Source organism: Neisseria sp. 20925_1_37 (assembly GCF_041433255.1).
Lineage (GTDB): Bacteria > Pseudomonadota > Gammaproteobacteria > Burkholderiales > Neisseriaceae > Neisseria > Neisseria flavescens_D.
In genome coordinates this window covers 229,108-286,778 of sequence record NZ_JAPWBC010000001.1, presented here as the reverse complement: position 1 = coordinate 286,778, position 57,671 = coordinate 229,108, and the positions used below count along the sequence as shown (strand labels likewise).

The window sequence follows — 57,671 nt, the reverse complement described above, 5'->3', positions numbered from 1 at the left end:
GCCGCAGGCTTTGAGGTCGTTTGAAAGTGCGGCGGCAAGGGCCGGCCAGTCGAACGCGGTATCCAAAAGCTGGGCGCTGATGAGTTCGTCCAGCAGAATCGGGTATTTACTCAGATACGTCGCCACCCATGAGCTTTGGCTCATGATTTGTGCCAAATGCGCCAAGGTTTGCGGATGTTCGTTGAGGAAGGCGAGATAGGCGGAGCGGCGGCTGATGTTTTCGAGGAAGTCAAACAGCCGCATTAATGTGTCGGTCGGGTTGGGTTGCGCTGCCGCCGCCTGTACCAACAACGGCACAATGGCGTCGAAACGCGGCTGAGCGTGTGCGGAAAGGTGGCGGTATTTATGACCGTTGCGGATTTGGTCGAGCCTTGCGGCGATGGTTTCGGCATCAAACCCGTGTTCTTTCAGACGGCCTTGCCGCTCTTCTTCGTCGGGCTTGTTTTGCCATACCCATTGCCATTTGCTGTTGTCTAGGGTTTGCTCTTCGGGTTCGCTCAAAATTTCGTTGAACAACTGATTGACTTTGTTCCGATGAACGTTGAGGTCGTCTAAAAAGGCAGCATAGTTGTCGAAACCCATGCTTTCGGCGAGCAGTTGCTGCTGTTCGGGCGAGGTGGGCAGGGTTTGGGTTTGCTGGTCGTCCCAGTATTGCAGGCGGTGTTCGACGTCGCGCAGGAAGCGGTAGGCGGCCAGCAGGGTTTCGACGTTTTCAGACGGCATGATGCCCAATTCGGCAAGTTTTTTCAGCGTTTCCTGCGTGCCTTTCAGTTGCAGCGCGCGCATTTGTCCGCCGCGTATCATTTGGAAAATCTGAGCGATAAATTCGACTTCGCGGATGCCGCCCGCGCCGAGTTTGATGTTGTCCGCCATGCCTTTTTTGCTAACTTCGCTGCGGATTTGGCGGTGCAGGTTGCGCATTGCTTCATATGCGCTGTAATCCAGATATTTGCGGAATACGAAGGGGCGCACCAGCGCTTTGATGTCGTTCGGATACGGCGTGACCACGCGGCCTTTACACCACGCGTAGCGTTCCCATTCGCGCCCCTGCGTAATCAAATATTGCTCCAGCGCGGTTTCACTCAACACCAGCGCGCCCGAATCGCCGTCCGGACGCAGCCGCATATCGACGCGGAACACCTGCCCGTCGGCGGTAATGTCGTTCAGCAGCGCAATCAGTTTCTGCCCGACTTTGGTGAAAAACTCCTGATTGCCGCGTTCGCGCCTGCCGTCGGTGTCGCCCGATTCGGGATAGACGAAAATCAAATCGATATCGGAAGACACGTTCAACTCATAGCCGCCCGCCTTGCCCATCGCCACCACGCTCAAATGCTGCGGCGATTTCGTATAACGCCCGATCGGCGTACCGTACATGTCCCGATAATAGGCGTAGGCGAAATCCAGCGCGGTATTGACGGCAAAATCGGCAAACAGCGTAATCGTGCGGGTCACTTCGTTCAAATCGCTGATGCGGTTTATATCGCGCACGATAATCTGCGACACGACATAACGGCGTAATTCGCGCAACTGCCGCGCCAATTCTTCCTCATTTTCTTCCGCGCGAACTTTGTCCCAGTCGGCAAAGGCTTGAAAATCAGCTTCGGTCAAAACCTTATCCAGCATGGGCAGGAAAATTTCGGGCTTGAGTTTGCCGGAATCAAGATTACGGGCGAGAAAAAGGGAATAACGGCGGGCAGTATCGAGGCGGTTCATAATCTTTGCCTGAATAAACAGAAAAGACCATCATAGCAAGGTTTCAGGCCGTCTGAAACCCACGCTTTCCCCTATCCGTGCAATCGGCTAAAATACCAACCTTTGCAACCCCCACATAAGGAAACCGCCATGACCCGTATGGTTCACTGTGTCAAACTCGGCAAAGAAGCCGAAGGCATGAAATTTCCGCCGCTGCCCAACGAATTGGGCAAACGCATTTTTGAAAACGTTTCCCAAGAAGCATGGATGGCTTGGACCCGTCACCAAACCATGCTGATCAACGAAAACCGCCTCAGCCTTGCCGACCCTCGCGCGCGCGAATACCTCGCCCAGCAAATGGAACAATACTTCTTCGGCGACGGCGCAGATGCCGTACAAGGCTATGTTCCGCAAGAGCCTAAATAAGCATTGAAAAGCCAAGGCCGTCTGAAACCCGATTTTCAGACGGCCTTTAAAATTCCCGATTGCCCCGCATATTAGGCAAATAGAACAGATAAATCATACAAACCCATGATTCTCTGTTAGAATCCAAATTTCATTTATTTCAATCCACACTGGAGCAAACGCCATGCAAAACGACGTTTACGACTATACCTCGCAAGGCTCGGTTGCCAAAAATACCGTCCTGCAAAAAACTTACCGCCTGCTCGGCCTGTCTTTCATTCCTGCCGTTGCCGGCGCATTCTTTTCCGCCAAAACAGGCTTTAACATTTTCTCCATGTTCGGTTCATCTTGGATTGCCCTGGCTGCCTTCTTCGGCTTCTTCTACGGCATGACCTTCCTGATCGAGAAAAACCGTTACAGCAACGTCGGCGTAGCCCTGTTGATGATCTTCACTTTCGGCATGGGCCTTGCCATCAGCCCTATGTTGCAATACGCCCTGGCTATCAACAACGGCGCGCAAATCGTCGGTACGGCCGCCGCCATGACCGCCGGTGTATTCTTCACCATGTCCGCCATGGCACGCCGCACCACAATGAACATGAACAAACTCGGCAGCTTCCTCGGTGCCGGTGCGATAGTGCTCATGATTGCCGTTGTGGCCAACATCTTCCTCAACATCCCTGCCCTGAGCCTGACCATCGCGGCCGGTTTCGTTGTCTTCAGTTCCCTGATGATTATGTGGCAGGTGCGTACCGTTATCGACGGCGGTGAAGACAGCCACATCAGCGCGGCGCTGACCATCTTCATCTCCATCTACAACATTTTCAGCAGCCTCTTGAGAATCCTCATCTCTATTAGTGGTGACGACTGATAAAGCCGCAAAGGCCGTCTGAAATTTCAGACGGCCTTTTTGATTTTTGACATCATCGGCAAACTCCCCTATCCTGAACGCCACACAAACCCCATTCCCAACCCAAAATGACCACGACCACTCCGCGCCGTGCCGTGTACGCAGGCAGCTTCGACCCTCCCACCCTCGGCCACCTGTGGATGATACAGGAAGCCCAATCCCTCTTTGACGAACTCATCGTCGCCATCGGCACCAATCCCGAAAAGCGCAGCACCTACACCATAGAAGAACGCCGCGCCATGCTCGATGCCATTACCCACCCCTTCCCAAACGTCCGCATCAGCGTGTTTGAAAACCGCTTTTTGGTCGATTACGCCCGCGAAGCCAAAGCCAATTTTATCGTCCGCGGCATCCGTTCCGCCGCCGACTACGAATACGAACGCTCGATGCGCTACATCAACAGCGACATCGCCCCCGAAATCTCCACCGTCTTCCTGATGCCGCCGCGCGAAATAGCCGAAGTGTCCTCCACCATGGTCAAAGGCTTGGTCGGCCCACAAGGCTGGCGCGACATGATAGGCCGCTACCTCCCCGACCCCGTCTATCAAAAAATCCTGCAAGACCACGAAACAAACGCATAAAACAAAGGCCGTCTGAAATGTTCAGACGGCCTTCCAATTTCCATTAATTATTGACGGGCAGACATCAACGCCTGCAGGTTTTGATTCAACGTTTCCATGTCCAACCAACCGGCGGCAATAAACAACATCAGAATCACCGTACCCACACACAGCACCCCGATACCATACAACACATAGCCCACCAAAACACGGCCTACCGTCGCATTCCCCATCCACATCAAACCGCGTACCTGCACTACAAACACCCAAGCCTGCCACAACAGCGCAAACACAGCCAACGCCGGCACATACAACACCAGCAACAGCGGCAGCAGCAACGCCTCAGACACCAAAATAAAGCCCCACAAAGGCAGCCGGGGCGCACCGTAATAATGCAGCACCTTGCGCATCGAGCGGCTCAACACCAACCATTTCACAATCACCAAAATCACCGACAGGCACACCGCCGCCGCGCCACTGCCAAACAAAGGCGACATACTGGCCGCGTTCACCACACCCAACAGCAGCAACACCGCCGCCATCACCAAAGGCGAATACAAATACGTCTCCGGCGAACGATAGCGCAAACGCAAAACATCCCACATATCACGAACAAACACATACAGCATGGCATAAATCCAAAGCAAAAAAGCCGATTGTATCTTAGGCCGTCTGAAAATCAAACCGGCAAACCTAAAAACCACCAATTAAAACGAAAAATAATTCAATACAAAACAAAATCTTAATTTACCGCATCAAAAATAAAGCCTACAAACGCTTGCACAAGGCAACGAAATTTGGTTTAATTCACATCTCGCAACGAAACACGCGAAGGCCAGATAGCTCAGTTGGTAGAGCAACGGATTGAAAATCCGTGTGTCGGCGGTTCGATTCCGCCTCTGGCCACCACCAACCGCCTTGAAGCGGTTATTTTTTTGTCTAAAATTTATTCAAAACTAACCATACACCAAAATATTCTATCCATCTGTTGTTGGTATCTATAATTTCCCCACTCCATCACATTATTCTTGCAAATACGCCGATGCCTGCCAAATCAGCATAGACAGCCTCAAACAAACCGATATTTAAAGCCCCTCATGATTACCCTGCATTCTCTCGACCAATCCCGCGCCCTGCGCATTGTTTGGCTGCTTGAAATCCTCGGTACGCCCTACCGCCTGCAAACCTACCGCCGTCATCCCGACACTTTGCTCGCCCCTGACGAACTCAAAACCATCCATCCCTTGGGCAAATCGCCCTTGTTGGATGATGATGGCTTTATTTTGGCGGAAAGCGGCGCGATTACCGACTACCTGATTCAAACCTACGGCAACGGCCATCTGATGCCCGAACGCGGCAGCCGCGAATACTGGCAATATCAACGCTGGCTGCATTATGCCGAAGGTTCGCTGATGCCGTTATTGCTGCTCGGACTGGTGTTCCGCCGGATTGAAAGCGCGCCCATGCCGTTTTTCGTCAAACCGATTGCCCGCAAAATCAGCGGCAGCGTCAAAAGCAGCTTTATCCATCCGCAAGCCGCGCTGCATCTTTCCCACATCGACAGCGAGTTGGAAAACCGCGAATGGTTGGTCGGCAACAGCCTCAGCGGTGCCGACATCATGATGAGCTATCCGCTGCAAGCCGCAGCCGACCGCTTCGATTTTGCCGATTACCCCAATATCCGCGCCTATTTGCAGCGCATCGAAACGCATGAAGCCTACCGCCGCGCCGTTGAAAAAGCAGGTTCGCCTTTATTGAAACTCGACAAATAAAACAAGGCCGTCTGAAACGTTTTCAGACGGCCTGAAACCTTGGTTCACTTATCGAATAGCTTTGCGGCAAACGGCGTTTTTACCAACGCGCCGCCCGAGTGCTTTGTTCCTCTTTGCTACTTACACAGCTTATTAAACTTTCTCACTCAAACTTAAAAACCATTTGTATTATGGTGCAATTTCTGCTATAATACCAAGAATTTTTAAGGGTTTTTTGGTCAATAGGCAACATTGAGGTTAGTAAAATAAATCTGATTTATACAGAAGAAGGATTAAGCTTCGTTTTATTATTTTCAGTATCCATCATCATGGGGAAATTTATCGAAAATAGCTTATTAGCAACTCCAATATCGAGTAGAAAGGAGGATAACAATATGGATAAACTCTTTATAGCAGCCATATTTAACTACGCACATACAGTCGGATTGGGTATTCTACTGACCAAAAAATCTTTAAAATAAGAAAAAGGTCGTCTGAAAATATAATATTTCAGACGACCTTTTTTCCACTACCACCATAGCGCCCGAACATAACACGGACAAACACCATGCCAACCGACAACCGCCCAACTCTTGCCATCGACACCAGCACATCCTTTCTGTCCATCGCATTGGAACATCAAGGCGAAGTCCGCCTGTTTCACGAAAACGTCGGCACCAAGCAATCCGAACAAATCCTGCCGCAAATCGAGCTTCTCTTCAAAGAAGCGGGCATCACGGCCGCCGATTTGGGCTACATCGTTTATGCACAAGGCCCCGGCGCATTTACCGGCCTGCGTATCGGCGCGGCGGTTGCACAAGGTTTGGCCACACCGTTTGACACGCCCATGATCGGTATTCCCTGCCTCGATGCCGCCGCTTCATTGCTGCCGCCATCAAGCTGCGTACTGGCGGCCACCGATGCGCGTATGGGCGAAGTGTTCTACGCATGGTTTGATACGCAAAACCACGTCCGCTTGAGCGATTACACAGTTTGCAAAGCCTCCGCCATTGCCGCGCCCGAAGGCAAAACGCCTACCGGCGGTATCGGCAATGCCTTTGCCCTCGCCGACAAACCGCCTTTTGACGGTCAAGCCGATATACCGACCGCCGCCGACTATCTCAAACTTGCCCGCAGCGGCCGCTATCTTGCTACTGACGCGGCGCACGCCGAGCTACTCTACGTCCGCAACAAAATTGCCCTGACCGCGCAAGAGCAAGCCCAACAAAAGGCCAAACCGTGAACCTGCGCCCAGCCGTACTTGCCGACTGCCCCGCCCTTGCCGCCATCGACGCACAAGGCAATCCCTCGTCGTGGACGGCGCAACAGTTTGAGTCGGCGGTTCAACACCATCCCGACAGCGTTTGGCTCAGCCAGACCGACCACCAAATTACCGGCTTTATCGTGTGGCAAACCGTATTTGACGAATCCGAGCTACACCTGATTGCCGTCGCGCCCGAATACCGCCGCCAAGGCATTGCGTCCGCCCTGCTACAACACTGGCAAAACGCAGTGCAACAGCAAGGCGCAACCCGATTGCTGCTCGAAGTCCGCGCAAGCAATGAAACCGCGCAACAGCTCTACCGCAAACACGGCTTCCAAACCTGCGGCCGCCGCAAAAACTACTACGCCCTGCCCGACGGTGGCAGCGAAGATGCCGTATTGATGGAGAAATCATGTTAAGCAGCCGCTACCTGCACCTGCACGAAGCCTTGGGCTTGGGCCCGATGTGGCTGAACCAAAACGCCAAAATCATCCATGCCGCGCCTCAAGCCGCACCATCAGCCGCGCCCGTCCGCCCCAAAACCATTGCTGCCGATACCGCGCAAGCCGTGCGCACTTTATCCGCAGGTGCCCATCAGGCGCGCACGGCCGCCATTGCCATTGCGCAAACGGCCAAACCTGCTGTCCGCGCTCCCGAAGCGGCACCCAAAGCCATCGCCGAAACACCGGCAAAAACAGAAAAAGCCGCGCATTCAGACAATCTGCCCCGTCTTGACGTAACCATCAGGCCGTCTGAAATCATGGTGGTCAGCATTTGTCCGTCCACCGAAGACAGCCTGCACGGTACGCTGTTTAGCGGCGACGTCGGCACGCTTCTCGACAACATCCTCGCCGCCATCGGCCTCAAACCCGAGCAGGCGCACAAAACCGCGTGGGTCAAAACCGCGCCTGTATTTACCGCCCTGCCCGATGCCGAACACATCCGTTCCGAGCTTGCCGAAATGCAAAACGAGCTGACCGCTTCGCAAGCGCGCGCAGTCTTGTTCCTCGGCAAAATCTTTGATAGCCCAGACATGATCGGGCTGATGAATGAATTGTGCGCAGAGCGGCCGCATTTCGTCATCCCCCATCCCGCCCGCCTGCTGATGCAGCCGCAACTCAAAGCGCAGGCATGGCAAATCTTAAAGCCATTGAAACAGCTTTTGGCCAAGGCCGTCTGAACATTCTGTTCAACCTGACATCAGGTTTTTCACCAACAAAAAGGGCGTGTTCGACACGCCCTAATATTTTTCAATATTCCGCCGAATGCCAGAAAGGCTGACCCACCGTCGGCGTGCTGGCGCGCGCTTTCTCACGCGCCTCCACAGGTTCCGCCTCATAAGCCAGACGGCCCGACTCGACCGCAAGCGCAAAAGCGCGTGCCATATTGACCGGATCGCCGCTACGGGAAACGGCAGTGTTCAGCAACACGCCGTCAAAACCCCATTCCATCACTTGTGCCGCCTGCGAAGGCAAACCCAAACCGGCATCAATAATCAACGGCGTGTCGGGCAGACGTTCGCGCAGGACTTTCAACGCATAAGCATGAACCGCGCCCAAACCCGTGCCAATCGGCGCCGCCCACGGCATCACCGCCTGACAGCCTGCGTCAAGCAGTCGGCGGCAGGCAATCAAATCTTCAGTGCAATAAGGCAGCACCTTGAAGCCATCTTTAATCAGGATTTCCGCCGCTTCAACAAGCTGAAACACATCGGGCTGCAACGTGTCATCATCGCCGATAAGTTCGAGCTTGATCCAATCAGTATCAAACACTTCGCGTGCCATTTGCGCAGTGGTCACGGCTTCCTGAACACTTTGACAGCCTGCGGTATTGGGCAACACAGGTACGCCCATTTCTTCCAACAACGACCAAAACCCTTGCCCGTGCGCCTCGCCGCCGCTTCCCGCGCGGCGCAACGAAACGGTAATCATCGCCGGTTGCGCGATTTGGACAGACTGCTTGAGGATTTCCGGCGTCGGATAAGCAGCCGTACCGAGCAGCAGCCGTGAAGGGAAAGTTTCTCCGTATAGGGTAAACATGATGGATTCCTTTGTAATATTATTTTTGAGGCAATAGCCTTCTAAAAAATCGGTTCAGATAGTTTCCAAATAGTTTTCAAGTCCTTCGGCGACCTTAGTCGGAATAAACTCGGTAATCGTGTATTTCGCTACGCCTTCTCGGTGAAACGGGTCTTCTGCAATTAACTTTTCCACCTGTTCCCTGCCTGATGCTTTCATCAGGATAACGCCGCCTGTCCGCGGCTGTTTGCGTCCAGACATCACAAATACACCTGCTTGATAATACCGTTCGAGATACGCGATATGCTCGGCCAGGTAGGTTTCAACCGCAGCCAATTCTTTCATATATTCCAACGATACGATAAACATCTCTTTTCCTTTTCTCAGCATTAAACCAATAGCGCAGCTATACGCGCAGTAAAACCGCTTATCCGCCGACTACCGGGCGCACAATGTCCACTTTATCGTTTTCGTTCAAAACCGTTTCCGCATACGTGCCTTTGGCGACAAACTGGGTATTGACGGCAACGGCAAACGGTTTTGGCGGCGAAGTTTGGGCGATAAGGTCGGCAACGGTTGTGCCGTTTAATGTGATGGTTTCATTGTTCAATATAATCTTCATGATGTTTGCTCCTCTTGTCAGACTTCTTATTTTCAGACGGCCTTATTCATCCCACAAAGCCTGAAACGCTTTAACCACCGCTTCGGGATTTTCCGCTTCGGTCACGGCGCGGACGACGGCAAGTGAGGAAACGCCGGTGGCAAGCACATCTTCGGCGTTGTTCAAATCGATGCCGCCGATGGCGACGACGGGCGTGCCGCGTGCCTGTCTGACGTATTCGCGCAGTTTGTCCAAACCTTGCGGGGCGGTCGGCATTTGCTTGGTCGTGGTCGGGAAAATCGCACCGCTGGCGACGTAGCTAGGTTGTACGGACAAGGCGCGATCGAGTTCGGCAACAGAGTGCGTACTCAAGCCCAAGCGCAAACCGGCAGCTTCAATCGCGGCTAGGTCGGCAGTGTCCATGTCTTCCTGCCCGAGATGCACGCCGTATGCACCTGCGGCAATCGCTTCGCGCCAGTGGTCGTTGATGAAAAGCTGGGTTGCACTGTTTTGACAGGCTACGACGCAACGTTCGATTTCGCGTTTCAACTCGTCGCCATGCAGGATTTTACAGCGCAGTTGCACCGTGTCGGCACCTGCTTTGACCATGCGCTCGACCCAGTCAGCAGTGGGAACAACGGCGTAAAATTTCAGGGGAGATTTGAGTGGCGGGAAGGTCATAACGGCTCCGAAAGGAATAATTCGTTGTTATATTATCAGAAAAGGCCGTCTGAATAATATTTGTTTTCAGACGGCCTGATTGAAAAAATGAATATTGCCCTATTCGGCTTTGGCTTTATAAAAATATGAACATACTGATGGGTTATCAAAATGAGTGCCATATTGGCGCCCCACATTCGGAGACCCAACCCATGAAAAAAATTTCTCTTGTTAGCCGCCCTTCCCTTACTGTTTACCACTTATTCAAATGCCGCCACGCCTAAAGCGGAAGCTTCAAAACCAGCTTCGGCACACAAACAAACCAAGCAGCGTTTTTCCGGCAAAATCACCGGCTATCAAACCGCCGAGCATTTGTTCTCCGTACGCAAGGGCGACCGCCTGCGCATCAGTAAAACCGGCAGCCCTAACGCCTATTTCAACGTATGGGCACCCAAAGACGATGAAGCCGTATTTAACGGTTCGGCACAAGGCGATAAATTTGACGGTATCGCTACCCAATCGGGCAAATATAAAGTGCAGGTCTATATGATGCGCGCCCAAGCCCGCCGTAACACTACTGCCCATTACGCCGTAAACGTCATCAAAAACTAAGGGGCTGACGTAGATTAGCCCTAAATTCCACACCAATCTCGCAGGATTTTAAGCTGTTGAGACGGTGTGCCGAAGTTAAATCGAAATTCGCATTCTTTCAAGAACAGCGGGAAAGATTTGCGATCGATTCCGTTGTATTTTCGCAAGAAACGTTTTGCCTGATTCCAAAAATTCTCAATGCCGTTAATGTGGTTCTGACGGTCGACAAATTCCTTGGAATGGTTGATGCGGTAATGGATAAAACCGCTCACGTCCAACTTATCATAGCTGCTCAGGCTATCCGTGTAAACAATGCTGTCCGGCATGATTTTCTTTTTGATGACAGGGAATAACGTTTCAGACTTGGCATTATCCACCACAACGGTATAGACCCGTCCGTTGCGTTTCAGAATGCCGAAGACAACCACTTTTCCTGCCGCACCTCGACCACGTCTGCCTTTACGCTGTCCGCCGAAATAGCTTTCGTCCAGCTCGACAGAGCCCTCGAAAACCTCATCGGCAGCCAAGGCCAAATGATAGTTGATAACCGTGCGGATTTTGCGGTAGAATAGAGTTATTTATCCTGCGACTAGGTAGAAGGCGCGGAAAGTCCGGCAGAACTGGTCAGCCTGATTGAAAGCGGCGACTACGAAGCCCTGCTTGCCGAAGATTCGGACGAACATGGCCAAGGCCACGAACATCATTGCGGCTGCGGCTGTTCCCTCGGCTGAGTCAGCCTGCCCATATTATCTACCGCCTCGATTTTCATATTAAAAGGAGACTTACCAGCATGATAAGCAAAGCAAAATTCAATACCGTTGTCGGCAGCATAGGAGCGGCAATAGGTATTTTCGTATTTGTCGCCTATATCCCCCAAATTATCGCCAATATGCAAGGGGCAAAGGCGCAGCCGTGGCAACCCCTGTTTGCAGCAGTATCCTGTCTGATTTGGGTTTTGTACGGTTGGAGCAAAGAACCCCGGAAAGACTGGATTCTGATTATACCCAACGCAGTCGGCGTGATATTGGGATTTCTGACTTTTCTGACTTCGCTTTAAACAAGGGGCTAATCTACGTCAGCCCCAAAACTAAACGCCCTCATGATGTAAAGCTTTAAAAAACAGCAAAGGCCGTCTGAAAATTGAAATTTCAGACGGCCTTTTAAACGGTTTGAAAAGGACGTATCGAACACGTCTTTTTTTTCCTATTACAACAGGAACATGGTTGCTAATCCCAAGAAAATCAGGAAGCCGCCGGAGTCGGTAACCGCGGTAATCAGCACCGAGCTGCCCAATGCCGGGTCGCGTCCGGCTTTGTCCATCATGACGGGAATGAGGACGCCGACGGTCGCGGCCAGCAAAAGGTTCAAGGTCATCGCGGCCACCATGACCAAACCGATGCCGATGTTGCCGTAGAGCAGCCATGAAATCACACCCATCACGGTGCCCCAAATAATGCCGTTGACGAGGGCGACGCCGACTTCTTTTTTCAGCAGGCGGCCTGCCTGTGTGCTGGTCATTTGTCCCATTGCCATGGCGCGGACGATCATGGTGATGGTTTGGTTGCCGGAGTTGCCGCCGATGCCGGCGACGATGGGCATCAGCGCAGCCAGTGCGACGATTTTCTCGATACTGCCTTCAAATGCGCCAATCACGCGGCTGGCGATAAAGGCGGTACACAGGTTGATGGCAAGCCACATCCAGCGGTTTTTCACCGAGTCTAAAATCGGGGCGAACAAGTCCTCTTCTTCTTGCAAACCGGCCATGTTAAACATGTCGGCTTCGGATTCTTCACGGATCACGTCCACCATTTCGTCAATGGTGATCCTGCCGATCAGCTTTTTGTTTTCATCGACAACCGGCGCGGTTACCAAGTCATAACGTTCAAACGCCTGCGCTGCTTCTTCCACGTCGTCTTCGGGACGGAAGCGCACGACATCGGTGGCCATCACGTCCGCCACCATGTCTTCGGGGTCGGCGACCAAGAGTTTGCGGATGGGCAGCACGCCTTGCAACACGTCGTTTTCATCAACCACGAAAATCTTGTCGGTATGGTCGGGCAGGCTGTCGAAACGGCGCAAGTAGCGCAATACGACTTCACACGCCACATCGGCGCGGATGCTGACCAATTCAAAGTCCATAATCGCGCCGACTTGGTTGTCTTCGTAAGACATCGCCGCTTTGACCTGCTCGCGCTCTTCTTCATCACGTGTTTGCAGCGCTTCGTACACCACTTGGTGCGGCAAGTCGTCTGCCAGTTCTGCCAATTCGTCTGCATCCAAATCATCGACGGCGGCCAACAGCTCGTCTTTGTCCATGGACTCGATCAGCGTTTCGCGTACGGCGTCGGATACTTCCAGCAAGACTTCGCCGTCGTCTTCAGGGGCGACCAAAAGCCAAACGATGTTACGCTCGCGCGGCGGCAGGGATTCCAAGACGGCGGCCACGTCGGCAGGGTGCAACTCGGCCAAGAGGACGGTCAGCTCAGTAAACTTGTCGCGCAGGCTTTCGTCTTCAATCGGCACGCCTGCTTCGATTTGTTCAAAGGATGGCTCGAGGATTTCGCATAAGGCGTGGATGCGGTCGATATCGTCAGAGATGCGATCGTCAGAAATGCGGTCTTCTACCACATCATTGTCGGGGGTATTGTCAAGATTCGGAGGGGTTTGTTCGATGCTCATAAATGCTCCGCCCGCCGGACGCGGGGAGGCATTTCGGCGGGATGATTATTGTTGTTGTGTGTCTGATGGGAAGTTCAAAGGCGAACTGGGAAGGTCCATAATTCGAGCCTGCTGAGAGGCGCAGAGTTGTAAACGGTACATATTCTACTCTTTTTTAGGCCGTTTTACCATTTTTAACGAGGAAGGCCGTCTGAAATCGGGTGATATCGATCCCTTTTTTCAGACGGCCTGATGATTTAATTTTATTTGTTTCGCCTGCCGAACGCTTCCCTGACTACGTCCAACCAAGCCCTTAAGGCCGGCGTCGGGCGTTGGTGTTTCTTCCATGCCATGGTGAGCTGCCAGCGGATTTCGGGTTCGACCAAAGGAATGGCGGCAAAGACATCGGGATTGATTTTTCGGGCATAGTATTCGGGTAACAAGGCAATGCCCATATTGTGCGCCACCATGTCGGCGACCAAATTCCATTGTCCGGTACGGCAGACAACGTTGGGCGTAAAACCTTGATTGCGGCAGGCCGTCTGAATGGTTTCGTTGAGGGAAAAGCCTGCACCAAAAAGGATGAAGGGCTCGTGTTGCAGGCTTTTGAGCGTCAGCGCATCGTGTCTCGCCCGATTTTTCGGCATCAAGACCACCAGCGGATAGTCACACAACGTGATGCTGTCGAAGTCTTCGTGAACCGGCGCGAGCAGCTGTCCGGCATCGAGTTCGTTGTTGCGCAATGATTGCTCGATGGCGAGCGAGCCTTGTTCCAAAAACGACAATTCGATGTCCGGCCATTTTTGGTGGAAATCAAACAGCGCATGACTGAGCAAATCGCTGCCAAACAAAGCCAAGCCCAAACGCAGCGTCCCGCTTTTGACATGGCGGTAATCGTCAATGCGGGCCAGCAGCAAATCGCGTTCGTGTAAAAGGTTTAACGCGTGGCGATAGACTTCTTCGCCGATTGCGGTCGGCTGCACCTGCCGCTTTTTGCGTCCGTTTTCTTTGCACAAAAGCGGCACGCCTAATTCTTCTTCCAAAGCCTGAATGATTTTGCTGACCGTCGGCTGCGTCAAATTCAACGCGGAAGCCGTGGCCGAAAAACTTTGCAGGCGGATGAGTTCGGCAAAACAATACAGGCTTTTGAAGTCCATTATTCCTCTAAGGCATGATTATTCGTTTAATAATTCATATTATGCAGAAACCAGGTTTCTATAATCAAGCCTTTCATTCAACACACACCCATATCATGGATTCCCTCACCAGATTTTTTCAGACGGCCTTGCAGCTTGCCATCATCGGCGCAGTATGGGGCGTCTCCGACCTTATCGTCCGCTTCACGCATCTGCCTATTTCTTCAGGCGTATTGGGCTTGTTCCTCATGCTCGCCCTTTTGGGGCTCGGCATCATCCGCCCGGGCATGGTTGACCGCGGCGCAAAATGGGCATTGGGCGAACTCGTCTTTTTCTTCATCCCTATTATGGTTTCCGTCTTGCAATATCAAGACCTGCTGATGTCCGAAGGTTGGCAGCTGATTTTGACCATCGCCGTCGGCACCGCGCTCGTGATGATCAGCACCGCCCTGACCCTCGATTTCTGCTACCGCTGGAAACGCCGCCTCTACAAAAAACTCCACTCCTAAAAATAGAGAATAAAAATGGACTACACCGCCCTCGCCTGCTTCATCTGGACTTGCTTTGCCTATGTCGTTGCCAAAAAAATCCACCGCAAAAAACCCTTAATGATTTTCTCTCCCGTCGTTACCGTCTCCGTCAGCACCATCCTCCTGCTGCTGGCATTCGGCGTCAATTACGACACCTACCACAAATATACCCAAGGCATCGTCTTCCTGCTCACTCCGGTTACCGTTGCCTTTGCCGTCCCCATTTATGAAAACCGCGAAGTCATCCGCCGCCAGCTGCCCATCCTCTCCATCGCCATTATGGTGGGCATGTTTGTCGGCGTAGTCAGCGCATTCCTCATGAGCCATATGTTCCACTTCAACAACGAAGTAACCAACAGCCTGATGGCGCGTTCCATCTCCACGCCGTTTGCCGTCGTCCTCGCCAGCGAAATCCACGGCTCCGCCTCGCTCGTTTCCCTGTTCACCATCATCACCGGCTTTGTCGGCATGATATTCGGCGACCTGTTTTTAGCCTTCACCCGCATCCGTTTCCACACCGCCAACGGCGTAGCATTCGGCAATGCCGCCCACGGCTTCGGCACATCGCGTGCCGGACAACGCCACGAAACCGAAGGCGTAATGGCCAGCCTGACCATGATTTTGGCCGGACTGTTTATGGTATTGTTTGGCCCGACCATGGTGCATTTGGTAATTTGGATGATGAGTTAGGCTTCGTCCTGATGACCATACACAAAAAGGCCGTCTGAAACACATATCGGTTCCAGACGGCCTTTTATATTATGGAACAATTACAGTTTGAAAATAGAAGCCTCTGCTAAATCATGAATGGTATCCAACGCAGATGAACCTGTACCATTGCTTGAATAGGTCGCATTGTCTGAGGAAAGACCGGCAGAAGAATCAAGAGGATCAGCCTCACCAAACGCACGGCTCAAAAGTTCATCGCCATCGAAAGCTTTGGATTCCAATATCGGCTTCGCGGCCGGCTGCGCAGGCTCGAAACCTTCCCACTCACGCGGATCAAGGCGAATGATATGATCATCGTCATAGCCGTCATTAGGCCCTTTGCCTTCTCCTGAAAAAGTACCGTCCCACTCGCGCGGATCAAGGCGGATGGTATGGTCATCGTCATAGCCATCATTAGGACCTTTGCCTTCTCCTGAAAAAGTACCGTCCCATTCGCGCGGATCGAGGCGGATAACAAAATCTTCAGAATCACTTTCTTTACTTGGTTGATGTACTTTAGCCATGAAATTCTCCTTAACAAATAAACGGATACTGTACCTAATGCCTCATAAAAGGCATTGCGGACTCTATTCTAGAAAAAAGAAAACAGCGGACAAAGATTGAAGAGAACAACGGTTTATTAACACGATAATTGGATTTAAATCTTTTTAAAACAAATAGATATAATTTATACATCATACCCGGTCATCCATAATTAAAAATCTTGCCCGTGCCGTCCACCAAGATGATTTCCCCTCTTCCGTCCCCTTGCCATGTGGCAAAAAGGCCGTCTGAAAAATGACTTTCAGACGGCCCTTTCATTTGCTCAAGCCTTATTCTTTAGGCAGGCGCAGGACGGAGACAATGAATCCGCCCCAAATGACGATCAATGCGACAAGCATCATAATAATGGCTGAAGTACTCATTATTCGTCTCCTTCACGTTCGTGTTCATGTTCGTCTTTGACGTTGAAGCCCTGACCGTGTTTCCACGGCAAGAATGACAGCAAGACCGACAATACGAGGATTGCGCCCACCATGCCCCAGCCGAAGATATTGAGGAAGCTGTCGGGATAACCGCTGTAATTCTCTTTTAAGAGGCCGGCAGTATCCTGATAAAGCATATAGCCGAGCATAGCGACGGTAACCACCACGCTGGCGGTCCACACTTTGCCGACACGGATGGAAGACAGCGCGTTCAAGTGGTTACGCAGTTCCGGCAGCTTGTTCAACAAGACAATTGCCAAAACGTAAACAAAACCGGAAGCCACAATGCCATAAGTATTGATGAATTTGTCCAATACGTCCAACACAGGCAGGCCGGTGGTCGTACCGAACAGCAAGGTAGAAATAATCGCCATGGGAACGCCAGCAATCAGCGTTGCGCTGACACGGCCGATGTTCATTTTGTCTTGAATTGCGGCCACAATCACTTCAACGATGGAAATCATGGAAGTCACACCGGCAAACACCAGCGAGCCGAAGAACAACACGCCGATCAACGCGCCCATCGGCGCTTGGTTGATGATGGTCGGGAACGCGATAAACGCCAAACCGATACCGTTGGATGCCACTTCGCTGACTTCTTTGCCTGCGGCTTGAGCCATAAAGCCCAATGCTGCGAATACGCCGATACCGGCGAGCAACTCGAAGCTGCTGTTGGCAAAGCCGACAACCAAGCCTGTGCCGCCCAAGTCGGTTTTTTTCTTCAGGTAAGAAGAATAAGTAATCATGATGCCGAAGCAGATGGAGAGCGAGAAGAAGATCTGGCCATATGCGGCTACCCAGACTTTCGGATCCGCCAAGCGGCTCCAGTCAGGCGTAAACAAAGCGTCCAAACCTTTTGCCGCACCCGGCAGGGTCAGGGCGATGCCCACCATGATGACAAACATCACTACCAACAAAGGCATGAAGAATGTGGACGCACCGGCTACGCCTTTTTGTACGCCCAAAGCCATAATCGCCAGCGTAAACACCCACACGGCAATCAGCGGACCGGCAACTTTACCGACAAAATCCAAGCCCAAGTCTTTGGCATCGGCCATTTGCAGGAAGTCTTTGAAGAAGAATGCCTGCGGATCCGCACCCCATGCCGAAGTCAAAGAATAGTAGGCATAGCTTGCTGCCCAGCCGACAATCACGGCGTAGTAGATACAGATGATGACGTTGGTCAGGAAGTTCCACCAACCCACCGGCTCAAACCAACGGCCGAGGCGGCGGAAAGCCAAAGGTGGCGAGCCGCGGTAACGGTGGCCGATGGCGTAGTCGAGCAGCAACAGCGGAATACCTGCCGTCAACAGCGCAACCAAGTAAGGGAGGACGAAAGCACCGCCGCCGTTGTCGAAAGCGATGTAAGGGAAACGCCAAATGTTGCCTAAGCCCACGGCCGAGCCGATGGCGGCAAACATAAAGGCACGGCGACTGCTAAACGTCGCGCGTTCGCTGGATTGAGAATTTGACACAATGAACCTCTTAAAAATCGAGTGTCGTCAAGGCCTTCCGGCCTTGCGCGTATATATTTAGAAATCAGGTCGGACAAACCGGCCGGTTAAAATAGATATTCGGACAAGGATAATATCCGGTATTTAAAGAATGCACCGCTTATGGCCATGCAAACATAATCTGACCTTATCGTAAAAAAATTTAACACTGTTGGCAAGTCAGTATTGCATTAAAATCGCAAGGAAAATCTTCATGCACTACGACTAAAATCTTCATACACTTCTTTATATACAAGCCAAACGCAACACCCAAGCCCCGTTTTTCCCTCCACTTCCCACTGACAACCGCCCTCGCCGCAAACCGCCTTTCCCTTATCCCGTAAGGAAAAGCGGCAACCCAACGCATTCAAATCCACCGTCATCAAAATGTTTCAGACGGCCTGTTTTCCTTCCGTCCAATCCGGGCCGTCTAAAAATTTCACTGTTGCATGTTGTAATCAAGAAACCGTCCCAAAATTCCGTTTAATATAAACAAAAACAATCCGCCTTTTCCCGTTTTCTTCATTACCATGATTTAAAACAGACATAAAACACCAAAAAATGGAATTAATAAAAATAAAATTTCAGAAAATATTAAATAACATTAAATTTAAACCTGCATTTCTACTCTAATCATCTACAATCAAAAATAATCAAACCAAAAAATTTCAATAAAACATTAATTACACACCACTACATTTTTGCTATAATTGCCGCCATTCAATCCACAACCCAAACCCAAAAGAAGAGGAAAAGCCATGGGTATCAAAGTTGCCATCAACGGTTACGGCCGCATCGGCCGCCAAGTAGTGCGCGCTATTTTTGACTACAAACTGCAAGACCAACTCGATATCGTTGCCATCAACGCCAGCGGCAGCATCGAGACCAATGCTCACCTGACCAAATTCGACACTGTTCACGGCCGCTTCAACTCTGAAGTTTCCCACGATGAGAAACACCTCATCATCGACGGTAAAAAAATCCCTTACTTCTCTACCCGCAACCCAGCCGAATTGCCATGGGGCGAATTGGGCGTTGACCTGGTAATGGAATGTACCGGCGCGTTTACCAGCAAAGAGAAAGCCAAAATCCACTTGGAAAGCGGCGCGAAAAAAGTGCTGATTTCCGCTCCCGGCGGCGATGACGTTGACGCAACCGTAGTTTACGGCGTAAACGACGACGTGATTACCGACGACATGACCGTTATCTCCAACGCGTCTTGTACCACCAACTGCCTGGCGCCTGTTGCCAAAGTGTTGAACGAAAACATTGGTATCGTAAACGGCGTGATGACCACCATCCACGCGCTGACCAACGACCAAACCGTCACCGACGTACGCCACAAAGACCTGCGCCGTGCGCGTAGCGGCGTGGAAAACATGATTCCGACCAAAACCGGTGCTGCAAAAGCCGTCGGTTTGGTATTGCCGGACCTGAAAGGCAAGCTCGACGGCCTCGCCATCCGCGTACCGACCGTCAACGTTTCCCTGGTTGACCTGAGCTTCCAAGCAGGCCGCGACACTTCTGCCGAAGAAATCAACGCGCTGATGAAAGCCGCTTCCGAAGAAGGCCGTCTGAAAGGCGTATTGGCCTACAATACCCTGCCGCTGGTTTCCATGGACTTCAACCACACTACCCAAGCCAGCACATTTGACTCTACGCTGACCAAAGTTACCGCAGGCAAAATGGTTAAAGTGTTCGCATGGTACGACAACGAGTGGGGCTTCAGCTGCCAAATGCTGAACACCGCGCGCCGTATGTTCGGTTTGGAAGTACGTCCGTTCTAATCGGCTTCCAACACAAAGGCCGTCTGAAATATCTTTTCAGACGGCCTTTTGTATTTCCTTTAAAATATCGCATTCCCATTTATTTTCAGACGGCCTCTTCATGTTTTCCAACGAATCCGCCCCCAACCTCCTGCAAGGCTTAAACCCCGAACAACTCTCCGCCGTAACCTGGCCGCCGCAATCCGCCCTCGTTTTGGCAGGCGCAGGCAGCGGCAAAACGCGCGTACTGACCACGCGTATCGCATGGCTTTTGCAAAGCGGGCAAGCCAGCGTGCACAGCATTATGGCGGTAACGTTTACCAACAAAGCCGCCAAAGAAATGCAGACCCGTTTGGGCGCGATGATTCCCGTCAACGTCCGCGCCATGTGGCTCGGCACGTTCCATGGCTTGTGCCACCGCTTTTTGCGCCTGCACCACCGCGACGCAGGCCTGCCCTCCTCCTTCCAAATCCTCGACAGCGGCGACCAGCTTTCCCTGATCAAACGCCTGCTCAAAAGCCTCAATATCGCCGAAGAAATCATCGCGCCGCGTTCGCTGCAAGGCTTTATCAACGTGCAAAAAGAATCCGGCTTGCGCGCTTCCGTCTTGAGCGCGCCCGATCCGCACACCCGCCGCATGATTGAGTGCTACGCCGAATACGACAAAATCTGCCAACGCGAAGGCGTGGTCGATTTTGCCGAACTCATGCTCCGCAGCTACGAAATGCTGCAAAACAACGAAATCCTGCGCCAACACTACCAAAACCGCTTCAACCATATTCTGGTCGACGAGTTCCAAGACACCAACAAGCTGCAATACGCATGGCTGAAACTGATTGCCGGTAACAATGCCGCCGTCTTTGCCGTCGGCGACGACGACCAAAGTATCTACCGTTTCCGCGGCGCAAACGTCGGCAACATGACCGCGCTGATGAAAGAATTCCACATCGACGCGCCCGTCAAACTCGAACAAAACTACCGCTCTGTCGGCAACATCCTCGCCGCCGCCAACGCCGTCATCGAAAACAACGACGAACGCCTCGGCAAAAACCTGCGCACCGACGCCGAAGCAGGCGACAAAATCCGCTACTACTCCGCCTTTACCGACCTCGAAGAAGCCCAATTCATCGTGGATGAAACCAAAGCCCTCGAACGCGAAGGCTGGGATTTGGAAGAAATCGCCGTCCTCTACCGCAGCAACGCCCAATCCCGCGTCATCGAACAAAGCCTGTTCCGCAACGGCATCCCCTACAAAATCTACGGCGGCCTGCGCTTTTACGAACGCCAAGAAATCAAACACGCCCTTGCCTATCTACGCCTCGCCGTTAATCCCGACGACGACAACGCCCTCTTGCGCGTGATTAACTTCCCACCGCGCGGCATCGGCGCACGCACCATCGAAAACCTTCAGACGGCCTCAAACGAACAAGGCATCACCCTCTGGCAGGCAGCCTGCAATGCCGGCGCAAAAGCCACTAAAATCGCCGCCTTCGTCCGCCTGATTGAAGCCCTGCGCAACCAAGTCGGACAAATACCCCTGTCCGAAATCATCGTCGGCATCCTCAAAGACAGCGGCCTGACCGAACACTACCGCACCCAAAAAGGCGACAACCAAGACCGCCTCGACAACTTAGACGAACTCGTCAACGCCGCCATCGAGTTCAAACCCGAAGACAGCAACTTTGAAACCCTGCCCGAAAACATTTCAGACGACCCCGCCTTCCCCATCCTCGCCTTTCTCAGCAACGCCGCCCTCGAATCCGGCGAAAACCAAGCAGGCGCAGGCGAAAAAGCCGTCCAACTCATGACCGTCCACGCCTCCAAAGGCTTGGAATTTAACGCCGTCTTCCTCACCGGCATGGAAGAAGGCCGCTTCCCCAGCGAAATGAGCCTTGCCGAACGTGGCGGCCTCGAAGAAGAACGCCGCCTCATGTACGTCGCCATCACCCGCGCCCGCAAACGCCTCTACATCACCATGGCGCAACAACGCATGCTGCACGGACAAACCCAATTCGGCATCGTCTCCCGCTTCGTCGAAGAAATCCCGCCCGAAGTATTGCACTACCTGTCCGTAAAAAAACCCGCCTACGACAGCTACAGCAATACGCGCCAAACCACCGTACAACGGGACAAAATCATAGACGACTTCAAACAGCCGCAAACCTACGCAGGCTTCCGCATCGGACAAAACGTCCGCCATGCTAAATTCGGCACCGGCGTCATTATCGATGCCGTGGACAAAGGCGAATCCGCCCGACTGACCATCAACTTCGGCAAACAGGGCGTAAAAGAGCTGGATACCAAGTTTGCAAAATTGGAAGAGATGTAAAAGGGAGATGGCATAGGTCGTCTGAAACTCGTAGCCTGGGCTTTGCCCACGAATCAAACTCAAAATTTCAGACGACCTCTTTAAATCATTATCTTGGGCAAAGCCCACGCTACGATGTACACCGATGAGGCAAATAGTCGTCTGAAAACGGGGGCAACGAGCTTTGCCGAAACCGCTGCCGTCATTCTTATTTTTGTAGAAATGAAAGTAGTGAAAAATTGGCATAATTAACCTTATAGGATAATCATGCTAAATATTATTTCTTTTCATTAAGACGGATAGGTATAATTGTAAGAGAAATTAATCATGAAAAAGTATATCTTTTATATTAGATAATTAATTCTTAATCAAAAAATACTCTTTGGGAAATGTATTATGACTACATCAAACAAACCATCTTTGTATCAACAATTAAAAGAATCTCCTCTACAGACTGATATTGGAGAATTTTCTTTTTTAAGTGAACAACTAGGTAATGGAGGGAATTCTACAGTTTTCTTATTTGAAAGAAATGGAAAAAAATATGCTATTAAATTCTTCACTGTTAATGGGGATGCGCGAAAATTAAAAAGGTTTATAGATGAGTATTTTACGTTTGCTCAATGTCCGTCTCATGAAAACATCTTGCATCAGTATCATTTTGATAAGGTAAAAATAAATGATGATTTTTACTATATCATTATTTCTAAAAAATTTGATTGCTCCCTAAAAAAATTTAAGGAAAGTGTTTTATCTGATATTGAAGATAAACAAGAGAAAATTAAGAATATTGAATTGATATTTAAATTGCTTTGTAAAGGCATTCATCACTTACATAGTAACTCAATAATACATAGGGATTTGAAGCCTGAAAATATTTATATCAATATAAAGGAAAATAAAATTGAAGATTTAGTTATAGGGGATTTTGGAATTGCTCATTTTGATCCTGAATTATACGATAGATTGTCTGAGACAAGAGGTGGGGAAAGGTTAGCTAATTATAAATTTAGTGCTCCTGAACAATCAGTCCCTGGAGGAGAAGCAACTTTCGCTAGTGATATTTTTGCATTAGGTCAAATCATGCAATGGTTAATAACAGGGGATACACATGAAGGTAGTAGAAGAACGAAGGCTTTACCTAATCATCCATTTTTTGATGCAATCATTGATAAATGTTTAGCCAGTAGGCAGGAGGATAGATTCCAATCTATCGATGAAATCAATGAAAAAATTATAAATTTAAATAGTAATAGAGAAAAACTGTTACGAGAGCAAAATCTTGAAAAGAGAGTTTGGGATGCTATCTATGATTTAGACGAGATTATCAGAAAAACATGTACTACTATACGAAGAATAGAAACTTTAGAGAATCCACAATTAATTGAAGAATTTTTAACTAATTTCAATAGAATTAATACAAGAGAAAATTTTTGGTGTATGAATCAAGATGGGGGCGATAATTATGCCGAAAATTGGAATAAAAAAGATGATTTATGGATAATGGGGAATTTTAAAGATGGTTTTGGAGTAGAGTGTAAAATTGATAAGATACATGTTTATAGAGGAAATACTCCGTATAAAAACTTTTTCATTATACAAACAGCCCCAATTCCCAAATTTGAATATTTGGATATTCATGGTAATCCTATTCAAAGAAGTGAGCCTGGGCATTATAAAGATCGTGCCTATTTTTTTGAAGGTAAGTGTATTGATCCTAGAGAAGCCGACAACGGATATTATCGCGATAGTACAGGAGCATCCATAGAGTTAACGAAAGAAAATCATTATGAATTGGAAAGAATTTTAACTAAATATGGATTTATGGTAGCTCCTATTGAAACTCCAATAAACAAAATACATCCGTATACAATAGCAAGTGATTTCATAAAAGCTGTTATTGAAAATGATGGTTTAACTGAAGAATTGGTTGATTCATTTGAGGAAAAAACTCGCAGTGATTATGGTTGGGCAATTAAAGGGAGTTTATAAATTTATAAGTTTTTATTTTTGAATAAGGATCGTTTAAAAACCTAAATCGTTTTTTCAGTAAGTGTAGGTTGGCTTGAGACCCAACACAAGCTGTTGTATCTTCTGCGATGTTGGGTTTCCAACCCAATCTACCCGAAAGGTCGTCTGAAAGCCTAAATCTGTCTTTCAGACGACCTTTTTCCGTCCCATTTGCCGTGTAATAAAAATAAACATATACCCCTTTAATGAATATTCTCTGCTAGGATTCCGGCAAGCCTTCAACGGTGAGATTTTTATTTATTCTTACAACGGAGATTCCCTAATGAAAATGAAACTATTGTTTTCAGCTTTAGCCTTGTCCGCGTTTATGATGGATGCTCAGGCACACGTGACTATTCGCAATTACGCCAACGGTGTGGACAGTATTGCAGGAAAATCAGACCATTTCCGCCTGAATGTGCCTACCAATCGCGGCAAAGCGGTGACTAAAGTGAAAATGGTTGTTGCTGAAGGCGTTAAATTGTTGTTCGTCCATCCTATGCCGGGTTGGACTTATACGACCGAGAAAAATGCTGAGGGCAATATCGTCAGCATTACTTACAAAGGCCGTATGGAAGCGGGCGAATTTACTGCGTTTCCTTTTATTGCACTCAATCCTAAAGGCGATGTTTCCGTTAAATACAAAGCATACATCACCTACGAAGATGGCGTGGTCGTGCCTTTCGACGGTTCGGAAGAAGCAAAAGGCTATCAACCGACCATCCACCTTCGTTAATCGGCTGCGTACACCAGCCTGATTTTTGCAGGTTAAGCTAAACGCTGAATTTATCGGCATTCAGGCTAAACTGTATCTCTGCCAAATATAAGGCCGTCTGAAAACTAAATGGGTTTTCAGACGGCCTTTTCCTTTGAGGATTAATGATTAGGCTTTAGGTTCAACATCATTCTCTGCTTTGGGCGGAACGGGGGCAAACCAGCCGACCAGAAGCAGCAGCAGGCCGACGATGATAAAGGAGGCAATGCGCTCGATACCGCCGCTGTTGGAAAGCTCGATCAGGAAGAGTTTGACAACCACGATGCCCATCAGCGTCGCGCCTGTCATCCAGTAGGAACGCTGTTTGCGGCGGTTGCCGAGTACCATCAAGATGATGGCGGTTACTGCCCAAACGACGGAGAGGCTGGCTTGCAGGCCGAAGGATTGGAGCATGATGTCGAGACGCCAAGTGATGCCGTCGTAGAAATGCCATACGCGCATCACGCCTGCGCTGATCAGCATAAATGCCAAGGCGGCGACTGTGGTTGCCGTGGTACGGCGAAGGTCGGGCGGCAAGGCTTCGGGCAGAGATTTCAGGGTAAACCAAAGCATGCCGGCGCAAGCGAGTTCCAATGGGTTAAGCACGGGAATATACGGCAACGGTGAAGGTTGGAACGGCGTGGAGAAGTTGGTCCACAGCATCCAACAGGCAGCGGCAAGGGCGCACAACGGCATAGCAAAATGCTGATAAATGGCTTGATGTCGTCTGAAAAATTCGCGTTGGTGCTGCGTATGGAAAACAATCCACATTGCCAAAGGCACGACAAGCCATGAAAGCTGAGTCCAAACGCCGGAGAGGAGGCCGCCGACATACAGCGCGGTCCAAAGCGTCCAAAGTACGCCGAGTATCGTGATATTGAGTTTGTGCAACCAAATCAGATCAGGGCGCGGATAGTTGTTCAGAATAATGAAGTTCAACACGGTAGCGGCGGCAAGCGGCAAGGCTGCGGCGGCTGTCCATGCGTGTTCGGTATGATAGAAGACGAAATGCAGGGCAAACACGGGCAGGAATGCCAAGTTTGCCTGCAGCAACTCTTCCCATTTCAAACGTTTGGCAAACAGAAGCAGGCTGGCAAATATCGGCCACATCCACAACGCGATAAACAGGGTTTCCTCGCCTGTCCATTGCATATAAAGGGCGTAGCTGCCTGTCGCCAACGCAGTAAGCAGGATGATCCAGCCTGAAACCTGCGCAAAGTAAACCTCGTTTCCTTCCGGCTTTTCAGTGTTAACCGGCACGCGTGGATATTGCAGCGCGTAGGCAGCCGCAAAAAGCAAAGGCGTAGCGGCAATAAGGTACAGATGGCTCAGGAAGCCTTGGGATTCATAAATGATGCTGGATTGCAGCAACAGGGCGAACAATACATTGCCCAAGGCAAATGTGATAAATACATTCGGCTCATGTTTGCGCCGGCAGAATGCCCACGCCGCCGCCAAAGCAGAGAGAGCGACAATGCTGCCTTGGTCGGTCAAGAAAAGCAAAGGCAAAATAGAGATGTACAGCAAGGCGGCAGACAACACGGCCGTCTGAACGGATTTTTCCCATTGCGCCGAACCTTCGCGACGCGAGAAATACCACAGCAAGTAAATCGCTGCTCCGCCAAGCAACACCACAACCGTTGTAAACCACTGCCCTTCCAGAACGGTATCCGTGCCGAAGCCCTGATAATTGCCCAACTGAATCAGTGCCGCCAAGAGATAAACCATCAGCGCACCCAAACGGATATGCGGACGCTGTTGGCGCAGACCGAAGAAATAAACCAGTGCAGATTCAGCACTCCACAAAATGACCGTATTGCTCGGTTCAAAATAAAGCGGAACGGCAATCGTGAGGAACAATACCGCCAACGCAAAAAACGCCTGACGCAAAATATACAAACCCTGCTGACGTTTCAGCATCAGCGCCGCCAATCCGTAAACAGCGGCAAAACCCAATGCAGAAAGCGCATCCGCAGACGGCCAATGCTCCACCATGCGGTATTGCAGGCCAAACGCCGCCGCCATCGTGCCAAACAATAAAGTATGGTCGAGGACATGCACGCGCAGGCCGTGTGTATAAATGCTGTTGCCAATCTCCTCTAAAGTCGCATTGTCGGCAATCGGCGTAACGTTGTCTTCGCTGTTTTCCGTCAGCTTACGGCGTGCAAACAGATACGCGATAAAGGTATAGAGCAGCCAGTGGTAAATCAAGAAAGGCTCGGTCGTGGCGAAATGTTGCGGCGTATAGCTGCGCATACCCCACAGCGCGGCAATGGCAAAAGTAGCGGCAAAACCCGTCAGATTCAGCGGACGCCATGCCTTAAACCAAGCAATCACGGCCACACCGCCATTGAGCAGGGCAAGATAAGAAAACAGCACCAAATAATTGCCGCTGCCGTCTGAAGTCAGCAAAGGCGCGGCCATACCGCCGACTAAAGCAACCTGCGCCATAATCTGCGCATTCTGCCTTACCGCCAGCCACGCCATCAGCACAACCATCGCCACCATCAGCCCGAATACGACCGACACAGGTAGCAGCGGATGCAGTTTCAACGCCGCCAACGCCGTCAAATACATCACCGCCACGCCGAAACCCTGCAACGCCAAGCCATATTCACGCTTACGGCTTTGCAGCTTCCAGCCGCCGACCACCGCCACCAAACCCGCGCCAGCCACAGTCAAATAACGCAGCTCCACCGGCACATGAACCCGCTCGGAGGCATAGCGCAAGAGGAACGCCAAACCGAGAAACAGCACCACAATACCGGTTTTCAACAGCGGATTGCCGCGCAAGAACCAAGCAACCATCGGATTGTCGGAAAACTTGTACTCTCCGCCTTCCGACTGAGCTTTATGGATAACGAATTGACGCGATGGCGCATCTTCACTTTCAGACGGCATCGAAGCAACAACAACCTCTTCTTTAGACAGCCCTGCTTGTTCAGCAACAACCGGAACAACCGCCTCGACAACTTCTTCCACAACAGGCTCAGACGAAGCAGCAGCCTTGGCAGAAACAGGATCAATAGGTATAGAAAAAGAAGGGGCAAACGCTTCCTCAATCTTCTGCTTAACAGGCGCAGCTTCCGCCTCAGGCTCAACCCGGACATGAAGCGGCTCAGAGGCCGTCTGAACATCAGCAACAGCCCGAGCCTCAAGCCCCTGCCCTACCTTCGCCTCATCACGGACAGCCTCATGCTCCAACACAGACAAACGCCGTTTCAGCAGCTCGATTTCCTGCTCCAGCTTTTGCATCCTGTCGCCTGCCGTAGCAGATTCAGCCAAACGCTCTTCTTGGCGTTGTTTGGCGATTGACCAAGCAACCAGCCAAAACAACGACCCAATAATAACGCCAGTGAACATCTCATCAGCAAAATAGCCGATAATAATAGGAATAAGCAGGCCAAAAAACTGCATGAAACACCTGTTTGATAACAATAAGAATATGCCGATTGTAACACCGGCAACATTATTCATGAAAAAAAGAGACAAAAGGCCTAGAATAAAAGCATACGGCGAATAGAATATAAAGAATCGGAATAGAAAAAGGCCGTCTGAAAATATTTAGGGATTTTCAGACGGCCTTGGGTGTGTTGTGAATTTCAACTATCGCATACTTGCCTTGAGATACTAACGCGACAAATCGATATTTTTGTTTATCCCGCACGCTTTTCTATCAGAGCAATTTCTGCATCATTCAAACCGTACATCTGATAGACAGTTTGGTTGATTTTGTCATCTAAAAAGGCAATGTGCTGATTATAGAAGGTTTGGTCAGATTCGGTTTCAGCAGTTTTTGCGTTTTGTTTGGCTTGAAGCATTTGGTCGGCAAGTTTGACCAGTTGATCATGCAAGGTTTGGTTTGTCCGACTCACTTTTGGCAACATCAGTTGCTCAACATGGGCTTTTTTGACCTCTGCCAAGGCTTCACCGCTTTCAGGATTGAGCTGGTAATAGCAAAAATCGATCAGTTTAGAGTTTAAGACTGCTAAAATAAATTTTTGGTTTACCTTCTCCGAAATCAAAATATGTAGATTATTCCGACAGATAATGTCTTTGCCAATGAGAGTAGCAATGATTCGGTCGGCAGTTTGGCGGACGATGATCTTTTCGGGAGCGGAAAAGATTTCCGGTTGACGTGGTGCTGCCAGCCATTCACCGTACTGTATCCACGAGTCTTCGTTCCAGTAGCTGATGTATTTGTTCATCAAACTGCCGCGCATCAGCGGCTTCCAGTTCTCACCTTCGGGCTTGGGGCAATCTTCTTTAACGTAAGGTTTGTCTTTGACAGTTTCTTTGCTTTGCGGCGGATTACCTTTGCCTTTTTCAAATGGTTTCACCCCGTTGTAAACAATAGTGCAGTCTTGCAATGCAATAGACTGTTTTTTGATTTTCTCAAACAGAGTAGTTTCTTCAGGAGTGGCAAGAATGTTGATGATGCCGCCTTGTTTGTCGAAGTGGTTCTGGTCAAGCCGCTGGTAAGACGAAATTTGGCAGTTTTCTGCCATTTCTACGTCAAATAGATTTTTACCGTTCAGACGGCCTTTTTCAAAAATCAAGACATGGGTATCGACAACAGCATCGAAAATGTGTTCTTTGCCGTGCAAAATTTTCTGCCATCGGTAATCATTGAGTAGATAACGTCGGATCTCAGTGTAAGTGAGAGATTGCAGCCATGTATTCGGCACAATCATGCCAATTTTGCCATTTTCCGCCAAAAGTGCGCCACTACGCTCAAGGAAGAGCAAGTAGAGGTCGTATTGGTAGTTTTGATGTTGATAATGTTGCTCGAAATAGGCACGTTGATCTTTTTGCTCTTTGCTGCTGACTTTGACGTAGGGTGGATTGCCGACTATTGCGTCAAAGCCTTTTTGAGGTCGTCTGAAAACTTTGGGAAAGGCTTGTTCGAATTCAAATGGGTTGATACTGCGTTGGTGTGGACGATCAAAATCGGGCAGATTGTCCATGATATCGTAGCCGATGAGGGCATTGCCACATTTGATGTTGCCACTCAAATCAGGCAGGATTTTTTCGGCAAACAAGACGTTCATTTCGTTAGCAGTCACCATAGTTTCATCTTCCAAAAGCTTGAGAAAGAGGGAAACTTGGGTTACTTCGGCTGCTTGCATATCAATATCCACACCATAGACATTATCAAGCAAGATTTGTTGCTTCTGTCGAATTGACAATACCCACACGCCGTTTTCTTCGTCCCAATGGCAGCCTGCTTCTTTAGCAGCAGTGGGGTACTGATTGTAATAGCTGCGATACCAATCTAAAAGTTTACCGTACACTCCAATCAAAAAGCTACCGCTACCACAAGCAATATCGGCGACTTTCAGTTCGGCAACTTTGGATGGATACCGCGCCTTTTCTAACAATGGGCCAACAGTGTGTTCGACAATGTAATCTACAATGTATTTGGGCGTATAAAACACCCCGCCTGCTTTACGGACTTCAGGTTTCTGCTCAATAAGAGCTTTACCATCTTGAATACTGATAACTTTACCTAAAAAGCGTTCATAAATGTTACCAAGAATGTGGATGGGGATGTAATTGAAATCGTAAGGGGTGTTGGTATGGTCAAGATCAGCTGCAATTTCTCGGAATTGAGCTTCGTCAGCGCCGAGAAAACCATCTTTATCCATGAAATGCGGCTTAAACACAATGCCGTTGTATTTGATATCGAGGCGGCGGCATTCTGCAATAAATTTTTTCCACGGTTTGGCTGCATTGGCAATATTATGTAGCAGATTTTCAGGCTCAATTTGTTTGTCTTCCAAGAAACGCATGAAAACAAGACGATCAATAGTGCGCTGAGTAGCTTCGGTCAATTGATAGTTGTCAAGATTAGGATTGCCGGTGTAAAAGGCTTGCGCCATTTGCAGACGGATTTCGTCGATGTATTCAAGAAAACTATCATCAATAGATGCACCGCCGCCGAATAAATTGCCTTGTTTGCCGCTTTTACCTTTGGGTTTGGGCAGATTGCTGATATAGGCTTGCAGGTTGCCTGCAGCTACGGCTTCGCGTGAAAACAGCCAGAAGACTTCGGCAAATGTATCTTGGTTAAGAAAATCAGTGTAGGTATAGTATTTAATTTCAGTAGATAAGGCAGTATCAAAGTCAGGTTTGTGTCGGCAGTCGATAATGACGAATTCCTCAAAATCGGTCAGTACGGATACCCCTGTTTGTGAGTTCCAGCCGTATTTGGCCGTCTGAAAATAGTCAGCTTGATTCTTCCGCAATGTACGGCTTGGTTTTTTAGCCTCGACAAAAAATTGTACGGTTCGATAATCTGGCGCAAGGTGGAAAGCGTAATCGGCACGTTTCTGTGCCTGAGAACCTTCCTGTCTTTGGGCTTTTTCTACTTTAACTTCTTGCTGATATGGATTTTTCTGATGATTATGTGCCACATCCCAGCCTAATGCCGTAAAGAATTTATCAATAAAATCTTGACGGACAGCAGCTTCGGTATAACTTGGTGAGAGGTAGTAATCAGAGTTGGTTTTGAAGTCTTCAATTAGTTGTACAACTTGTTGATGAGCAGTTTCCAGCATGTTTTTTCCTGTTTAGTTGATCTTTTCTCAGACGGTTGAATTTATTTTTCAGACTACATGAGGTAGTGGAACTTTCCTGAACTCAATGCGCCTCTTCCCAATTCATCCCCACACCCACTTCTGCCACCAGCGGCACGTTCAACATCCCTTCGTCCACTTTCGCCATAATCTGCGGCAGTTTTTCTTTGACTAAATCCAGCTCGGCTTCGGGTACTTCCAACACCAATTCGTCATGTACCTGCATAATCAATTTGGTTTTCAGGCCATCGGAATCCAACCAACGGGATACGTCTATCATGGCGCGTTTGATGAGGTCGGATGCGGTGCCCTGCATGGGGGCGTTGATGGCGGCGCGTTCGGCTCCGGCGCGGGCGTTGGCGTTTTTGTTGTGGATGTCGGGCAGGTAGAGGCGGCGGCCGAACAGGGTTTCGACAAAGCCTTGCGCGGCGGCTTGTTCTTTGGTGCGCTGCATGTATTCGGCGACGCCGGGATAGCGGGCGAAGTAGCGGTCGATAAAGTTTTTGGCGGAGATGTTGTCGATACCCAATGATTTGGCGAGGCCGTATTGGCCCATGCCGTAAATCAGGCCGAAGTTGATGGTTTTGGCGTATCGGCGTTGTTCGGACGAGACGTTTTCGGGTGCGATGCCGAACACTTCGGCGGCGGTGCGGCGGTGTACGTCTTCGCCGTTTTGGAACGCGGTAATCAGGGTTTTATCGCCGGAGAGGTGTGCCATGATGCGCAGCTCGATTTGGGAATAGTCGGCGGAAACGATGACGCTGCCTTGCTGTGCGGTGAAGGCGCGGCGCACGCGGCGGCCTTCGGTGGTGCGTATGGGGATGTTTTGCAGGTTGGGGTTGTTGCTGGCGAGGCGGCCGGTGATGGCGACGGCTTGGGCGTAGGTAGTATGCACGCGACCGTCTTTGGGGGAAATCATTTCGGGCAGTTTGTCGGTGTAGGTGGATTTGAGTTTCGCCAGGCTGCGGTTTTGCAGGATGATTTTTGGCAGGGGGTAGTCGGGCGCGAGCTGTTCGAGCACGGCTTCGTTGGTGGAAATGCCGCCTTTGGCGGTTTTTTTCAGGCCTTTGGTGGGGATGCCCATTTTATCGAACAGGATTTCTTGGAGCTGTTTGGGCGAGTTGAGATTAAACGGCTGGCCTGCGGCGGCGTAGGCTTCTTGTTCGAGCTTCATCAGCTCGGCGCCGAGTTCCGCGCTTTGGCGGGCGAGTTCGGCGCGGTCGATTTGCACGCCGTTGCGTTCCATTTCAAACAATACCTGCGCGACGGGCAGCTCCATTTTTTCATACATTTCAAGCTGTTTGGTGTCCATCTGCGCGCGCAGGTGCGCTTCGAGGCGCAGGGCGAAATCGGCGTCTTGGGCGGCGTATTCGGTCGCCTGCCCGATGGAGACGTCGGCAAAACCGATTTGCTTCGCGCCTTTGCCGCACAGCGATTCGTAGGTAATGGTTTCCAAGCCCAGCCAGCGTTCCGACAATTCGTCCAAACCGTGTCCGAGATGGCTCTCGATGATGTAGGAAGCGAGCATGGAATCGCCGGCAATGCCGTTCAGGGCGATGTCGTAGTTGGCGAAAACGTGTTGGTCGTATTTGAGGTTTTGCCCGATTTTTTTCAGGGCAGGGTTTTCCAAATGCGGTTTCAGACGGCCTAATACGTCTTGTAAATCAAGTTGTTCAGGTGCGGCAGTCAGGCTGTGTCCTACGGGGATGTAAACCGCCTCGCCTGCCTGGAACGCGATGCTGATACCAACCAGCGCGGCGTTCATCGCGTCTAATGACGTGGTTTCCGTATCGATGCCGATTTGGTCTGCTTGCACCAGTTTATCTAACAAGGCGGCAAACTGCGCTTCGGTGGTAACGGCTTGATAATCCAGTTTTTCAGGGGCTGGAGCGAGTTCGGGTTGTTTTTCAGGCTGTGTTTCCATCGCCAATGCGGCTTGTTCGCCAATATGCTCGCTACCGAACAAATCAGTGTTTTGCGCTTCGTGCATACGGCTTTCCGCCTCTTTCAACCAAGTGCGGAAGCCCCAGCGTTTGAAATCGACAACCAGTTGCGCCCATTTAGGCGTAGTGCGGCGCAGGCTTTCGAGGCCGTCTGAAAGCTCGGTGTGCAAATCCACATCGGTTTTAATCGTTACCAAATCATACGACAGCGGCAGTTGTTCCAAAGCGGCTTGCAGGTTTTCGCCGACCTTGCCTTTGACTTCGCCAGCGTGTTCCATCACACCAGCCAGCGAGCCGTAGGCTTCCAGCCACTTCACCGCGGTTTTCGGGCCGCATTTTTCCACACCCGGCACATTGTCCACCTTGTCACCCATCAGCGCGAGATAATCGCAGATTTGGTCGGGGCGCACGCCGAATTTTTCCTTTACGCCTTCAATGTCCAGCGTTTCGCCGCTCATCGTATTCACCAGCGTCACGCGCTCGTTCACCAGCTGCGCCATGTCCTTATCGCCGGTAGATACCACCACGTTCCACCCTGCTTCGCTAGCCATCTTAGCCAAAGTACCGATAACGTCGTCCGCTTCCACCTGCGGAATCACCAATACCGGCCAGCCCATCAGGCGCACCAAATCCGGCAAGGCTTCCGCCTGCGGGCGCAAATCGTCCGGCATCGGCGGACGCGTCGCCTTATAGTCGGGGAACATCTCATGGCGAAAATTTTTGCCCTTAGCGTCAAACACCACCGCGCAATAGTCGTGCACATAATCCGCCCGCAGGCGGCGTAACATATTCAACACGCCATACATCGCCCCCGTCGGCGCACCATCGGGCGCAGACAAATTCTGCCCCATAGCATGATAGGCGCGGTAAAGATAAGAAGAGCCGTCAACGAGAAGGAGTGTGGGTTTGTTGGACATGGGGAACCTGCTGTGTGTATGAAAATAATGTACGGATTATAAAGGAAAAGGCCGTCTGAAAACCGAAAATCAAGTTTCAAACGGCCTGATGTTTACATAAATATACGGTTTCAGGTATTGCGCCTCAGAATCCCATCTTGTATATTTGTATTCAAATGAATACAAACCAAATCAAACGAATATGAATGCAACGAACCGTATCCCAATTAGTGTGCGCATCACTCAGGAAGATGCTGATTTTATTGCCGAACTTAAAATCGAAGGAGCGAATACGCCGTCTGAAAAAATCCGCGAACTGCTCAAGCTGGCGCGCTTGGCGCATACGCAGACACGCGATTACAGCTCCGCACTGACGGCGCAAGAGCAATTTTTCCAAGCGGCGAAACACGACATCTTGCACGCGGAAAAACAGGCCGGAGTGCATTCGCATATCGTGGCGAGGTTGTTTGAACAACTGCCCGACTTGGGCGCAACACTCGCCGCCGACCTGCCCGAAGAAGCTGACCTCGACGATTTGAAAAAATACGAGCGCGAACTGATGTGGCGCATCGTCCGACTCACCGACAGCATCTTGCAGCTCGCCGTAACCGGCAAAGGTGCGGCATACGACGACAGCGTTCTGCAACAGCTTGAAAACACTTTGAAACTGGCGAAGATTGTACAGCAGGCAAATGAAGTTTAAGGCTGCCGCCATACCAAATGAAACAAACACATTTTAGTGAAAGGAAAATCCAAATGAGCGAAACCTTATCCCGCCGAGTAGGCCGTCTGGTAAGCGGCGGTTTTCATGCCCTGATTGATGCGGCGGAAAACCTCGCACCTGAAGCGGTCATGAACGAAAGCATCCGCGAAATCGAGCGCGCAGTAGATGAAGTGCGTGCTGAATTGGGCAAAGTGTTAGCTCAGAAACACCTTGCCGCCAAGAAAATGGCCGATGAAAGCAACCGCCACGAAGCCATCGATGCCAATCTGCAAGCTGCCGTAGATGCCGGTCGCGATGATCTTGCCGAAGCAGGTATCGCCGAACAGATGGACATCGAAGCGCGTCTACCCATCTTAGAAAACACCATTGCCGATTGTGCCGCACAAGAAAAAGAGCTCGAAGGCTTTATCGCCGCCCTGCAGGCGAAAAAACGCGAGATGCAGCAACAGTTGCAAGACTGGCGTGCCGCACAGCAAAGCATGGGCACAGGCAAAACAGCCGGTGGCAACGGCAGCGACCTCAACCGCATTGCCCGTGATGCCGAAAAAAGCGGCAACGCTTTCGACCGTGTGATGGGTCGCCAAAACTCTGTACACAGCAGCACTGATGCGGCGCAGTTGGCCAAGCTGAAAGAACTGGAAGACTTAAGTCGCAACAACCGCATTGCCGAAAGATTGGCGGCATTGAAAGCGAAATCATAAGCCATATTGAGAAAATCGCGGTTTCAGACGGCCTTTATCTTCACGGGGCCGTCTGAAAAAAGAAAACCATACACACCTCAATAACAAAAAGATGCCAGATTGGGAAAAATCCTGTCAGTTACGACAAATTAATAAAAATACCCATATCTAATCGGCTTAACTTTAAAATAAAATATATGCCGTCTGAAAATTAAAAAGAATAAGGAAATGCAATATGTGGAATTTAATCAACGCCCCCGAAACTGAAATCTTCGGCATTGCCATTGCGCTGATGGTTTTGCTCGGTGTGTTGGAAGTCATTTCCATGCTGGCAGGCGGTATCAGCGACTGGTTGGACAACCTGTTGCCCGACAGCCTGACCGAAACTGCACACGCCGAGGTCGGATTGGATGTGGCGGATGCAGGCATATTCGTGCGTTTCCTGAGCTGGCTGTATGTCGGACGTATCCCGGTGTTGATGTTGATGGTGGTGTTTCTTGCCGTATACGGATTGACGGGTTATCTGTTTCAGACGGCCTTTGCCACTGTATTCGGCAGTTATCTGAATGGCACGCTGGCAGCGGTCATTGTTTGGTTTATTTCCCTGCCCTTAGTACGAGTAACGGCTAGCGGTTTGTACAAAATTATGCCGAAAGATGAAACCACTGCTGTTTTGCAGGAAAGTTTAATCGGCCGCGTCGGCACAGTGGTGTTGGGCGAAGCTCGGGTAGGCAATGCGGCGCAGGTGCGCGTGAAAGATGCTTACGGCCAACAGCATTATGTGATGGTAGAACCTGACTCTAAAGATGTATTAAAACAAGGAGATGCGGTATTGCTGGTATCGCTGGACGGAAATACATTTAAAGCGATTTTGAATCCGAGCGGCAGCTTGGTTGATTAAGGCTATTTTTAAGATAGAAATCTAAATTTTTGAACAAGGATTGATATTTATGGGTTTGTATTTTGGAATATTGGCTAATATCGTTGCTATTGTAGGAGGTTTTTTTGGAATTGTGCGGCTTGCAAATAATTTTGTTTCCAACTCTTTTAATAGGAAACGTAAAAACCGACATGATGATTATGTTTTTACTAAAAAATTTTTGTCTGAAATTAAGAAAAAAGATAAGAATGTAGAAGAATATGAACATCCGTTATTCATAGAAAAGGGATTTTATGCGTTAACAGGTAAGGGAAATTTATCAGCAACGGAAATACTATATTGCTTAAAGCAAAAAAATCCAACATTGTTCTTGAATAATTATCCATCTGTTCGTGGTAAATATTTAGAATATTCTTATGATAGAAATATCATCGTTTTTAAAGGTTGGTATAAAAATAAATGGGTAAGAAATTTATCTTGGCTTGGGAATTATTTGTTATTTCTCCTATATTATTTATTTGGGTATAGTTTTATAGTTGTCGTTTTTAAGAGTAAGTTTGTTGATGAAAGAGATTGGTCTTGGTGGCAGACGGCAATAACCATAAACTCCATAATTATCATTATTTTTTTAATATCTATTTTCTGCATGATTCAAGGAATGAGAATGCGTTTAGCTAAAGAAATAGTAGCAAAGCAAGAAACAAATCATAACGAAATGGAAATGTCGCAAATGGTTAATCAAGATGAATAGTCTTGATACAACTAGTCCGTAGCGTGGGCTTCTCTCACGAAGCAAGCAGCTCGAATTATCGTTTGATTCAAACGGCAATAGATCGCGGGCAAAGCCCACACTACGGTTTGCAAAAAACAGAAATAGTACGCAGTTATCATCTACCCAAAATTTTTAACCCTTTCAGACGGCCTCTTTCCCTCAAAGCCTTCTGAATCCACCGCCCACAAAGGCACATTAACAAGAAGAAAGGAAAAACCATGAATTTGGTCTCCATCGGCACTATCGCCGGCGTCATACTCGTCGCGCTGTTTGTACTCGGCCTTATCCTGACCCGTCTGTATCGCCGTGCCAGCAAAGAAGTTTCATTTGTCCGCACCGGTTTTGGTGGCGAAAAAGTCATTATGAACGGCGGTGCGATGGTGCTGCCCGTGTTGCACGAAATCATCCCCGTCAACATGAATACACTGCGCCTTGAAGTGCGCCGCGCCGCCCAACAAGCGCTGATTACCCGCGACCGTATGCGCGTTGACGTAATGGCGGAATTTTACGTCCGCGTTAAACCCAGCGCCGAGAGCATTGCGACTGCCGCACAAACGCTGGGTATGAAAACCATGTCTCCCGATGAGTTGAAAGACCTCGTCGAAGGTAAATTCGTTGACGCCCTGCGCGCCGTTGCCGCCGAAATGGCGATGGAAGAACTGCATGAAAAACGTGTTGATTTCGTTCAGAAAGTACAACAAGTCGTGAGTGAAGACTTGTTCAAAAACGGTCTCGAACTCGAAACCGTTTCCCTGACCGGCCTCGACCAAACCAGCTTTGAGTTCTTCAACCCGCAAAACGCCTTTGACGCGGAAGGTTTGACCAAACTGACCGAAACCATCGAAGGCCGCCGCAAAAAACGTAACGAAATCGAACAAGACACCGACTTGGCAATCAAAACCAAAAACCTCGAAGCCGAGCAGCAACGCCTAAAAATCTCGCGCGAAGAAGAATACGCCAAACTCGAACAAGAGCGTGAGATTGCCGTCCGCCGTGCCGAACAAGAAGCCAGCATTGCCGAACAAGAATCTCAGAAAAAACGTGAAGCGGAAGAAGCCAAAATTGCCGCCGAACGCGAAGTGGATTTGAAACGCATTGCCGCCGAACGCGATATTAAAAACGAAGACATTAGAAAAGCCCAAGCCGTTGAACAAGCAGAGGTTGAACGCCGCAAAGCCATCGAATTGGCCGAGCAAGACCGTGCCATCGCCGTTGCTGAAAAATCGCGTGCCGAATCCGAAGCCAAAGCCGAAGCCGACAAAGCCCGCGCCGCCGCCGTTCGCGAAGAAGAGAGCGTGATTACCGTACGCGAAACCGAACGCGCCGAGCGTGCCAAAGCGGTTGAATTGATTGCCGCAGAAGAAGCCGCGCAAAAAGATGCGATTTCGCTCACTGTTGCCGCTGAAGCTGAAAAACAAGCTGCACAAGACCGCGCTGAAGCAGTGCGCATTGCCGCCGAAGCAGAAGCCGAAAAACACCGCCTGCAGGCCAAAGGTGAGGCCGATGCCAAAATTCTGTTGGCACAAGCGCAAGAGCAACAATACAAGGTTGATGCAGAAGGTACACGCGCTGTGAACGAAGCTGCCAACGTCCTGAGCGTTGAACAGGTTGAAATGCAAGTCCGCCTTGCTCTCTTAAAACACCTGCCTGACATCATCCGCGAATCCGTCCGCCCAATGGAAAAAATCGAAGATATCAAAATCTTGCAAGTCAATGGTCTGGGTGGCTTTGCCGGTGGTGCAAACGGTGCGGAAGGTGTTTCAGACGGCCAAACCACACAAGCCAGCCTTGCAGACCAAATGGTCAACAGCGCCCTGCGCTACCGCAGCCAAGCTCCGTTGGTTGACGGTCTCTTGAAAGAGTTGGGACTGAATGGTGGCGACATCAACGGTCTGACCCAAGGACTGGATAAAAGCATCGACCAATCATAAACAGATACCGTCATAATGGTTTAAAGGCCGTCTGAAACAGGTTTTCAGACGGCCTTTTGTTTATACAAAAACTTCCACAAATTCTAATATTTTCAATACTGATAAATTCAATACTATTGCGGTTGCAATAAATTAGAAATTATCCAATCTGTTTTTGAGGTTAAAAGATTGGGGGCTATTTTAAATGTGAATCACAAGGCTAACTGCTTCAATAATGATCCACCAACAATTTAGTCATAAAAGCCGGTTCTACCGTTTCGATTTCAAGCTTGCCATCTACTCGTCTATCGGTATTTTAATATCAAACCGCTTATCTTCAGGCAAATAAAAAAGCACAACATTTCGTTGTGCTTTTTCTTGATGAACCCACATTACTTGTTTTTTTGCGAACGAAGGTAGTCCAAAGTTTTCAGCTGGGCAATGGCTGCTGCCAATGCTTTGTGCGCTTCGGCCAGAGATTTATCATCTTTGGCTGCAGAAACACCTGCCTCGGCTGCTTTTTTAGCTGCTTCAGCACGCGCCTGATCCATTTCTGTACTGCGGATGGCAACGTCTGCCAATACTGTGATCTTATCAGGCTGTACTTCTAAAACGCCACCGGAAACGGCAACCAGCACTTCTTCAGCTTCACCCGGAACAGTCAAACGCAATGCGCCGGGGCGTACCAAACTCATAATCGGCTCGTGTCGTGGATAAATACCAAGCTCACCTTGAACGGTCGGAACTACCACAAAGCTGGCCTCGCCCGAATAGATGTTTTGCTCGCTACTAACCACTTCAACTTGCATGGTGCTCATGCCGGCCTCCTTAGTTTAAGGTTTTCGCTTTCTCAGCCGCTTCTTCAATGCCGCCTACCATGTAGAACGCTTGTTCAGGCAGATGGTCGTATTCGCCGTTCAAGATAGCTTTAAAGCCGGCGATGGTGTCACGCAATGAAACGTATTTGCCTGGAGAACCGGTAAATACTTCGGCAACGTGGAACGGTTGAGACAGGAAGCGTTGGATTTTACGGGCACGCATCACAGTCAGTTTGTCTTCGTCAGACAATTCGTCCATACCCAGAATGGCGATAATGTCGCGCAATTCTTTGTATTTTTGCAGAGTAGACTGTACACCGCGCGCTACGTCGTAGTGCTCTTGACCCAATACCATCGGATCCAATTGGCGTGAAGTAGAATCAAGCGGGTCAACTGCCGGGTAAATACCCAAAGATGCAATATCACGGCTCAATACGACAGTGGCGTCCAAGTGGGCGAAAGTTGTTGCTGGAGACGGGTCAGTCAAGTCATCCGCAGGTACATATACGGCTTGGATGGAAGTAATGGAACCGGTTTGGGTAGAGGTAATACGCTCTTGCAAACGACCCATTTCTTCAGCCAATGTCGGTTGGTAACCCACTGCAGAAGGCATACGGCCCAACAGTGCAGATACTTCGGTACCGGCCAGAGTGTAACGGTAGATGTTGTCAACGAAGAACAATACGTCGCGACCTTTACCGTTTTCGTCTTTTTCGTCACGGAAGTATTCGGCCATGGTCAAACCGGTCAAAGCAACGCGCAGACGGTTGCCTGGAGGTTCGTTCATTTGGCCATACACCATGGCTACTTTATCCAATACGTTGGAATCTTTCATCTCGTGGTAGAAGTCGTTACCTTCACGGGTACGTTCACCCACACCTGCGAACACGGACAGACCGCTGTGCGCTTTGGCGATGTTGTTGATCAATTCCATCATGTTCACGGTTTTGCCCACACCGGCACCACCGAACAGACCTACTTTACCGCCTTTAGCAAACGGACACAGCAAGTCGATCACTTTAATACCGGTTTCCAGCAATTCGGTAGTTGAAGACAACTCGTCGAATTTTGGAGCAGTTTGGTGAATGGCACGGCTCTTGTCGGTATCGATCGGACCTGCTTCATCAACAGGTGTACCCAATACGTCGACAATACGACCCAATGTACCTTTACCTACCGGCACAGTGATTGGCGCACCAGTATTGCTTACAGACATACCGCGTTTCAGGCCGTCTGAACTACCCATTGCAATAGTACGGACAACACCGTCACCCAGAAGTTGTTGAACTTCCAGAGTCAGACCGTTCTCGTCCAATTTCAGGGCATCGTAAACATGCGGGATAGCGTCGCGTGGAAATTCCACGTCAACCACCGCACCAATAACTTGTACGATTTTGCCTTGGCTCATTATCGTATCCTAATTTCCTGTTCAGGCTTCAGACGGCATTAAACTGCCGCTGCACCTGCTACAATTTCTGACAATTCTGTGGTAATCGCGGCTTGACGCGATTTGTTGTACACCAAACGCAATTCTTTGATGGCATTGCCTGCGTTGTCGGTTGCGGCTTTCATCGCTACCATACGCGCGGCTTGTTCAGATGCCATGTTGTCGCTCAATGCCTGATAAACCACAGACTCTAAATAGCGGCGAACCAAATATTCCAATACGGCGATAGGACTCGGCTCGTAGAGGTATTCCCAAGTAAATGAAGAATGACCTGTTCCGTCGTCAATAACGTTTTCACCGATAGGCAGCAAAACTTCCATACGCGGCTCTTGGCGCATTGTATTGACAAAACGTGAGTAAACCATATGGATACGGTCTAATTCATGCTTCTCATAACGTTGGAAGATTTCGGTCAGAGGGCCGAGCAGCAATTCCATTCTTGGGGTATCACCCAAATTGGTTGCGCTGGCAATAACATTCAAACCGATACTTTGGCATGCAGCCAAACCTTTACTACCCAGGCACACGACTTCGACTTCGATGCCTTGTTCCTGATACTCTTGAACTTGCGCCAAAAACTTTTTCAGTACGTTTGCGTTCAAGCCACCGCACAAACCTTTATCCGAGGTAATCAAAATAAAACCGGCACGACGCACTTCGCGGTGCGGCTCCAACAATTTGATACCATGATCGGCATTAGTCTGTGCAAGATGGCTCATCACTGTACGCACTTTTTCGGCGTACGGACGCGCTAAGCGCATCCGGTCTTGAGTCTTCCGCATTTTAGAGGTCGACACCATTTGCATCGCTTTAGTGATCTTTTGGGTATTTTGAACACTACGGATTTTGGTGAGAATCTCTTTTCCGACTGCCATTTCAGACTCCTTTCATCTCAATACTTATGCTTGGTAAGCGTAAGAAGATTTGAAAGATTTCATGGCTTCGGTCAATGCTTTTTCGCTTTCGTCAGACATTGCGCCTGATGCATTAATCGCATCCAGAACCTCAGGATGTTGCGTACGTACGAAACTCAAGAATTCTGCTTCGAAAGCCAAGGCTTTGGATACCGGAACATCTGCGTAAGAACCGTTGTTGATCGCCCACAAAGTCAATGCCATTTCGGCAGTGTTCAATGTGCTGAATTGTTTTTGTTTCATCAATTCAGTAACCACTTCACCGTGTTGCAGCTGTTTTCGTGTTGCTTCGTCCAAATCGGAAGCAAATTGCGAGAACGCCGCCAATTCACGGTACTGTGCCAACGCCAAACGGATACCGCCACCCAGTTTTTTGATGACTTTGGTTTGTGCTGCACCACCTACGCGCGATACGGAAATACCGGCATTGATTGCAGGACGGATACCGGCGTTGAACAAGTCGGTTTCCAAGAAGATTTGGCCGTCTGTAATCGAGATTACGTTGGTTGGTACGAATGCTGATACGTCACCGGCTTGGGTTTCAATAATTGGCAACGCAGTCAGAGAACCGGTTTTGCCTTTTACTTCGCCATTAGTCAGTTTTTCAACTTCGTTTTCGCTGACGCGGGCTGCACGTTCCAACAGACGGGAGTGCAGATAGAATACGTCGCCAGGATATGCTTCACGGCCAGGAGGACGGCGCAACAGCAGGGAAATTTGACGGTATGCAACGGCTTGTTTAGACAAGTCATCGTATACGATCAGTGCATCTTCACCACGGTCACGGAAGAATTCACCCATGGTACAACCGGAGTAAGGAGCGATGTATTGCAGCGCAGCGGCTTCAGAAGCAGTTGCAGCAACCACGATGGTATGCTCCATCGCGCCATGCTCTTCCAATTTGCGTACTACGTTGGCAATAGAAGATGCTTTTTGACCGATAGCCACATAAATACAGATAACGCCTGTACCTTTTTGGTTAACGATGGCATCCAGTGCCACGGCAGTTTTACCGGTTTGACGGTCACCAATGATCAACTCACGTTGACCACGACCAACCGGAACCATAGAGTCAATGGCTTTCAGGCCGGTTTGCATTGGTTGGTCAACCGATTTACGCGCAATCACACCCGGTGCAATTTTCTCGATTGGAGCAGTCAATGTTGTGTTGATTGGACCTTTACCATCGATAGGACGACCCAATGCATCAACCACACGGCCAACCAGTTCGCGACCGATCGGCACTTCCAAAATACGACCGGTACAGGTAACTGTATCGCCTTCTTTAATGTGTTCGTACTCACCCAACACTACGGCACCGACGGAGTCACGCTCCAAGTTCATGGCCAGACCGAAAGTGTTACCGGGGAATTCGAGCATCTCACCTTGCATCGCGTCTGACAAGCCATGAATGCGCACAATGCCGTCTGTAACAGAAACAACGGTACCACGGGTACGCACTTCTGCATTGACGGACAGATTTTCGATTTTGGCTTTAATCAAATCGCTAATTTCAGCAGGATTAAGCTGCATGAAAACTCTCCTAATTTGTCATAGTCGCATACAAAGCATTCAGTTTGCCTTGTACGGACAAATCCAAGACCTGATCACCCACTTCTACTTTGATGCCGCCGATTAATTCAGGGGCAACTTTAGTTACCACATCCAATTTGCTGTTGAAGCGTTTTGTCAGGATATCGGTAACATCGGCCAGCTGCTGAGAACTGAGCTCATACGCGCTGTAAATTACTGCCGATTTCGTATTGTTGTGTATCAAGGTCAAATCTTGATATTGGGCATAAATTTCCGGCAATACCAGCAAACGCTTTTGCTCGGCCAAAACGGTAATAAAATTTGCCAATTCGACATTTTTGATACCGACAAGACCTTTGAGCGTTTCTGCTTTTTCGGAAGCTCCCGTTTCCGGCTGCTCGATGAAAGCAATGACTTTCTCATCTTGAACAACCGCTGCGAGTTCTTTCAGTTCGCCCAACCAAGACTCGATTTGGTTTTTTTCCTGAGCCAGACTAAACAATGCTTTCGCATAAGGTCTGGCAATCGTTGCGAACTCTGCCATAAGATTACAGCTCCTGTTTTAAGGCACTGAGCAGATCTGCATGTTTGGAAGCATCGACTTCTTTACGCAGGATAGATTCCGCACCTTTAACAGCCAATGAAGCGACCTGTTCGCGCAACACTTCGCGTGCACGGTTAACTTCTTGCTCTACATCAGCTTTTGCTTGGGCTGCAATGCGTGCTGCTTCATGAGAAGCTTGCTCTTTGGCTTCTTCTACAATTTTTGCAGCACGTTTTTCGGCGTTGGCAACCATTTCGGTTACCTGATTACGCCCTTCGGCCATAAGTTCTGCAACTTTTTTCTCTGCCTGCTCAAAATCGCTCTTACCGCGCTCGGCGGCAGCCAAGCCCTCAGCGATTTTTGCGGCACGCTCATCCAATGCTTTGGCAATCGGAGGCCATACGAATTTCATCGTAAACCAAACCAAACCAAAGAAAACTAGGATTTGCGCAAATAAGGTTGCATTAATATTCACGTTACTTAACCTTCGTATCTGGGTTAATCAAACAGACGGCAAGCCTGTATCTGAACGGATCGCTCCGTCTTGATTACGCACCACTAAACGGGTTAACGAAGGCGAACAACAGGGCAATAGCCACACCGATCAAGAAAGCCGCGTCGATCAGACCAGCGATCAAGAACAGTTTAGTTTGCAGAGGACCGATCAGCTCAGGTTGGCGAGCAGAAGATTCCAAGTATTTAGAACCAACCATTGCGATACCGATAGAGGCACCCAATGCGCCCAAGGCAACGATCAAACCACATGCGATAGCAATCAAACCCATTTTTAAACTCCTTAAAATAGTAAAGGTTAAACTACAAAAAACAAACTACAAAAAAACTACTTGATTAGTGTGCATCATGCGCCTGTCCGATATATACGAACGCCAACGCCATGAAAATAAATGCCTGCAAGGTGATGACCAAAATGTGGAAAATCGCCCAAGCCAAACCGGCAATCAGGTGGAACACAAATAAAATCGGATCCAAAGTTTCGACACTGCCGGTTGACGCCCATGCACCGCCCAACAGAGCGATCAACAGGAACACCAGCTCGCCGGCATACATATTACCAAACAACCGCATACCGTGGGATACGGTTTTGGACAAAAACTCTACCAAGTTCAGCAGGAAGTTGGCCGGAGCAAGCCACGGACCGAAAGGTGCGCAGAACAACTCGTGAATCCAACCGCCAAGGCCTTTGATTTTGACATTGTAGTAAATACAGATCAGCAATACGCCAATCGCCAGAGCCAAAGTCGTATTCAAGTCAGCTGTCGGCACGACGCGCAACAGGGCATGATGATTACCGGTAATGCCTTGCCATGCCATCGGCAGCAAATCAACCGGCAGCATATCCATGGCGTTCATCAAGAGAATCCAGACAAACAATGTCAGACCCAACGGGGCAACGGCTTTACGAGATTGTTCGTTATGGATAATGCTTTTACACATGTCATCCACGAATTCGAACAGAATTTCAACAGCCGCTTGAAAACGGCCGGGTACGCCAGCAGTTGCTTTTTTGGCACCGCGCCACAAAAGGAAGCTGCCGATTACGCCCAATAGAACGGCAAAAAAGATTGCATCAAGGTTAATGAACGAAAAATCAGCAATGTTTTTCAGTCCTTGACCCTGAGTAACATCCGACATACTGGTCAAGCTTTGCAAGTGGTGCTTGATGTAGTCGGCAGCGGTCATAGTTTCACCTGCCATAGTGTTTCACTCTCAACAATACTAAAAAAACCAAATGACTGACGCCAAGAAACGCCAATAAAAATGGGTAAAATACCAGTGATCGATGCCATATCGCAAAAACGACCAACATAGATACCAGCGACAGCACTACTTTTAAAACCTCTCCGCCGATAAACATCGAACTTTGCAGATCGGGATTTCGTCGGGAAAACTTTAAAAGTAAAACTGCAACTAGGGTAGGCAAAATGTACGAAAATCCTCCCGCCAAAGCAGAGAGGAAGCCGGGCAATCCGGAAAATAACGCACAAACAACCGAAATTATTAATAATACAATTACTTGCAATGGGACTATCTGATTCATTGTACTTTGCACCCCAAAAAGCAAGGCAGGCTAATATAATCAAGAAGTTTGTTAACGTCAAGCAATATGTTAATCTTTGTGAACCTTTCATAAATAAATGATTAACACATATAAAACAAATCTTTGCTGGAATGGAGTTTAACACAAATTACATGTTGTTACATAGATTTTACAGAAGATTTTGATTTGTATTGTAAACATTTATACGCTCTACGCTTTTTCAAAATTGAGGCCGTCTGAAAAGTTTTTTTCAGACGGCCCGTTCTGTTTATAAAGCCGTTAGAACGCTTGATTGATGCCTAACTGCTTCAGCAAATATTCGAATGTTTCCGGCGTATCAAAATGCAGCACGATTTTGCCTTTTTTCTGATTACTGGTTTTGACTTCGGCATTAACGCCCAAATGCTCGGTCAATGCATCATTGATGCGGCGGATATCCGGGCTGATGGTTTTGGCTGCTTCGGGCTTGGCTTTTTGATGCGCCAATTGGCTGCGACGTTCTACCTCACGCACCGACCAACCGTTTTTTACGGCTTTCTGCGCCAACTCCAATTGGTCAACCACATGCAAGGTCAACAACGCACGGGCATGACCCATTTCCAGACGACGTTGATAAAGCATTTCCTGAACCGGCTCAGGCAGACTCAACAGGCGCAGGCTGTTGGAGATGGCACTACGGCTTTTACCGACGGCTTTTGCGATGGTTTCATGAGTCAGGCCGAATTCGTCGGCGAGGCGTTTCAAACCTTGCGCTTCTTCAATCGGATTGAGGTTTTCGCGTTGCAGGTTTTCAATCAAACCCATGGCCAACGCGGTTTCGTCGCTGATGGTTTTAATGACGACGGGAATTTCGGTCAAACCGGCCAACTGAGAAGCGCGCCAACGACGTTCGCCGGCAATCAATTCATATTGAGACAGACCACGTTCGCGTACGATAACCGGCTGGATAATGCCTTGCGCTTTAATGGAGTCAGCCAGTTCCTGCAAGGCTTCGTCATCCATTTGCACGCGCGCCTGATAACGGCCGGGCTGAATATCGGCGATGGCAACCGTTGTCAGGCGGTCGCTACTGCTGCTGTCCACCGCATTGGATATTAGCGAATCCAAACCGCGCCCCAATCCACCTTTTGCTTTTGCCATATTGTTTTCCCTTTCAGACGGCCTCATTGTTGAAATGACGTATTCTATCGGATATTGCCGCTTTACGACAATTTGAATCACTATGATTTGACTATTGCCATTTATTTACGGAGCGAAACCGCAAACATGCCCCTTAAAGCGTTACTCAAACGGATTTCTTCCGCATTTTCCAACATCGCGCGCGTGATGTGGGTTTCCTTGATTGTATCCACACCTAAATATAGCTGCGGCTGCTTCAATACCGCTTGGCGCATTACCCCGTTCAAAATATCCAAATCCAAAGACGGCGTGAACCATTGTCCTTGATATTTGACGAACACATTGCTTCTTCCACCCTCTAACAAAAGGCCGTCTGAATTGAAAAACAGGCTGTCAAATGCGCCCTGCCCTTCTGCCGTTTTCCATGCTTGGTCAAAAATTTCACGGCGTGTGGTTTTGAAGCGGCGCAGATAATCGCGTTGACTTAATGTGTGCTCACTCAAGATGACGTATTGCTGCCCATCTAATTCAGAAACAGCCGCATGACTCAATACAAGGCCGTCTGAAAACAAGGCGGCTTTGACTCTAAATAACCTACTTGGCAACGCATCTATATAGTGTTGAATTTGCTCTGCCGTATTTTGATGCCAAGGCAGGTTGAGTGCTTGTGCCGAGCTATTCAGACGGCCTAAGTGCAAATCAAGCAAACGACATTGTTTGTCTTCCACGCGCATGGTTTCAAAAATACCGAAATCAGGCCGCAAGTCATTGAGAAAACGCGCCTTCCAACCGCACTCGCGATATTCAGCTTCAGGATCGCTATCAATCACAATCCCCGAACCGACACCATAAACACCTTGATAAAGGCCGTCTGAAACCGGTTTCAGAGATAAGGTACGAATCACAACATTAAATACGCCTTCAAATCCCAAACCCGTATCGCACGGATGCAAAAAGCCGATGCTACCTGTGTACAAACCGCGCAGTTCGGATTCAAGAGACTCAATAATCTGCATACTCATGCGTTTTGGCGCGCCGGTAATACTGCCGCACGGAAAGGCTGCATGAAGAATATCGGCAACCGAAACATCAGGCAGTACCTGTGCCTCGATGGCACTGGTCATCTGCCAAACACTGCCGAAACGGGAAACTTTAAATGGTTCAGGCACGCGTACTTTGCCCGTTTGCGCGATTTTGCCGAGGTCGTTGCGCAACAAATCGACAATCATCACGTTTTCGGCGCGGTTTTTCGGGTCGTTTTGCAATTCAACGGCGCGGCGTTCATCTTGTCCGTCATGAAGAATCGGCGCAGTGCCTTTCATCGGCTCGGTTGTGATCAGGCCGTCTGAATCGATTTTGAGGAAAAGTTCGGGAGAAAAACACAAAGTCCACGCTTCCTGCCCTGCCCCGTCGGGCAGACAAGACAAAACGGCATACGGCACAGGCTGGCGCAAGCGGCGGTAAAGCTGGATCGGATTGCCGTAAGTTTGCAGGTGTAGACGCGCGGTGTAATTGATTTGATAGGTATCGCCGCGGCGGATGGCTTCGTGGATTTGGTTGATATGCTCGAGATAATCGGCTTCGGATACGGAGAATCGGGGAGTGGAAATACCTGCCTCAAGGCCGTCTGAATGATTGGCCAGCCAGTTTTCGGCATCGATTTCTGCGTAATCGGCAAACCAGTGCAAACGCAAATTGCCACTGCGCGCGGATGAAATATCCATTAGTGGCAATCCGAATTCGTAGTCTGCAAACAACACTGCATGCAGGCCTTTTTTCCAACCTGCCTGCAAAACATCATCCAACGACGCCAGTTCGTTATGATGAAAAAGGCAGCTTTCCACATGATTTTGATAGAGTTTTGCACGACCGCTTAACGCATCGTCGAACAGGGCGAAATAAGGCATGATTGCTGTACAAATAGGCTGATTATACGCTGCTTTTACATAAGTTAGCAGACAAATTCAAAAAAAGCACTCGAATGTAATTTTATGTAGTCGAACGAAGTATAAAAGGGTAGAATCAAACCATACCACACCATATCATTTAAAACTTAATCGATAAGGAGACTTTATGGCAGACCACCAATTAGAACCGTTCGAGAATGTTGAACTGGGCGAGAAACAAGACCAGCTGCAAGTATTCGAAAAGGCTGTTTTGGAACACGAAGGACGCGGCACTGACGAAGATTCCAGCAGCGCACCGCTTCCTGCCAACTACCCATACAAACAACGTATGCGCCGCTCTGTTTACGAAAAAGAAAAACAGAAGCTGCAAATCGAATTGTTGAAAGTACAAAGCTGGGTTAAAGATTCCGGTCAGCGTATTGTCAGCCTGTTTGAAGGCCGCGACGCAGCCGGTAAAGGCGGTACCATCAAACGCTTCATGGAACACCTGAATCCGCGTGGCGCGCGCGTGGTTGCTTTGGAAAAACCAACCACTACCGAACGCGGCCAATGGTATTTCCAACGCTACATCCAAAACCTGCCGACTGCAGGCGAAATGGTCTTCTTCGACCGCTCATGGTACAACCGTGCCGGCGTAGAACGCGTAATGGGCTTCTGCGAACCTAACGAATACCTGCTCTTCATGCGTCAAACCCCTGAATTGGAACGCATGCTTGTTGCCAGCGGCATCCACCTGTTCAAATTCTGGTTCTCCGTATCCCGCGAAGAACAACTCCGTCGCTTCATCTCCCGCCGTGACGACCCACTGAAACACTGGAAACTGTCCCCTGTGGACATCCAGTCGCTCGACCGCTGGGACGACTACACCGAAGCCAAAAACGCCATGTTCTTCCACACCCATACCGGCGACGCGCCTTGGGTCATCATCCGTTCCGACGACAAAAAACGTGCACGTTTGAACTGTATCCGCTACTTCCTGCATCAGCTGGATTATCCGGGCAAAGACGTGAAAGCCATCGGTAAAGTGGACGAGAAAATCGTTTTGGTTCCTGATACACGTTACAAAGACAAAACTGTCGAGCTCGGACACGATTAAAATCTAAGATCAAGTAGTTATCGACTTAATAAGTGGATTTTTGTTCTGATATTTTCAGAATAAAAATCCACTTACTTTACGGGAAGCCGTTATAAGACGATTTGGCCAAGCAATGACATCTAACAACAAAACAAATATCTATACCAAATTCTTCAACACAGAGACATTAGATGCTGTCCCCGTATGGCAGTTTGACGAATACATCAACGGCATCAACACTCGCCGAATCTATTTACATGCAGATGGGCATACCGAAAACATCTCCAAACGCGACAACCTATTACATGGGGAATTAACCGATTTAGATTTGTCATACAGCGAGTACATCGCCCCATCAGAATTTGAAAAACTTTGGCAACAATATTAAATACGAAATCATACAGCTAAAGGCCGTCTGAAATTTCATCTTTCAGACGACCTTTTCTTAATCCTCACGATTCCAATACGTTTTTTGTGCGAATACCAATTTATTGTCAGTAAATTTCACATTGTCCAAATTCAACGTCCAAACATCACTTTTCATCACCCTAGCGGCAGGATGCGCTTTGTAAAATAAAGACTGCGCCGCTTTCAAATCCGCTTCATCTTCAATCAAAGCGGCAGTCGCCGCAAACTGAACACCGCTGATTTTCGTGATACTGTCAGGCTGTCCGGCAATGGTGCCGGCTACTTTGGCAGAACGGCTCATCATTCCACCATGCTTTGTTTTCAAAGAAGTCAGCACAATTAGACGGGCATGGGCTTCATCAAACACATAAAAACAACAAGCCGCCCAAACTTCGCCGTCTGCCGCAGCGGCAATACTGACGACATGATGATTGCTCAAAAATTTAACGATATTGGTAGGAATCGCTTGCATGATTTTTATCCTCTTTCTCAGTGTATTAAATTTATTTTCAGGCCGTCTGAAACATCAGCCCTGCCAGCGCAGCACATCGTTTTGAATAATACCGAACAAGTCCAAAGCGTGAGAGACGCTGTGTGTAATCATATCTTCGATGGATTCAGGCTTCTGATATAAAGCCGGAACGGGAGGAAACACGATACCGCCCATCTCTGTCACACGGCGCATATTTTCAATGTGCGCCAAGCTTAACGGCGCTTCACGCACCATCAACACCAGCCTGCGCCGCTCTTTCAATGTTACATCCGCCGCACGGCTGAGCAAATTATCGGCAAACCCGTGAGCAACCGAAGCCAAGGTTTTCATTGAACACGGCGCAATCAACATTCCATCCGTCAAAAACGATCCGCTGGCAATACTTGCCCCGACATTACGGACAGAATGCACGACATCTGCCAAAGCATAAACGTCTTCTTTAGTGTAATCTGTTTCCAAAGTGCGGGTCATTTCCGCCCCTTGCGAAACCACCAAATGCGTTTCTACCTGATACTCACGCAAAAGCTGCAAAGCTTTCACGCCATACTGAAAACCGCTGGCACCGCTGATGCCGACAACCAAACGCTTCATTGTATTTCCCTGTCTCAGCCTAAAGATAAATGAAAGGCAGATTCTCAAGACGAAAAAATAACCGCTAAAAGCGGTTAGATTTTCTAATGTGGTGCCGACAGCGAGATTTGAACTCGCACAGCCTACGGCCACTACCCCCTCAAGATAGCGTGTCTACCAATTCCACCATGTCGGCATAAATCAAATTGTCTTACTGCTGCTGAGGATTCGGAGCAACAGGAGTTGTATTGTTTTGTGCAGGCGTTGCAGGCTTAGGAGCCTGTTGGGTCTGCTTCACATCGCTGAAGTCTAAACCGTGCTTATTGGAGTGGGTGTGAATATACACCATTGCCATGCAGGTCGCAAAGAAAAATGTTGCAGCAACGGCAGTCGAGCGGCTGAGGAAGTTGGCATTACCGGCAGAACCGAATACGCCTTGCGCGCTACCGCTGCCGGAACCGAATGTTGCGCCGGCATCCGCACCTTTACCGTGTTGCAGCAATACTAACACGATTACAAATAGAGCGGAAATAATATTAATAATCCAGATAAGGGTTTTAAAGGCTTCCATATGTTTTCTACGAGGCTTGTGCTGCGTTGATGATGGCGGTAAAGGAGTCATATGATAATGACGCGCCACCAACCAATGCGCCGTCTACATGAGGTACTGCGAAGATGTCGGCTGCGTTATCCGCTTTCACACTTCCGCCGTAAAGAACGCGGATTTTAACATCGCTTCCGCACAAAGACAAGATTTCTTTGTAGATAAATGCGTGCATATCGGCGATTTGTTCGACGGTGGCGACTTTGCCTGTACCGATCGCCCAAACCGGCTCGTAGGCAACGGCGATGTTTTTGGTGTCCAAACCTTGCAGGATGGAAAGCTGGTGGGCAATGACTTCGTGTTCTTTACCGGCTTCACGTTCTTCCAAGCTTTCGCCGACACACAACAATGGAATCAGGCCGACGTTGAGGACATTTTCCATTTTGCGGCGTTGGATTTCGTTTTTCTCGCCGAAATAAAGGCTGCGCTCGGAGTGGCCGATGAGGACGATGTCTGTACCGATGTCGGCAAGCATTTCGGCGGACACTTCGCCGGTGTATGCGCCGTTATTCGGGAAACGGCTCACGTCTTGCGCACAGGTCAAGATGCGGTTGTTCAAAACGATTTGCATGGCGTTGTGCAGTTGCAACAGGTAAACGGTCGGGGCGGCGAGGCCGATGAGGACGCGCTCGGCGGTGGGCATGATGCGGAAGCGGTGCATGAGTGCGTTGTTGTTTTGGAGTCGGCCGTTCATTTTCCAGTTGCCGATGACCCATTTTTGATCCCACATTCCGATTTGGTGATACATCTTTATTGCTCCGTGTGTTGGTTGTTGCTTGTTGTAGCGTGGTGTAATGTGAAAGTTTAGTGGATATATGTGCGCTTGGCAATTATTAACAAGCCTCGAGGCCGTCTGAAAGATGGCACACTCTCCGACAAGGATTTATAATGTATGTTTCGATAAAATTAAGAATTGAACGGAGCACAAATATGGACTTTGAAAAAGCGCGTTTCAATATGGTTGAACAGCAGATTCGTCCGTGGGATGTCTTGGATTTCGACATTTTGGATGCTTTGGAGGAGATCGGGCGCGAACATTTCGTCGGCGAGGCTTTTCAAGGTTTGGCCTATGCGGATATGGAGCTGCCGCTGGCCAACGGCCATAAGATGTTGGAACCCAAAGTCGTTGCCCGCCTGGCTCAAGGTTTGAAACTGAAAAAAGACGAAACCGTCTTAGAAATCGGTACAGGCTCAGGCTATGCAACCGCCCTGCTGTCCAAACTGGCCGGCAAAGTCGTCACTGACGACATCGATGCTGAGCAGCAGCAACGTGCCAAAAAAGTCTTGGACGAATTGGGCTTTGCCAACGTCGATTATGTTCAAAACAACGGCCTGACCGAAGCATCCCAAGGCGCGCCTTTTGATGCGATTTATGTAGGCGGCGCAGTAGACCGAGTGCCTGAAATCTTAAAAGAGCAATTGAAAGACGGCGGCCGCATGGTCATCATCGTCGGCCGCAAACCGGTACAACACGCACTTTTGCTAACACGCAACGGCAATGAGTTTTCCGAAAAAGTATTGTTCGACACCGTCGTGGCCCACTTGGAAGACAAATCGGCCAATCCGTTCGGCGATTTCGATTTTTAAACAACAGGCCGTCTGAAAGTTCAGACGGCCTCATGCTTTTATCCCCACCTTTATGACCGACATCATCCAACTCCCGCCCACCGAATTGAAACAATGGCAGGACGAAGGCCGCGCATTTCATCTGCTCGACGTCCGCACCGATGAAGAACGCGCCATCTGCACCCTGCCCGCCGCCATTCATATCCCGATGAACCTCATCCCCCTGCGTCAAAACGAGCTGCCCGACGACGATTTACCCATTGTCGTTTACTGCCACCACGGCATCCGCAGCCTGCACACGGCAATGTATTTGGAAGACACCGGATTTGAAAACCTCTACAACCTGCAAGGCGGTATTGATGCTTGGGCAATGCAGGTGGACAGCAAAATGATGCGGTATTGAATCGGTTTTATCAATAAAAGGCCGTCTGAAACTGGATTTCAGACGGCCTTTTTCAAACCTTTCTGCTTACGCTTGTAAGCTAGCGACAAACTGCTGTACGGCCGGCACAGCCAAAATCAACAGCAATACCAATACGGCTTTTTCCATACGGTTGAACTGACAACTTACGTAGTGTTTCTTTTGTGAATAGAGAAACAGCAATACGCCGGGCAAATAGAGCAAGACTGAAAGCAGCAAATATTCCGTGCCTGCCGCATAGACAATCCAAGCCGCATAAAGCGTTGCTGCCGCGCCGATAAGACGGTATTTCGCCGCAGCCTTTTGTGTCAGCGATAATTTGAGCAGATATGCACCAATTAACAGATACGGTATCAAAATCATCGAAGTCGATACCATCAGCAAGGCAGAATAATCCTCGCCTTTTAACCACACCAGCAATAGGCAAAACTGCACGGTCAAAGTGGTAAACATCAACGAACCCTGCGGCACTTCGTTTTTATTCAACGGGATAAACGATTTTGGAAATGCGCCGTTTCTCGCACCCATGTGCGGAATCTCAGTCGCATACAGCGTCCAGCTTAAATAAGACGACAGCACAGACACAATCAGGCAGGAAGAAATCAACACTTTCCCCCAAGAGCCGACCATGTACGCCAACACGCCCGCCATAGACGGATTAGCCATTGCTGCAATATCCACACGAGGCAAAATGCCTTGAGCCAAGACGGTAATTGCCACATACATTGCCAGCGTCAAGCTGACGCCGATAATGGTTGCTCGACCGACATCAGCACGACTTCGCGCATGCTTGGACAAAACCGCCGCACCCTCAATACCGGTAAACACCCACAACGTAATCAGCATTGTGTTTTTTACCTGCGTCATCAAGCTGACATCAGGATTTTCAGGCGTAGCAAGGCTCGCCCCTGTCCAATCGGACATAAACACTTCGGTTTGAAAGAAATAGGCTGCCATACCGATAAATAAAATCAGCGGAAACACTTTGACTGCCGTTGCAATCAGGTTCACTCCTGCCGCTTCTTTAATACCGCGCACTACCAACCAGTAAATCAGCCACACAATTACTGATTCTCCAACAAAAGCAGCAAATGTGTTGCCTTTACCGAAAATCACGTTGTCCGGCGTATCGACAAATCCGCCTACTGCTTCAAACGCAACCACCAAATAGCCGACAATACCGACCGTGGTGCAAAGCCAATAGCCCCACGCTGAGAAAAAACCCATCAAATCACCGAAGCCGTCGCGGGCGTACGTATAAATACCGCCATCCAATTCGGGCTTAAGTTTGGACAAGGCCGAAAATGACATGCCGAGAAAGATAATGCCCACACCGGTAATCAGCCAACCCAACAGCAAAGCCTGCGAACCTGCAACGGCAGCCATATTCTGCGGCAGGCTGAAAATACCCGAACCAATCATGGAACTGATAACCAAGGCCGTCAGTGCAACCAAGCCGATTTGAGATTTTTGCGACATGTTTATTCCTGATTTTTATAATTATGTGTTTGTGAAGCGACGGGATTACCGGCTTTTTTAGCCTGTTCTAACCGTATCAAAATATTATACAGCCGCTTTCAGACGGCCTTAAATCCTTGCGCCAATGCACGGATATGTTCAGGTGCGATACCGCAGCACCCGCCGATGATTTCCGCGCCCAAATCCGCCCATTGTCTCGCCCACGCCAAATAATTTTCCGGCGTGGCATCGGCGCGAATCGGATCCAAACCATCGTTGGCCTCGTTCATCTGTCCTTGTACCGGTTCAAATGCATTGGCGTACACACCCAGTTTCAGACGACCTTGGGCTTCATGTGCCACTTTCAAAGCTTCCGCCATCACTTCAGGCTGACTGCAATTGAACAACATTGCTGCCGCACCTATTTCTACCGCGAAATCCGCCGCCTCGTGCACGTTTCCCCCCGAACGCAATACCGGTACATCATGCGGCATCGTATCTTCCAAAGTAAACGATACCCAAAACGGTTTACCGTCATCAGGCAGACTGCTGCGCCAGAAACGCGCTTCTTCCAAGCTGGATACGGTTTCTGCCAACCAAATATCAGCAAACGGCATCAAACCCGATATTAAAGGGCGCGCCAAAGCAGGTGCGACTTGTTTGTCAAACAAGTCAGGGCGGTAAGAACCGAATAACGGCGGCAGGCTTGCGGCTACTTTTGCAGTAGTCTCGCTTTGTTCCACCGCTTCACGCGCCAAACGGCCGGAAAGCCTTGCCCATTCGGCAGCTTGAGCATCAAAGCGTGCCTGCCCGATATGAAACGGAACAAGCGCATAGCTGTTGGTCGTAATCACCTGTGCGCCTGCGCGAAGAAAGTCCAAATGCGTTTCGCGTACAATCTCCGGCGTTTCCATCAAAGCCAAAGCAGACCATTCCGGCTGGCGAAACGGTGCGCCGCGCCGATGCAGTTCACGCCCCATTCCGCCGTCTAAAATCGTTACCGTCATAATCGACCTCCAATGATGATTTTTTAAAATCGCCATTCTACGCTTTTTTAACTCCTTACCTTTAATCTATGAAAAACTAAACTTATGCAGTTTCGTTATATAAAAGGCCGTCTGAAACTGGATTTCAGACGGCCTTTACGATTATTTCACAAACCGTGCATCTGCCATAAACGGCCGTGTAGCAGCCGGTTTGGCGGAATAGAAGCGGGAGAACGTGCTGTCGATTTTAGTCTGTATCGGCTTACCGTCCAATGTTGCCGATGCTTCCAATTTCACACCACCACCACTGGTTTCGCCCAATTTCATATTTGGCAACGTCAGTTTGGCAATATTGAGTTTCGCATTTTCCACTTTGGTATCGGGAGACATCAGCTGTTTGCCGACCGGACGGATTTTTTCACCCTCATCATGAGGCGCAGCACCACCGTTATCGTCAACCACGCCGATATTAATCAATCTGGCAGACGCCAAATCCATCTTGCCGTTTTTGACCGGAATACCGACAAACAGTTTTACGCCGCGATGAATGAACGTATTGTCCCGC

At 49.3% G+C, this 57,671-nt stretch carries 56 protein-coding genes, 2 tRNA genes and 1 pseudogene (2 of these 59 only partly in view); 25 read left to right on the top strand and 34 right to left on the bottom strand.

All coding sequences use genetic code 11. The features are described 5' to 3' along the window. Positions 1-1,713 carry the 5' portion of a bifunctional [glutamate--ammonia ligase]-adenylyl-L-tyrosine phosphorylase/[glutamate--ammonia-ligase] adenylyltransferase gene (glnE, locus tag O3661_RS01385; RefSeq protein ID WP_371492049.1) on the bottom strand. 972 nt of this gene lie to the left of the window's left edge, so 1,713 of the gene's 2,685 nt are visible here — the first part of the coding sequence; its start codon is at positions 1,711-1,713; its stop codon lies beyond the left edge, outside the window. 129 nt (positions 1,714-1,842) lie between these two features. Here glnE and O3661_RS01380 point away from each other — a divergent pair, with 129 nt between their 5' ends. The 3 genes from O3661_RS01380 to coaD all read left to right on the top strand — a co-directional run bounded on the left by O3661_RS01380 (position 1,843) and on the right by coaD (position 3,588). After that, positions 1,843-2,118, top strand: coding sequence for an oxidative damage protection protein (locus O3661_RS01380; protein ID WP_003682648.1), 276 nt, complete (start codon positions 1,843-1,845; stop codon positions 2,116-2,118). A 163-nt stretch (positions 2,119-2,281) separates the two neighbouring features. After that, complete coding sequence (locus tag O3661_RS01375) at positions 2,282-2,968, top strand: Bax inhibitor-1 family protein (RefSeq protein WP_371492048.1); 687 nt, start codon at positions 2,282-2,284, stop codon at positions 2,966-2,968. A gap of 107 nt (positions 2,969-3,075) precedes the next feature. Then, complete coding sequence (coaD, locus tag O3661_RS01370) at positions 3,076-3,588, top strand: pantetheine-phosphate adenylyltransferase (protein WP_070825745.1); 513 nt, start codon at positions 3,076-3,078, stop codon at positions 3,586-3,588. A 47-nt stretch (positions 3,589-3,635) separates the two neighbouring features. Here the strand turns inward: coaD and O3661_RS01365 are convergent, their stop codons facing one another. After that, entirely contained in the window at positions 3,636-4,196 is a 561-nt protein-coding gene (locus tag O3661_RS01365; protein WP_371492064.1) for a hypothetical protein, read from the bottom strand. 204 nt (positions 4,197-4,400) lie between these two features. Between O3661_RS01365 and O3661_RS01360 the strand changes: the two genes are divergently transcribed. From O3661_RS01360 to O3661_RS01340, 5 genes are all read left to right on the top strand, one after another. After that, positions 4,401-4,476 (top strand) — tRNA-Phe (locus tag O3661_RS01360). Positions 4,477-4,664: 188 nt separating this feature from the next. Further along, positions 4,665-5,339, top strand: a complete 675-nt coding sequence (locus O3661_RS01355) for a glutathione S-transferase family protein (protein WP_371492047.1) — start codon at positions 4,665-4,667, stop codon at positions 5,337-5,339. Between the two features lie 547 nt (positions 5,340-5,886). Continuing rightward, on the top strand, positions 5,887-6,561 hold the full coding sequence (gene tsaB, locus O3661_RS01350) for a tRNA (adenosine(37)-N6)-threonylcarbamoyltransferase complex dimerization subunit type 1 TsaB (protein ID WP_371492046.1): 675 nt from the start codon (positions 5,887-5,889) through the stop codon (positions 6,559-6,561). Then, a complete protein-coding gene (rimI, locus tag O3661_RS01345) occupies positions 6,558-7,001 on the top strand; it encodes a ribosomal protein S18-alanine N-acetyltransferase (protein ID WP_371492045.1) in 444 nt (147 codons plus the stop codon). The genes tsaB and rimI overlap by 4 nt, the downstream gene beginning before the upstream one ends. After that, positions 6,995-7,762, top strand: coding sequence for a uracil-DNA glycosylase family protein (locus tag O3661_RS01340; RefSeq protein ID WP_371492044.1), 768 nt, complete (start codon positions 6,995-6,997; stop codon positions 7,760-7,762). The genes rimI and O3661_RS01340 overlap by 7 nt, the downstream gene beginning before the upstream one ends. A gap of 70 nt (positions 7,763-7,832) precedes the next feature. On the opposite strand, the gene O3661_RS01335 is transcribed toward O3661_RS01340, so the two are convergent. Genes O3661_RS01335 through thiE form a run of 4 tightly spaced genes read right to left on the bottom strand, consistent with a single transcriptional unit; the run spans position 7,833 to position 9,882 of the window. Beyond that, complete coding sequence (locus tag O3661_RS01335) at positions 7,833-8,621, bottom strand: thiazole synthase (protein ID WP_371492043.1); 789 nt, start codon at positions 8,619-8,621, stop codon at positions 7,833-7,835. Between the two features lie 54 nt (positions 8,622-8,675). Further along, a complete protein-coding gene (locus O3661_RS01330; protein ID WP_049332239.1) occupies positions 8,676-8,969 on the bottom strand; it encodes a YciI family protein in 294 nt (97 codons plus the stop codon). Positions 8,970-9,027: 58 nt separating this feature from the next. Then, complete coding sequence (gene thiS / locus O3661_RS01325; protein ID WP_049351218.1) at positions 9,028-9,222, bottom strand: sulfur carrier protein ThiS; 195 nt, start codon at positions 9,220-9,222, stop codon at positions 9,028-9,030. Positions 9,223-9,264: 42 nt separating this feature from the next. Further along, the gene (gene thiE / locus O3661_RS01320; RefSeq protein ID WP_049329750.1) at positions 9,265-9,882 is read right to left on the bottom strand and encodes a thiamine phosphate synthase; all 618 of its coding nucleotides are present in this window, start codon (positions 9,880-9,882) and stop codon (positions 9,265-9,267) included. Between the two features lie 207 nt (positions 9,883-10,089). On the opposite strand from thiE, the gene O3661_RS01315 reads away from it, so the two are divergent. Further along, entirely contained in the window at positions 10,090-10,473 is a 384-nt protein-coding gene (locus tag O3661_RS01315; RefSeq protein ID WP_004518967.1) for a hypothetical protein, read from the top strand. A gap of 20 nt (positions 10,474-10,493) precedes the next feature. Here O3661_RS01315 and O3661_RS01310 read toward each other — a convergent pair. Next, positions 10,494-11,024: pseudogene (locus O3661_RS01310) on the bottom strand (IS1595 family transposase); the annotation flags it as partial. 218 nt (positions 11,025-11,242) lie between these two features. Between O3661_RS01310 and O3661_RS01305 the strand changes: the two are divergent. Continuing rightward, complete coding sequence (locus O3661_RS01305; protein WP_004518970.1) at positions 11,243-11,509, top strand: SemiSWEET family transporter; 267 nt, start codon at positions 11,243-11,245, stop codon at positions 11,507-11,509. A 149-nt stretch (positions 11,510-11,658) separates the two neighbouring features. On the opposite strand, the gene mgtE is transcribed toward O3661_RS01305, so the two are convergent. After that, positions 11,659-13,131, bottom strand: coding sequence for a magnesium transporter (mgtE, locus tag O3661_RS01300; RefSeq protein WP_371492042.1), 1,473 nt, complete (start codon positions 13,129-13,131; stop codon positions 11,659-11,661). Between the two features lie 242 nt (positions 13,132-13,373). Then, entirely contained in the window at positions 13,374-14,267 is an 894-nt protein-coding gene (locus O3661_RS01295; protein WP_003748147.1) for a LysR family transcriptional regulator, read from the bottom strand. 14 nt (positions 14,268-14,281) lie between these two features. On the opposite strand from O3661_RS01295, the gene O3661_RS01290 reads away from it, so the two are divergent. After that, a complete protein-coding gene (locus O3661_RS01290) occupies positions 14,282-14,755 on the top strand; it encodes a CidA/LrgA family protein (RefSeq protein WP_003748145.1) in 474 nt (157 codons plus the stop codon). A 15-nt stretch (positions 14,756-14,770) separates the two neighbouring features. After that, positions 14,771-15,466 carry an LrgB family protein gene (locus O3661_RS01285; protein ID WP_003748143.1) on the top strand — a complete coding sequence of 232 codons (696 nt, stop codon included), beginning with the start codon at positions 14,771-14,773 and terminating at the stop codon, positions 15,464-15,466. An 80-nt stretch (positions 15,467-15,546) separates the two neighbouring features. Here O3661_RS01285 and O3661_RS01280 read toward each other — a convergent pair whose 3' ends face one another. The 3 genes from O3661_RS01280 to O3661_RS01270 all read right to left on the bottom strand — a co-directional run bounded on the left by O3661_RS01280 (position 15,547) and on the right by O3661_RS01270 (position 17,945). Beyond that, complete coding sequence (locus O3661_RS01280; protein WP_371492041.1) at positions 15,547-16,008, bottom strand: hypothetical protein; 462 nt, start codon at positions 16,006-16,008, stop codon at positions 15,547-15,549. 309 nt (positions 16,009-16,317) lie between these two features. Then, a complete protein-coding gene (locus O3661_RS01275; RefSeq protein WP_036472778.1) occupies positions 16,318-16,410 on the bottom strand; it encodes a methionine/alanine import family NSS transporter small subunit in 93 nt (30 codons plus the stop codon). Beyond that, positions 16,410-17,945: a sodium-dependent transporter gene (locus O3661_RS01270; RefSeq protein ID WP_128582648.1), complete on the bottom strand. Its 1,536-nt coding sequence runs from the start codon at positions 17,943-17,945 to the stop codon at positions 16,410-16,412. Before O3661_RS01270 ends, O3661_RS01275 begins: the two co-directional genes overlap by 1 nt. 776 nt (positions 17,946-18,721) lie before the next feature. Here O3661_RS01270 and gap point away from each other — a divergent pair. The 4 genes from gap (at position 18,722) to O3661_RS01250 (ending at position 24,783) form a co-directional block, all read left to right on the top strand. Then, positions 18,722-19,750: a type I glyceraldehyde-3-phosphate dehydrogenase gene (gene gap / locus O3661_RS01265; RefSeq protein ID WP_003684617.1), complete on the top strand. Its 1,029-nt coding sequence runs from the start codon at positions 18,722-18,724 to the stop codon at positions 19,748-19,750. Between the two features lie 100 nt (positions 19,751-19,850). Continuing rightward, positions 19,851-22,058, top strand: a complete 2,208-nt coding sequence (gene uvrD, locus O3661_RS01260) for a DNA helicase II (RefSeq protein WP_371492040.1) — start codon at positions 19,851-19,853, stop codon at positions 22,056-22,058. A gap of 375 nt (positions 22,059-22,433) precedes the next feature. Continuing rightward, positions 22,434-24,029 (top strand): serine/threonine-protein kinase, encoded by a 1,596-nt coding sequence (locus O3661_RS01255; protein ID WP_371492039.1) that lies wholly within the window; start codon positions 22,434-22,436, stop codon positions 24,027-24,029. Between the two features lie 301 nt (positions 24,030-24,330). Beyond that, positions 24,331-24,783 (top strand): DUF1775 domain-containing protein, encoded by a 453-nt coding sequence (locus O3661_RS01250; RefSeq protein WP_371492038.1) that lies wholly within the window; start codon positions 24,331-24,333, stop codon positions 24,781-24,783. 147 nt (positions 24,784-24,930) lie between these two features. Here O3661_RS01250 and O3661_RS01245 read toward each other — a convergent pair whose 3' ends face one another. The 3 genes from O3661_RS01245 to polA all read right to left on the bottom strand — a co-directional run bounded on the left by O3661_RS01245 (position 24,931) and on the right by polA (position 34,239). Then, entirely contained in the window at positions 24,931-28,218 is a 3,288-nt protein-coding gene (locus tag O3661_RS01245) for a DUF2339 domain-containing protein (protein ID WP_371492037.1), read from the bottom strand. Positions 28,219-28,457: 239 nt separating this feature from the next. After that, positions 28,458-31,361, bottom strand: coding sequence for an Eco57I restriction-modification methylase domain-containing protein (locus O3661_RS01240; RefSeq protein ID WP_371492036.1), 2,904 nt, complete (start codon positions 31,359-31,361; stop codon positions 28,458-28,460). Between the two features lie 82 nt (positions 31,362-31,443). Beyond that, entirely contained in the window at positions 31,444-34,239 is a 2,796-nt protein-coding gene (polA, locus tag O3661_RS01235; RefSeq protein WP_371492035.1) for a DNA polymerase I, read from the bottom strand. A 181-nt stretch (positions 34,240-34,420) separates the two neighbouring features. Between polA and O3661_RS01230 the strand changes: the two genes are divergently transcribed. The 5 genes from O3661_RS01230 (at position 34,421) to O3661_RS01210 (ending at position 39,205) form a co-directional block, all read left to right on the top strand. Beyond that, positions 34,421-34,921, top strand: coding sequence for a hypothetical protein (locus O3661_RS01230; protein ID WP_308881878.1), 501 nt, complete (start codon positions 34,421-34,423; stop codon positions 34,919-34,921). A gap of 53 nt (positions 34,922-34,974) precedes the next feature. Then, positions 34,975-35,643 (top strand): PspA/IM30 family protein, encoded by a 669-nt coding sequence (locus O3661_RS01225; protein ID WP_063076784.1) that lies wholly within the window; start codon positions 34,975-34,977, stop codon positions 35,641-35,643. Positions 35,644-35,857: 214 nt separating this feature from the next. Then, positions 35,858-36,523: a YqiJ family protein gene (locus O3661_RS01220; protein WP_371492034.1), complete on the top strand. Its 666-nt coding sequence runs from the start codon at positions 35,858-35,860 to the stop codon at positions 36,521-36,523. A 49-nt stretch (positions 36,524-36,572) separates the two neighbouring features. Beyond that, positions 36,573-37,253: a hypothetical protein gene (locus tag O3661_RS01215; protein ID WP_371492033.1), complete on the top strand. Its 681-nt coding sequence runs from the start codon at positions 36,573-36,575 to the stop codon at positions 37,251-37,253. Positions 37,254-37,492: 239 nt separating this feature from the next. Then, a complete protein-coding gene (locus tag O3661_RS01210) occupies positions 37,493-39,205 on the top strand; it encodes a flotillin family protein (protein WP_371492032.1) in 1,713 nt (570 codons plus the stop codon). A 371-nt stretch (positions 39,206-39,576) separates the two neighbouring features. Here the strand turns inward: O3661_RS01210 and O3661_RS01205 are convergent, their stop codons facing one another. The 11 genes from O3661_RS01205 to O3661_RS01155 all read right to left on the bottom strand — a co-directional run bounded on the left by O3661_RS01205 (position 39,577) and on the right by O3661_RS01155 (position 49,525). After that, complete coding sequence (locus O3661_RS01205) at positions 39,577-40,002, bottom strand: F0F1 ATP synthase subunit epsilon (RefSeq protein ID WP_371492031.1); 426 nt, start codon at positions 40,000-40,002, stop codon at positions 39,577-39,579. Positions 40,003-40,012: 10 nt separating this feature from the next. Next, positions 40,013-41,410: a F0F1 ATP synthase subunit beta gene (atpD, locus tag O3661_RS01200; RefSeq protein ID WP_003683789.1), complete on the bottom strand. Its 1,398-nt coding sequence runs from the start codon at positions 41,408-41,410 to the stop codon at positions 40,013-40,015. Positions 41,411-41,448: 38 nt separating this feature from the next. Further along, positions 41,449-42,324, bottom strand: coding sequence for a F0F1 ATP synthase subunit gamma (gene atpG / locus O3661_RS01195; RefSeq protein WP_371492030.1), 876 nt, complete (start codon positions 42,322-42,324; stop codon positions 41,449-41,451). A gap of 24 nt (positions 42,325-42,348) precedes the next feature. Then, positions 42,349-43,896: a F0F1 ATP synthase subunit alpha gene (gene atpA, locus O3661_RS01190; protein ID WP_036492075.1), complete on the bottom strand. Its 1,548-nt coding sequence runs from the start codon at positions 43,894-43,896 to the stop codon at positions 42,349-42,351. Between the two features lie 10 nt (positions 43,897-43,906). Next, positions 43,907-44,440 (bottom strand): F0F1 ATP synthase subunit delta, encoded by a 534-nt coding sequence (locus O3661_RS01185; protein WP_003683778.1) that lies wholly within the window; start codon positions 44,438-44,440, stop codon positions 43,907-43,909. Between the two features lie 4 nt (positions 44,441-44,444). Then, positions 44,445-44,915: a F0F1 ATP synthase subunit B gene (locus tag O3661_RS01180; RefSeq protein WP_003708446.1), complete on the bottom strand. Its 471-nt coding sequence runs from the start codon at positions 44,913-44,915 to the stop codon at positions 44,445-44,447. Positions 44,916-44,988: 73 nt separating this feature from the next. Further along, positions 44,989-45,225 carry a F0F1 ATP synthase subunit C gene (gene atpE, locus O3661_RS01175; protein WP_004519005.1) on the bottom strand — a complete coding sequence of 79 codons (237 nt, stop codon included), beginning with the start codon at positions 45,223-45,225 and terminating at the stop codon, positions 44,989-44,991. A gap of 64 nt (positions 45,226-45,289) precedes the next feature. Further along, positions 45,290-46,156 (bottom strand): F0F1 ATP synthase subunit A, encoded by an 867-nt coding sequence (gene atpB, locus O3661_RS01170; protein ID WP_003748099.1) that lies wholly within the window; start codon positions 46,154-46,156, stop codon positions 45,290-45,292. Then, positions 46,146-46,499 (bottom strand): ATP synthase subunit I, encoded by a 354-nt coding sequence (locus O3661_RS01165; protein ID WP_049331704.1) that lies wholly within the window; start codon positions 46,497-46,499, stop codon positions 46,146-46,148. The genes atpB and O3661_RS01165 overlap by 11 nt, the downstream gene beginning before the upstream one ends. Positions 46,500-46,778: 279 nt before the next feature. Then, complete coding sequence (locus tag O3661_RS01160) at positions 46,779-47,639, bottom strand: ParB/RepB/Spo0J family partition protein (RefSeq protein ID WP_049323106.1); 861 nt, start codon at positions 47,637-47,639, stop codon at positions 46,779-46,781. Positions 47,640-47,740: 101 nt separating this feature from the next. Then, positions 47,741-49,525 (bottom strand): chorismate-binding protein, encoded by a 1,785-nt coding sequence (locus O3661_RS01155; protein ID WP_371492028.1) that lies wholly within the window; start codon positions 49,523-49,525, stop codon positions 47,741-47,743. A 166-nt stretch (positions 49,526-49,691) separates the two neighbouring features. On the opposite strand from O3661_RS01155, the gene ppk2 reads away from it, so the two are divergent. Then, positions 49,692-50,621: a polyphosphate kinase 2 gene (gene ppk2 / locus O3661_RS01150; RefSeq protein ID WP_004519010.1), complete on the top strand. Its 930-nt coding sequence runs from the start codon at positions 49,692-49,694 to the stop codon at positions 50,619-50,621. Positions 50,622-50,733: 112 nt separating this feature from the next. Continuing rightward, complete coding sequence (locus O3661_RS01145; RefSeq protein WP_150536965.1) at positions 50,734-50,988, top strand: hypothetical protein; 255 nt, start codon at positions 50,734-50,736, stop codon at positions 50,986-50,988. 57 nt (positions 50,989-51,045) lie between these two features. Here O3661_RS01145 and O3661_RS01140 read toward each other — a convergent pair whose 3' ends face one another. The 5 genes from O3661_RS01140 to tpiA all read right to left on the bottom strand — a co-directional run bounded on the left by O3661_RS01140 (position 51,046) and on the right by tpiA (position 53,423). Next, a complete protein-coding gene (locus O3661_RS01140) occupies positions 51,046-51,480 on the bottom strand; it encodes a pyridoxamine 5'-phosphate oxidase family protein (RefSeq protein ID WP_371492026.1) in 435 nt (144 codons plus the stop codon). A gap of 54 nt (positions 51,481-51,534) precedes the next feature. Then, the gene (locus tag O3661_RS01135; RefSeq protein WP_371492024.1) at positions 51,535-52,092 is read right to left on the bottom strand and encodes a UbiX family flavin prenyltransferase; all 558 of its coding nucleotides are present in this window, start codon (positions 52,090-52,092) and stop codon (positions 51,535-51,537) included. A gap of 89 nt (positions 52,093-52,181) precedes the next feature. Beyond that, positions 52,182-52,267, bottom strand: a tRNA-Leu gene (locus tag O3661_RS01130). A gap of 15 nt (positions 52,268-52,282) precedes the next feature. Further along, positions 52,283-52,642: a preprotein translocase subunit SecG gene (gene secG / locus O3661_RS01125; RefSeq protein WP_036492092.1), complete on the bottom strand. Its 360-nt coding sequence runs from the start codon at positions 52,640-52,642 to the stop codon at positions 52,283-52,285. A 7-nt stretch (positions 52,643-52,649) separates the two neighbouring features. Continuing rightward, complete coding sequence (gene tpiA, locus O3661_RS01120) at positions 52,650-53,423, bottom strand: triose-phosphate isomerase (protein ID WP_371492022.1); 774 nt, start codon at positions 53,421-53,423, stop codon at positions 52,650-52,652. A gap of 182 nt (positions 53,424-53,605) precedes the next feature. On the opposite strand from tpiA, the gene O3661_RS01115 reads away from it, so the two are divergent. Next, positions 53,606-54,262: a protein-L-isoaspartate O-methyltransferase gene (locus tag O3661_RS01115; RefSeq protein WP_314596031.1), complete on the top strand. Its 657-nt coding sequence runs from the start codon at positions 53,606-53,608 to the stop codon at positions 54,260-54,262. A 52-nt stretch (positions 54,263-54,314) separates the two neighbouring features. Continuing rightward, positions 54,315-54,644 (top strand): rhodanese-like domain-containing protein, encoded by a 330-nt coding sequence (locus O3661_RS01110; RefSeq protein ID WP_371492020.1) that lies wholly within the window; start codon positions 54,315-54,317, stop codon positions 54,642-54,644. Between the two features lie 66 nt (positions 54,645-54,710). Here O3661_RS01110 and O3661_RS01105 read toward each other — a convergent pair whose 3' ends face one another. From O3661_RS01105 to O3661_RS01095, 3 genes are all read right to left on the bottom strand, one after another. Then, positions 54,711-56,141, bottom strand: coding sequence for a basic amino acid/polyamine antiporter (locus tag O3661_RS01105; RefSeq protein ID WP_371492019.1), 1,431 nt, complete (start codon positions 56,139-56,141; stop codon positions 54,711-54,713). Positions 56,142-56,239: 98 nt separating this feature from the next. Continuing rightward, positions 56,240-57,163: a homocysteine S-methyltransferase family protein gene (locus O3661_RS01100; RefSeq protein WP_371492017.1), complete on the bottom strand. Its 924-nt coding sequence runs from the start codon at positions 57,161-57,163 to the stop codon at positions 56,240-56,242. A 105-nt stretch (positions 57,164-57,268) separates the two neighbouring features. Beyond that, positions 57,269-57,671, bottom strand: the 3' portion of a protein-coding gene (locus tag O3661_RS01095) for a hypothetical protein (RefSeq protein ID WP_063068368.1). The gene runs 290 nt beyond the window's last position; the window shows 403 of its 693 coding nt (coding positions 291-693); its start codon lies beyond the right edge, outside the window; it ends in the stop codon at positions 57,269-57,271.

Excerpts from the sequence above, each read along its gene's own strand:
- coaD (WP_070825745.1), top strand. The coding sequence starts at position 3,076 with ATGACCACGACCACTCCGCGCCGTGCCGTGTACGCAGGCAGCTTCGAC.
- O3661_RS01210 (WP_371492032.1), top strand. The coding sequence starts at position 37,493 with ATGAATTTGGTCTCCATCGGCACTATCGCCGGCGTCATACTCGTCGCG.
- O3661_RS01115 (WP_314596031.1), top strand. The coding sequence starts at position 53,606 with ATGGACTTTGAAAAAGCGCGTTTCAATATGGTTGAACAGCAGATTCGT.
- O3661_RS01230 (WP_308881878.1), top strand. The coding sequence starts at position 34,421 with ATGAATGCAACGAACCGTATCCCAATTAGTGTGCGCATCACTCAGGAA.
- O3661_RS01105 (WP_371492019.1), bottom strand. The coding sequence starts at position 56,141 with ATGTCGCAAAAATCTCAAATCGGCTTGGTTGCACTGACGGCCTTGGTT.
- secG (WP_036492092.1), bottom strand. The coding sequence starts at position 52,642 with ATGGAAGCCTTTAAAACCCTTATCTGGATTATTAATATTATTTCCGCT.
- O3661_RS01280 (WP_371492041.1), bottom strand. The coding sequence starts at position 16,008 with ATGGCTAAAGTACATCAACCAAGTAAAGAAAGTGATTCTGAAGATTTT.
- O3661_RS01285 (WP_003748143.1), top strand. The coding sequence starts at position 14,771 with ATGGACTACACCGCCCTCGCCTGCTTCATCTGGACTTGCTTTGCCTAT.
- O3661_RS01340 (WP_371492044.1), top strand. The coding sequence starts at position 6,995 with ATGTTAAGCAGCCGCTACCTGCACCTGCACGAAGCCTTGGGCTTGGGC.
- O3661_RS01380 (WP_003682648.1), top strand. The coding sequence starts at position 1,843 with ATGACCCGTATGGTTCACTGTGTCAAACTCGGCAAAGAAGCCGAAGGC.
- O3661_RS01140 (WP_371492026.1), bottom strand. The coding sequence starts at position 51,480 with ATGCAAGCGATTCCTACCAATATCGTTAAATTTTTGAGCAATCATCAT.
- O3661_RS01215 (WP_371492033.1), top strand. The coding sequence starts at position 36,573 with ATGGGTTTGTATTTTGGAATATTGGCTAATATCGTTGCTATTGTAGGA.
- O3661_RS01250 (WP_371492038.1), top strand. The coding sequence starts at position 24,331 with ATGAAAATGAAACTATTGTTTTCAGCTTTAGCCTTGTCCGCGTTTATG.
- O3661_RS01155 (WP_371492028.1), bottom strand. The coding sequence starts at position 49,525 with ATGCCTTATTTCGCCCTGTTCGACGATGCGTTAAGCGGTCGTGCAAAA.
- thiS (WP_049351218.1), bottom strand. The coding sequence starts at position 9,222 with ATGAAGATTATATTGAACAATGAAACCATCACATTAAACGGCACAACC.
- atpA (WP_036492075.1), bottom strand. The coding sequence starts at position 43,896 with ATGCAGCTTAATCCTGCTGAAATTAGCGATTTGATTAAAGCCAAAATC.
- O3661_RS01220 (WP_371492034.1), top strand. The coding sequence starts at position 35,858 with ATGTGGAATTTAATCAACGCCCCCGAAACTGAAATCTTCGGCATTGCC.
- O3661_RS01330 (WP_049332239.1), bottom strand. The coding sequence starts at position 8,969 with ATGTTTATCGTATCGTTGGAATATATGAAAGAATTGGCTGCGGTTGAA.
- O3661_RS01165 (WP_049331704.1), bottom strand. The coding sequence starts at position 46,499 with ATGAATCAGATAGTCCCATTGCAAGTAATTGTATTATTAATAATTTCG.
- O3661_RS01135 (WP_371492024.1), bottom strand. The coding sequence starts at position 52,092 with ATGAAGCGTTTGGTTGTCGGCATCAGCGGTGCCAGCGGTTTTCAGTAT.
- O3661_RS01145 (WP_150536965.1), top strand. The coding sequence starts at position 50,734 with ATGACATCTAACAACAAAACAAATATCTATACCAAATTCTTCAACACA.
- O3661_RS01375 (WP_371492048.1), top strand. The coding sequence starts at position 2,282 with ATGCAAAACGACGTTTACGACTATACCTCGCAAGGCTCGGTTGCCAAA.
- uvrD (WP_371492040.1), top strand. The coding sequence starts at position 19,851 with ATGTTTTCCAACGAATCCGCCCCCAACCTCCTGCAAGGCTTAAACCCC.
- O3661_RS01160 (WP_049323106.1), bottom strand. The coding sequence starts at position 47,639 with ATGGCAAAAGCAAAAGGTGGATTGGGGCGCGGTTTGGATTCGCTAATA.
- O3661_RS01275 (WP_036472778.1), bottom strand. The coding sequence starts at position 16,410 with ATGAGTACTTCAGCCATTATTATGATGCTTGTCGCATTGATCGTCATT.
- thiE (WP_049329750.1), bottom strand. The coding sequence starts at position 9,882 with ATGACCTTCCCGCCACTCAAATCTCCCCTGAAATTTTACGCCGTTGTT.
- O3661_RS01365 (WP_371492064.1), bottom strand. The coding sequence starts at position 4,196 with ATGCTGTATGTGTTTGTTCGTGATATGTGGGATGTTTTGCGTTTGCGC.
- O3661_RS01245 (WP_371492037.1), bottom strand. The coding sequence starts at position 28,218 with ATGCAGTTTTTTGGCCTGCTTATTCCTATTATTATCGGCTATTTTGCT.
- tpiA (WP_371492022.1), bottom strand. The coding sequence starts at position 53,423 with ATGTATCACCAAATCGGAATGTGGGATCAAAAATGGGTCATCGGCAAC.
- atpB (WP_003748099.1), bottom strand. The coding sequence starts at position 46,156 with ATGGCAGGTGAAACTATGACCGCTGCCGACTACATCAAGCACCACTTG.
- O3661_RS01295 (WP_003748147.1), bottom strand. The coding sequence starts at position 14,267 with ATGGACTTCAAAAGCCTGTATTGTTTTGCCGAACTCATCCGCCTGCAA.
- atpG (WP_371492030.1), bottom strand. The coding sequence starts at position 42,324 with ATGGCAGTCGGAAAAGAGATTCTCACCAAAATCCGTAGTGTTCAAAAT.
- tsaB (WP_371492046.1), top strand. The coding sequence starts at position 5,887 with ATGCCAACCGACAACCGCCCAACTCTTGCCATCGACACCAGCACATCC.
- gap (WP_003684617.1), top strand. The coding sequence starts at position 18,722 with ATGGGTATCAAAGTTGCCATCAACGGTTACGGCCGCATCGGCCGCCAA.
- mgtE (WP_371492042.1), bottom strand. The coding sequence starts at position 13,131 with ATGAGCATCGAACAAACCCCTCCGAATCTTGACAATACCCCCGACAAT.
- O3661_RS01355 (WP_371492047.1), top strand. The coding sequence starts at position 4,665 with ATGATTACCCTGCATTCTCTCGACCAATCCCGCGCCCTGCGCATTGTT.
- O3661_RS01290 (WP_003748145.1), top strand. The coding sequence starts at position 14,282 with ATGATTATTCGTTTAATAATTCATATTATGCAGAAACCAGGTTTCTAT.
- O3661_RS01225 (WP_063076784.1), top strand. The coding sequence starts at position 34,975 with ATGAGCGAAACCTTATCCCGCCGAGTAGGCCGTCTGGTAAGCGGCGGT.
- atpE (WP_004519005.1), bottom strand. The coding sequence starts at position 45,225 with ATGGGTTTGATTGCTATCGCATGTGGTTTGATCGTTGCCTTGGGCGCA.
- O3661_RS01305 (WP_004518970.1), top strand. The coding sequence starts at position 11,243 with ATGATAAGCAAAGCAAAATTCAATACCGTTGTCGGCAGCATAGGAGCG.
- O3661_RS01110 (WP_371492020.1), top strand. The coding sequence starts at position 54,315 with ATGACCGACATCATCCAACTCCCGCCCACCGAATTGAAACAATGGCAG.
- atpD (WP_003683789.1), bottom strand. The coding sequence starts at position 41,410 with ATGAGCCAAGGCAAAATCGTACAAGTTATTGGTGCGGTGGTTGACGTG.
- polA (WP_371492035.1), bottom strand. The coding sequence starts at position 34,239 with ATGTCCAACAAACCCACACTCCTTCTCGTTGACGGCTCTTCTTATCTT.
- O3661_RS01240 (WP_371492036.1), bottom strand. The coding sequence starts at position 31,361 with ATGCTGGAAACTGCTCATCAACAAGTTGTACAACTAATTGAAGACTTC.
- O3661_RS01185 (WP_003683778.1), bottom strand. The coding sequence starts at position 44,440 with ATGGCAGAGTTCGCAACGATTGCCAGACCTTATGCGAAAGCATTGTTT.
- O3661_RS01205 (WP_371492031.1), bottom strand. The coding sequence starts at position 40,002 with ATGAGCACCATGCAAGTTGAAGTGGTTAGTAGCGAGCAAAACATCTAT.
- ppk2 (WP_004519010.1), top strand. The coding sequence starts at position 49,692 with ATGGCAGACCACCAATTAGAACCGTTCGAGAATGTTGAACTGGGCGAG.
- O3661_RS01100 (WP_371492017.1), bottom strand. The coding sequence starts at position 57,163 with ATGGCGATTTTAAAAAATCATCATTGGAGGTCGATTATGACGGTAACG.
- O3661_RS01255 (WP_371492039.1), top strand. The coding sequence starts at position 22,434 with ATGACTACATCAAACAAACCATCTTTGTATCAACAATTAAAAGAATCT.
- O3661_RS01335 (WP_371492043.1), bottom strand. The coding sequence starts at position 8,621 with ATGTTTACCCTATACGGAGAAACTTTCCCTTCACGGCTGCTGCTCGGT.